The organism is Bacillus basilensis (assembly GCF_050630465.1).
Lineage (GTDB): Bacteria > Bacillota > Bacilli > Bacillales > Bacillaceae_G > Bacillus_A > Bacillus_A basilensis.
In genome coordinates, this window is record NZ_JBNTQO010000010.1 from 115,344 (window position 1) to 166,713 (window position 51,370).

Annotated in this window: 60 protein-coding genes and 4 pseudogenes (1 of these 64 running past the window's edge); 42 read left to right on the forward strand and 22 right to left on the reverse strand. The window is 35.0% G+C overall.

The window, feature by feature from the left end:
• Positions 1-917: the 5' portion of a MocR-like pyridoxine biosynthesis transcription factor PdxR gene (pdxR, locus tag ACQVV1_RS19015; RefSeq protein ID WP_242251675.1), read on the reverse strand. 484 nt of this gene lie to the left of the window's left edge; 917 of the gene's 1,401 nt are visible here — the first part of the coding sequence; its start codon is at positions 915-917; the stop codon falls past the left edge of the window.
• Between the two features lie 130 nt (positions 918-1,047).
• Here pdxR and ACQVV1_RS19020 point away from each other — a divergent pair, with 130 nt between their 5' ends.
• The 15 genes and pseudogenes from ACQVV1_RS19020 to ACQVV1_RS19090 all read left to right on the forward strand — a co-directional run bounded on the left by ACQVV1_RS19020 (position 1,048) and on the right by ACQVV1_RS19090 (position 6,956).
• Entirely contained in the window at positions 1,048-1,470 is a 423-nt protein-coding gene (locus ACQVV1_RS19020) for a GNAT family N-acetyltransferase (RefSeq protein WP_242251677.1), read from the forward strand.
• Positions 1,471-1,617: 147 nt separating this feature from the next.
• Positions 1,618-2,745, forward strand: a complete 1,128-nt coding sequence (locus ACQVV1_RS19025; protein ID WP_242251679.1) for a metallophosphoesterase — start codon at positions 1,618-1,620, stop codon at positions 2,743-2,745.
• A gap of 168 nt (positions 2,746-2,913) precedes the next feature.
• Positions 2,914-3,471, forward strand: coding sequence for a GNAT family N-acetyltransferase (locus ACQVV1_RS19030; RefSeq protein WP_242251681.1), 558 nt, complete (start codon positions 2,914-2,916; stop codon positions 3,469-3,471).
• Positions 3,465-3,563, forward strand: a pseudogene (locus ACQVV1_RS19035) (2'-5' RNA ligase family protein); the annotation flags it as partial. The gene ACQVV1_RS19030 and the pseudogene ACQVV1_RS19035, both read left to right, overlap by 7 nt.
• Complete coding sequence (locus ACQVV1_RS19040; RefSeq protein ID WP_242251683.1) at positions 3,560-4,045, forward strand: GNAT family N-acetyltransferase; 486 nt, start codon at positions 3,560-3,562, stop codon at positions 4,043-4,045. The pseudogene ACQVV1_RS19035 and the gene ACQVV1_RS19040, both read left to right, overlap by 4 nt.
• 12 nt (positions 4,046-4,057) lie before the next feature.
• Positions 4,058-4,435: a cupin gene (locus ACQVV1_RS19045; RefSeq protein ID WP_431169368.1), complete on the forward strand. Its 378-nt coding sequence runs from the start codon at positions 4,058-4,060 to the stop codon at positions 4,433-4,435.
• A 13-nt stretch (positions 4,436-4,448) separates the two neighbouring features.
• Positions 4,449-4,643 (forward strand): hypothetical protein, encoded by a 195-nt coding sequence (locus ACQVV1_RS19050; protein ID WP_060633122.1) that lies wholly within the window; start codon positions 4,449-4,451, stop codon positions 4,641-4,643.
• A complete protein-coding gene (locus tag ACQVV1_RS19055) occupies positions 4,644-4,838 on the forward strand; it encodes a hypothetical protein (RefSeq protein ID WP_431169370.1) in 195 nt (64 codons plus the stop codon).
• Between the two features lie 86 nt (positions 4,839-4,924).
• Positions 4,925-5,110, forward strand: coding sequence for a hypothetical protein (locus ACQVV1_RS19060; RefSeq protein WP_431169372.1), 186 nt, complete (start codon positions 4,925-4,927; stop codon positions 5,108-5,110).
• Between the two features lie 75 nt (positions 5,111-5,185).
• Positions 5,186-5,371, forward strand: a complete 186-nt coding sequence (locus tag ACQVV1_RS19065; RefSeq protein ID WP_431169374.1) for a hypothetical protein — start codon at positions 5,186-5,188, stop codon at positions 5,369-5,371.
• 238 nt (positions 5,372-5,609) lie between these two features.
• Entirely contained in the window at positions 5,610-5,798 is a 189-nt protein-coding gene (locus tag ACQVV1_RS19070) for a hypothetical protein (RefSeq protein ID WP_431169376.1), read from the forward strand.
• Between the two features lie 34 nt (positions 5,799-5,832).
• Complete coding sequence (locus ACQVV1_RS19075; RefSeq protein WP_431169378.1) at positions 5,833-6,024, forward strand: hypothetical protein; 192 nt, start codon at positions 5,833-5,835, stop codon at positions 6,022-6,024.
• 204 nt (positions 6,025-6,228) lie between these two features.
• The gene (locus ACQVV1_RS19080) at positions 6,229-6,408 is read left to right on the forward strand and encodes a hypothetical protein (protein ID WP_431169380.1); all 180 of its coding nucleotides are present in this window, start codon (positions 6,229-6,231) and stop codon (positions 6,406-6,408) included.
• Positions 6,405-6,653 carry a DUF4176 domain-containing protein gene (locus ACQVV1_RS19085; RefSeq protein ID WP_431169381.1) on the forward strand — a complete coding sequence of 83 codons (249 nt, stop codon included), beginning with the start codon at positions 6,405-6,407 and terminating at the stop codon, positions 6,651-6,653. The genes ACQVV1_RS19080 and ACQVV1_RS19085 overlap by 4 nt, the downstream gene beginning before the upstream one ends.
• A gap of 21 nt (positions 6,654-6,674) precedes the next feature.
• Positions 6,675-6,956, forward strand: a complete 282-nt coding sequence (locus ACQVV1_RS19090) for a hypothetical protein (protein ID WP_431169382.1) — start codon at positions 6,675-6,677, stop codon at positions 6,954-6,956.
• Between the two features lie 335 nt (positions 6,957-7,291).
• On the opposite strand, the pseudogene ACQVV1_RS19095 reads toward ACQVV1_RS19090, so the two are convergent.
• Positions 7,292-7,683: pseudogene (locus ACQVV1_RS19095) on the reverse strand (GCN5 family acetyltransferase); the annotation flags it as partial.
• A 203-nt stretch (positions 7,684-7,886) separates the two neighbouring features.
• Here ACQVV1_RS19095 and ytfJ point away from each other — a divergent pair.
• From ytfJ to ACQVV1_RS19115, 4 genes are all read left to right on the forward strand, one after another.
• The gene (ytfJ, locus tag ACQVV1_RS19100; RefSeq protein WP_000349987.1) at positions 7,887-8,312 is read left to right on the forward strand and encodes a GerW family sporulation protein; all 426 of its coding nucleotides are present in this window, start codon (positions 7,887-7,889) and stop codon (positions 8,310-8,312) included.
• A 160-nt stretch (positions 8,313-8,472) separates the two neighbouring features.
• The gene (locus ACQVV1_RS19105; protein ID WP_242251700.1) at positions 8,473-9,249 is read left to right on the forward strand and encodes an oxalate:formate antiporter; all 777 of its coding nucleotides are present in this window, start codon (positions 8,473-8,475) and stop codon (positions 9,247-9,249) included.
• Between the two features lie 51 nt (positions 9,250-9,300).
• Positions 9,301-9,621 carry a hypothetical protein gene (locus ACQVV1_RS19110; RefSeq protein WP_060630607.1) on the forward strand — a complete coding sequence of 107 codons (321 nt, stop codon included), beginning with the start codon at positions 9,301-9,303 and terminating at the stop codon, positions 9,619-9,621.
• A gap of 69 nt (positions 9,622-9,690) precedes the next feature.
• On the forward strand, positions 9,691-9,903 hold the full coding sequence (locus ACQVV1_RS19115; protein WP_000711202.1) for a hypothetical protein: 213 nt from the start codon (positions 9,691-9,693) through the stop codon (positions 9,901-9,903).
• Positions 9,904-9,932: 29 nt separating this feature from the next.
• On the opposite strand, the gene ACQVV1_RS19120 is transcribed toward ACQVV1_RS19115, so the two are convergent.
• Positions 9,933-10,271, reverse strand: a complete 339-nt coding sequence (locus ACQVV1_RS19120; protein WP_001253198.1) for a hypothetical protein — start codon at positions 10,269-10,271, stop codon at positions 9,933-9,935.
• 186 nt (positions 10,272-10,457) lie between these two features.
• Between ACQVV1_RS19120 and ACQVV1_RS19125 the strand changes: the two genes are divergently transcribed.
• The 6 genes from ACQVV1_RS19125 (at position 10,458) to ACQVV1_RS19150 (ending at position 16,185) form a co-directional block, all read left to right on the forward strand.
• A complete protein-coding gene (locus tag ACQVV1_RS19125; RefSeq protein ID WP_242251702.1) occupies positions 10,458-11,156 on the forward strand; it encodes a class I SAM-dependent methyltransferase in 699 nt (232 codons plus the stop codon).
• Positions 11,157-11,250: 94 nt separating this feature from the next.
• Positions 11,251-12,939 (forward strand): formate--tetrahydrofolate ligase, encoded by a 1,689-nt coding sequence (locus ACQVV1_RS19130; RefSeq protein ID WP_277930067.1) that lies wholly within the window; start codon positions 11,251-11,253, stop codon positions 12,937-12,939.
• A 90-nt stretch (positions 12,940-13,029) separates the two neighbouring features.
• Positions 13,030-13,557, forward strand: a complete 528-nt coding sequence (locus ACQVV1_RS19135) for a hypothetical protein (protein WP_242251705.1) — start codon at positions 13,030-13,032, stop codon at positions 13,555-13,557.
• 19 nt (positions 13,558-13,576) lie between these two features.
• Complete coding sequence (locus ACQVV1_RS19140; protein ID WP_063222725.1) at positions 13,577-14,746, forward strand: DEAD/DEAH box helicase; 1,170 nt, start codon at positions 13,577-13,579, stop codon at positions 14,744-14,746.
• Positions 14,747-14,935: 189 nt separating this feature from the next.
• Positions 14,936-15,736 (forward strand): sugar phosphate isomerase/epimerase family protein, encoded by an 801-nt coding sequence (locus tag ACQVV1_RS19145; protein ID WP_431169385.1) that lies wholly within the window; start codon positions 14,936-14,938, stop codon positions 15,734-15,736.
• 65 nt (positions 15,737-15,801) lie between these two features.
• Positions 15,802-16,185, forward strand: coding sequence for a VOC family protein (locus tag ACQVV1_RS19150; protein ID WP_242251708.1), 384 nt, complete (start codon positions 15,802-15,804; stop codon positions 16,183-16,185).
• A 44-nt stretch (positions 16,186-16,229) separates the two neighbouring features.
• Here the strand turns inward: ACQVV1_RS19150 and ACQVV1_RS19155 are convergent, their stop codons facing one another.
• Positions 16,230-16,868 (reverse strand): hydrolase, encoded by a 639-nt coding sequence (locus tag ACQVV1_RS19155; RefSeq protein WP_242251709.1) that lies wholly within the window; start codon positions 16,866-16,868, stop codon positions 16,230-16,232.
• 29 nt (positions 16,869-16,897) lie between these two features.
• Entirely contained in the window at positions 16,898-17,884 is a 987-nt protein-coding gene (locus ACQVV1_RS19160) for a quinone oxidoreductase family protein (RefSeq protein ID WP_242251710.1), read from the reverse strand.
• Between the two features lie 203 nt (positions 17,885-18,087).
• Here ACQVV1_RS19160 and ACQVV1_RS19165 point away from each other — a divergent pair, with 203 nt between their 5' ends.
• Both ACQVV1_RS19165 and ACQVV1_RS19170 read left to right on the forward strand, forming a co-directional pair.
• Positions 18,088-18,666: a sigma-70 family RNA polymerase sigma factor gene (locus ACQVV1_RS19165; RefSeq protein WP_063222720.1), complete on the forward strand. Its 579-nt coding sequence runs from the start codon at positions 18,088-18,090 to the stop codon at positions 18,664-18,666.
• A complete protein-coding gene (locus ACQVV1_RS19170; RefSeq protein WP_242251711.1) occupies positions 18,663-19,343 on the forward strand; it encodes a DUF3600 domain-containing protein in 681 nt (226 codons plus the stop codon). The genes ACQVV1_RS19165 and ACQVV1_RS19170 overlap by 4 nt, the downstream gene beginning before the upstream one ends.
• A gap of 54 nt (positions 19,344-19,397) precedes the next feature.
• Here ACQVV1_RS19170 and ACQVV1_RS19175 read toward each other — a convergent pair.
• From ACQVV1_RS19175 to ACQVV1_RS19190, 4 genes and pseudogenes are all read right to left on the reverse strand, one after another.
• Positions 19,398-19,642, reverse strand: a pseudogene (locus ACQVV1_RS19175) (hypothetical protein).
• Between the two features lie 153 nt (positions 19,643-19,795).
• The gene (locus ACQVV1_RS19180; RefSeq protein ID WP_242251712.1) at positions 19,796-20,230 is read right to left on the reverse strand and encodes a hypothetical protein; all 435 of its coding nucleotides are present in this window, start codon (positions 20,228-20,230) and stop codon (positions 19,796-19,798) included.
• A gap of 85 nt (positions 20,231-20,315) precedes the next feature.
• Entirely contained in the window at positions 20,316-21,287 is a 972-nt protein-coding gene (locus ACQVV1_RS19185) for an MBL fold metallo-hydrolase (RefSeq protein ID WP_242251713.1), read from the reverse strand.
• 97 nt (positions 21,288-21,384) lie between these two features.
• Positions 21,385-21,594 carry a DUF3925 family protein gene (locus tag ACQVV1_RS19190; protein ID WP_063222715.1) on the reverse strand — a complete coding sequence of 70 codons (210 nt, stop codon included), beginning with the start codon at positions 21,592-21,594 and terminating at the stop codon, positions 21,385-21,387.
• A 224-nt stretch (positions 21,595-21,818) separates the two neighbouring features.
• Here ACQVV1_RS19190 and bsaA point away from each other — a divergent pair, with 224 nt between their 5' ends.
• Positions 21,819-22,301 (forward strand): glutathione peroxidase, encoded by a 483-nt coding sequence (bsaA, locus tag ACQVV1_RS19195; RefSeq protein WP_242251714.1) that lies wholly within the window; start codon positions 21,819-21,821, stop codon positions 22,299-22,301.
• Positions 22,302-22,385: 84 nt separating this feature from the next.
• Here bsaA and ACQVV1_RS19200 read toward each other — a convergent pair whose 3' ends face one another.
• The 5 genes from ACQVV1_RS19200 to ACQVV1_RS19220 all read right to left on the reverse strand — a co-directional run bounded on the left by ACQVV1_RS19200 (position 22,386) and on the right by ACQVV1_RS19220 (position 28,144).
• Positions 22,386-24,614, reverse strand: a complete 2,229-nt coding sequence (locus tag ACQVV1_RS19200; RefSeq protein WP_242251716.1) for a transglutaminase TgpA family protein — start codon at positions 24,612-24,614, stop codon at positions 22,386-22,388.
• Positions 24,611-25,825 carry a DUF58 domain-containing protein gene (locus ACQVV1_RS19205; RefSeq protein ID WP_242251718.1) on the reverse strand — a complete coding sequence of 405 codons (1,215 nt, stop codon included), beginning with the start codon at positions 25,823-25,825 and terminating at the stop codon, positions 24,611-24,613. The genes ACQVV1_RS19200 and ACQVV1_RS19205 overlap by 4 nt, the downstream gene beginning before the upstream one ends.
• Positions 25,825-26,787, reverse strand: coding sequence for an AAA family ATPase (locus tag ACQVV1_RS19210; RefSeq protein ID WP_098555923.1), 963 nt, complete (start codon positions 26,785-26,787; stop codon positions 25,825-25,827). The genes ACQVV1_RS19205 and ACQVV1_RS19210 overlap by 1 nt, the downstream gene beginning before the upstream one ends.
• A gap of 413 nt (positions 26,788-27,200) precedes the next feature.
• Positions 27,201-27,527, reverse strand: coding sequence for a hypothetical protein (locus ACQVV1_RS19215; protein ID WP_242251720.1), 327 nt, complete (start codon positions 27,525-27,527; stop codon positions 27,201-27,203).
• 116 nt (positions 27,528-27,643) lie between these two features.
• Complete coding sequence (locus ACQVV1_RS19220) at positions 27,644-28,144, reverse strand: hypothetical protein (RefSeq protein WP_063222710.1); 501 nt, start codon at positions 28,142-28,144, stop codon at positions 27,644-27,646.
• 467 nt (positions 28,145-28,611) lie between these two features.
• Here ACQVV1_RS19220 and ACQVV1_RS19225 point away from each other — a divergent pair, with 467 nt between their 5' ends.
• Genes ACQVV1_RS19225 through narI form a run of 4 tightly spaced genes read left to right on the forward strand, consistent with a single transcriptional unit; the run spans position 28,612 to position 35,017 of the window.
• Entirely contained in the window at positions 28,612-32,295 is a 3,684-nt protein-coding gene (locus ACQVV1_RS19225) for a nitrate reductase subunit alpha (protein WP_242251723.1), read from the forward strand.
• On the forward strand, positions 32,285-33,760 hold the full coding sequence (gene narH, locus ACQVV1_RS19230; protein WP_242251724.1) for a nitrate reductase subunit beta: 1,476 nt from the start codon (positions 32,285-32,287) through the stop codon (positions 33,758-33,760). The genes ACQVV1_RS19225 and narH overlap by 11 nt, the downstream gene beginning before the upstream one ends.
• A gap of 19 nt (positions 33,761-33,779) precedes the next feature.
• Positions 33,780-34,310: a nitrate reductase molybdenum cofactor assembly chaperone gene (gene narJ, locus ACQVV1_RS19235; protein ID WP_242251725.1), complete on the forward strand. Its 531-nt coding sequence runs from the start codon at positions 33,780-33,782 to the stop codon at positions 34,308-34,310.
• 17 nt (positions 34,311-34,327) lie between these two features.
• Positions 34,328-35,017 (forward strand): respiratory nitrate reductase subunit gamma, encoded by a 690-nt coding sequence (gene narI / locus ACQVV1_RS19240; RefSeq protein WP_097949674.1) that lies wholly within the window; start codon positions 34,328-34,330, stop codon positions 35,015-35,017.
• A gap of 93 nt (positions 35,018-35,110) precedes the next feature.
• On the opposite strand, the gene ACQVV1_RS19245 is transcribed toward narI, so the two are convergent.
• The gene (locus ACQVV1_RS19245; RefSeq protein WP_097949673.1) at positions 35,111-35,803 is read right to left on the reverse strand and encodes a Crp/Fnr family transcriptional regulator; all 693 of its coding nucleotides are present in this window, start codon (positions 35,801-35,803) and stop codon (positions 35,111-35,113) included.
• A 279-nt stretch (positions 35,804-36,082) separates the two neighbouring features.
• Here ACQVV1_RS19245 and moaA point away from each other — a divergent pair, with 279 nt between their 5' ends.
• From moaA to ACQVV1_RS19295, 10 genes and pseudogenes are all read left to right on the forward strand, one after another.
• On the forward strand, positions 36,083-37,096 hold the full coding sequence (moaA, locus tag ACQVV1_RS19250; protein WP_242251726.1) for a GTP 3',8-cyclase MoaA: 1,014 nt from the start codon (positions 36,083-36,085) through the stop codon (positions 37,094-37,096).
• A gap of 17 nt (positions 37,097-37,113) precedes the next feature.
• Positions 37,114-38,127, forward strand: coding sequence for a molybdopterin-synthase adenylyltransferase MoeB (locus tag ACQVV1_RS19255; RefSeq protein WP_242251727.1), 1,014 nt, complete (start codon positions 37,114-37,116; stop codon positions 38,125-38,127).
• 43 nt (positions 38,128-38,170) lie between these two features.
• Positions 38,171-39,460, forward strand: a complete 1,290-nt coding sequence (locus ACQVV1_RS19260; protein ID WP_242251728.1) for a molybdopterin molybdotransferase MoeA — start codon at positions 38,171-38,173, stop codon at positions 39,458-39,460.
• Between the two features lie 44 nt (positions 39,461-39,504).
• On the forward strand, positions 39,505-39,975 hold the full coding sequence (locus ACQVV1_RS19265) for a molybdenum cofactor biosynthesis protein MoaE (protein ID WP_098198684.1): 471 nt from the start codon (positions 39,505-39,507) through the stop codon (positions 39,973-39,975).
• Positions 39,972-40,202 carry a molybdopterin converting factor subunit 1 gene (gene moaD / locus ACQVV1_RS19270; protein ID WP_063222701.1) on the forward strand — a complete coding sequence of 77 codons (231 nt, stop codon included), beginning with the start codon at positions 39,972-39,974 and terminating at the stop codon, positions 40,200-40,202. The genes ACQVV1_RS19265 and moaD overlap by 4 nt, the downstream gene beginning before the upstream one ends.
• An 80-nt stretch (positions 40,203-40,282) precedes the next feature.
• Positions 40,283-41,452: a nitrate transporter NarK gene (gene narK, locus ACQVV1_RS19275; protein ID WP_063222700.1), complete on the forward strand. Its 1,170-nt coding sequence runs from the start codon at positions 40,283-40,285 to the stop codon at positions 41,450-41,452.
• A gap of 271 nt (positions 41,453-41,723) precedes the next feature.
• On the forward strand, positions 41,724-41,921 hold the full coding sequence (locus ACQVV1_RS19280) for a PspC domain-containing protein (protein ID WP_097949668.1): 198 nt from the start codon (positions 41,724-41,726) through the stop codon (positions 41,919-41,921).
• A 501-nt stretch (positions 41,922-42,422) separates the two neighbouring features.
• Positions 42,423-42,632: pseudogene (locus ACQVV1_RS19285) on the forward strand (amidohydrolase family protein); the annotation flags it as partial.
• A gap of 90 nt (positions 42,633-42,722) precedes the next feature.
• Entirely contained in the window at positions 42,723-43,640 is a 918-nt protein-coding gene (locus ACQVV1_RS19290) for an AEC family transporter (protein ID WP_242251927.1), read from the forward strand.
• Positions 43,641-43,943: 303 nt separating this feature from the next.
• Positions 43,944-44,366, forward strand: coding sequence for an STAS/SEC14 domain-containing protein (locus ACQVV1_RS19295; protein WP_431169389.1), 423 nt, complete (start codon positions 43,944-43,946; stop codon positions 44,364-44,366).
• Between the two features lie 193 nt (positions 44,367-44,559).
• Here the strand turns inward: ACQVV1_RS19295 and ACQVV1_RS19300 are convergent, their stop codons facing one another.
• The 7 genes from ACQVV1_RS19300 to ACQVV1_RS19330 form a co-directional block, all read right to left on the reverse strand.
• Positions 44,560-45,030 (reverse strand): precorrin-2 dehydrogenase, encoded by a 471-nt coding sequence (locus tag ACQVV1_RS19300; RefSeq protein WP_097949665.1) that lies wholly within the window; start codon positions 45,028-45,030, stop codon positions 44,560-44,562.
• Positions 45,023-45,733, reverse strand: coding sequence for a sirohydrochlorin chelatase (locus ACQVV1_RS19305; RefSeq protein ID WP_242251729.1), 711 nt, complete (start codon positions 45,731-45,733; stop codon positions 45,023-45,025). The genes ACQVV1_RS19300 and ACQVV1_RS19305 overlap by 8 nt, the downstream gene beginning before the upstream one ends.
• The gene (locus ACQVV1_RS19310) at positions 45,730-47,154 is read right to left on the reverse strand and encodes a uroporphyrin-III C-methyltransferase (RefSeq protein WP_097949663.1); all 1,425 of its coding nucleotides are present in this window, start codon (positions 47,152-47,154) and stop codon (positions 45,730-45,732) included. Before ACQVV1_RS19310 ends, ACQVV1_RS19305 begins: the two co-directional genes overlap by 4 nt.
• A 59-nt stretch (positions 47,155-47,213) precedes the next feature.
• Positions 47,214-47,531, reverse strand: a complete 318-nt coding sequence (gene nirD, locus ACQVV1_RS19315) for a nitrite reductase small subunit NirD (RefSeq protein ID WP_000616692.1) — start codon at positions 47,529-47,531, stop codon at positions 47,214-47,216.
• Positions 47,532-47,546: 15 nt separating this feature from the next.
• Complete coding sequence (gene nirB, locus ACQVV1_RS19320) at positions 47,547-49,952, reverse strand: NADPH-nitrite reductase large subunit (RefSeq protein WP_242251730.1); 2,406 nt, start codon at positions 49,950-49,952, stop codon at positions 47,547-47,549.
• Positions 49,953-50,160: 208 nt separating this feature from the next.
• On the reverse strand, positions 50,161-50,868 hold the full coding sequence (gene ric / locus ACQVV1_RS19325; RefSeq protein WP_242251731.1) for an iron-sulfur cluster repair di-iron protein: 708 nt from the start codon (positions 50,866-50,868) through the stop codon (positions 50,161-50,163).
• Positions 50,869-51,070: 202 nt separating this feature from the next.
• Positions 51,071-51,370 (reverse strand): excalibur calcium-binding domain-containing protein (locus tag ACQVV1_RS19330; RefSeq protein ID WP_336376433.1); only part of this gene is annotated, 300 nt, incomplete at its 5' end.

Here is a 51,370-nt window from a genome sequence, read left to right on the forward strand (position 1 = left end):
AAAGTTCCCATATAAATAACACGTTCATTTGAATCTAGTCCTTGTAAAGAAGGAATAGGTTTTCCTATATAGCGGAATTCCCCATCGTAATCATCTTCAATAATATACGCCTTACAATCATTCGCCCATTTTAATAACTCGAGTCTTCTAGATAACGGCATAATGATTCCAAGTGGAAATTGGTGAGATGGAGTGACATATGCCACATTGGAACCCGATTCACGTAAAGCAGAAATATGAATCCCTTTATCATCTAAAGGGATCGGGTGAACAGGAAAGCCAGAACTTTGAATCATAGCAGGTATACGGTGAAATCCAGGATTTTCGATCCCGTATTCTTTTTTTGGGCCAAGTAGTTGAAGTAGTAGCCAAAGAAGAGGCTGCGTACCTGCTCCGATAATAATTTGATCAGGTGAAGAATGTACCCCGCGAGCATGATATAAATACTTTGAAATATGTTCTCGTAGAACGAGCTCACCTTGGGGATCTTCTTTAGCGAATAATTCGTTTTCATACTGAAATAAAGTTTCGTGTAATGCTCTTTTCCAGTTTGTTATCGGAAAAGCTTTTTGATCAATAAGTCCTTGACTACAATCATAATCATATTGTTCGTTTTCTTTATTGTTAGCACTGTTTGATGCAATTTGCTGTTTCTTTTGAATGACCTCAATATCAACTTCTGCAACGAAAATCCCACGTTTCGGTTTGCTTTCTACATAACCTTCAGCTTGTAATTGTTGATAGGCAGATTCAACTGTAATACGGCTCACATTAAGTTGCATAGCTAAATTTCTGTGAGAAGGAAGGCGTGTACCAGCACGTAGTGATCCTTGAGAGATTTCTCGTTTTATATATTCGTAAATTTGTAAGTAAATAGGTGTTTTACTTTGTAATTGTAATGGAATAGTAAGATCCATTTGTAGTCGCTCCTTTTTATACTGGCCTTATAAAAAAGAATAAAACTGTCACTTAAGTTAAGGGCAGTTGCTATTTATAATGATGATATAACATTTAGAAAATTTTATAAGTAGTAAGGAGAGAATCATAATGAATATTAAAGCAGTAGTAACAGAAGCGGATTTACATGATGTATTTCCTGTATTACAGCAATTACGAACGAAACTTTCAAGAGAAGAAGCAAGTTCTTTATTTCAAAAAATGAAAGAAGAAAATTATAAACTATTTTCGCTACGTAATGAAGATGAAGAAGTTGTTAGTCTAGCTGGTGTAGCGATTTGTACGAATTTTTATAATGAGAAACATGTTTTTGTGTATGACCTTGTAACCGCGGAAGCTCACAGATCAAAAGGGTATGGTAATGTTCTGCTGTCATATGTAGAAAAGTGGGGGGAAGAAAAAGGTTGTAGTTCTATCGTACTTACATCTGCGTTTTCAAGAATTGATGCACATCGTTTTTATGAAAGAGAGGGCTTTGATAAGGTAAGCTATTCTTTTTATAAAGAGTTATGATACTAAGTAGGTTCCGTGTATAAAAATATGTGGAACCTATTTTCTTTTCCAGATTTGAGCTAGGGACAGTTCTAGTAATATAATTTGTCGAATATTAGAAATTAACAAGGGAATATTGAATTTAGAGAATGTTAGGAGCGTTTATACTTGGAAAAAATAAAGAAATTATCCATACCAAATGATGTAAGAGTCATCATTATTTCTGATATTCATGGAGAATTAGATCTTTTTAAGGAATTACTACATAAAGTTAATTTTAAAGATGAAGATTATTTAATTATTAATGGTGATCTTTGTGAGAAGGGGAGAAATAGTATTGGTGTCGTAAACTATGTGATGGATCTAGTAGTTAGCAAGCCGAATGTTTATGTAATTGAAGGGAATTGTGAGGTTGTAGTTGAAGCACTTGTAAATGAAAATCCTGCATTAATAAATTATTTGTGTACGAGAACGAATACAATTTGTAATGAATGGCTAGCGAAATTGAATGTTACCGTTAATGAAGAAAGTGATATTCTTGAAGTGAAAACAAAATTAATGAGCTATTTTTCAAAAGAAATAAAGTGGCTAACAGAATTACCGACAGCGATTGAAACGGAAGGTTATATTTTTGTGCATGCTGGTCTTGAAGATAGAGCGGATTGGAAAGAAACAGGACGAAAAAATGCGATAGCAATGCCGGAGTTTTTCAATCAATCACATAGAGCAAATAAGTATGTAGTTGTCGGGCATTGGCCTGTTGTAAACTACTCTGTTGAAGCTCCATCTAACAATCCAGTTATTGATAAGAAGAAAAAGATTATAGCAATTGACGGCGGAAATGCGATTAAAGAGGCGGGGCAATTAAACGCGTTTATTATTCAGAGGAAACCAACAGGTGATACGTTTTCTTATACATATGTAGACTTTTTTCCAGAGTATGAAGTGATAGCAGATTTTCATGCGAATTCAGAAATGCAGGGCGGGGTTACCTATCCGTATTATTACATAGAGCCGGTGGAGAAGGTGCAAGATTATACAATATGTAAGCAAAAGGAAACGAATACATTACTCTCTGTGAAAGATGAATACATTAGGCAACTTGATTCAGGTGAATATACAGTGAAAACCGATATTTCTTGTGCGCAAATAAGCGTAAGAAAAGGTGACATTATTTCTCTCATTGATGGAAGCTGTTCAGGATATGATTTAATTAAAAGAGATGGAGTAGAGGGTTGGATAGAGAAAGGGATTTTAGTTGAGATAGGAAAGACGAAAAAGAAAATATTTAGCTGAAATAGGAGGGATGTAACCTTCTATTTTTTATTAACTCAGTAATGGTGACGTACCTTAATTGATACCTTATAACAAAATTATACAATTATAATAAATGATATTAGTTTTGATTTTTCTGAAAAAATATTATAATTATATATGAAATAAAGAGGATTGTAGGAGGGAATTATGCAAAACGTAATATTAAAAGGGGATAAAGTTACAATTCGTACAATTGAAGAATCGGATATAAAACCATTATGGAATCTCGTATTTAAAGAAGAAAATCCAGAATGGAAAAAATGGGACGCACCTTATTTTCCATTTTCGATGCAAGAATATCTGTCTTATAAAGAGAAGATGCAAACCCGTTTAAAAGAAGAACCTCTATCCAATTTAATTATAGAAAATAACGGTCAAGTTATAGGGACGGTCGGATTTTATTGGGAGTATAAACCGACGCGTTGGTTGGAGATGGGAATTGTCATTTATAATCCGGCTTACTGGAATGGTGGTTATGGTACAGAAGCGTTAACGTTATATCGGGATTTACTATTTGAAAAGATGGAAATTGGCAGGGTAGGACTCACGACTTGGTCTGGCAATGAACGAATGATGAAAGTAGCTGAGAAAATAGGAATGACTTTAGAAGGTAGAATGCGCAAATGCCGTTATTATAACGGAACGTACTATGACTCTATTCGAATGGGAATGATTCGTGAAGAATGGGAAGCGCTTAGAAATTAAAATTAATTAAGGTGAATTATGAAAATGATTCTGTCATTTTTTCTAGTATATTAGCAGAATATAATTTAAAGAGAATGGAGACAACGAGATGACATATGTAATTAGAGAAATGAAGCAAGAAGATATTCATGCTGTACAATTAGTAGCGAAAATAGCTTGGCATGATACATACGAAGGCATTATTCCGAGAGAGATTCAAGACAGTTTTTTAGACGAGGCATATTCTGACGAAAAAATGAAATATCGTCTTGAAAATACACATTTATTCGTTGCGGAAGAAGAGGGCGAAGTAATTGGCTTTGCGAATTTCTCACCCGTTAGACTACAAAACGAAGCGGAATTAGGAGCAATTTATTTGTTGCCAGATCAGCAAGGGAAAGGGATAGGAAGTGCTTTATTACAAAAAGGGCTAACGGTATTAAAAGGAATTCGGAAACTATACATTCATGTAGAAGCAGCGAATGAAAAAGGAAAACGGTTTTATGAAGCGAAAGGTTTTGCACAATTAGAGGAATTTGAAGAAGATTTTGAAGGACATATGATGCAGACAGTAAGGATGGTTTTATACGTATAAGGAGGACTGGTAATGAAAATTTTTGATTGTAGTGAAGAAGTGGGAAAGCAAATCACAGCATTTCAATCTAATTTCATAATGTCGAAAATATTAGACCATAAAGGAAATATACATATCGGTGCTATGCATTTACGAGAGAATGGAATAATTGGATATCATGAAGCAGTTGTATCGCAACTGCTTCTTATTGTGAATGGAGAAGGGTATGTATGCGGAGCAGATAAAGAAAAAGTGAAGGTGGAAGCGGGACAAGCTGTTTTTTGGAAAAAGGGCGAATTTCATGAGACGTGTACGGAAAATGGGTTGATAGCAATTGTGATTGAGTCGGAGGACCTTGAGAATGGAGTTTTATTGAAAGAAGTGGGAAAGTTTGATGATCAAGGTGAGTGAGGATGGGGTTAGTATGCGCAAAGTTACCCAAATTGTAATATGTACTTCAGCAGTGCTATTAATTACACTAGCTATGATAAATGGAGAAACATGGAAAGGTAAAATTGTTATTTCGCTAGCTGTTCTTATATTTACTGGGGTTTCACTAGTATGGAACTCATTTGTTATAAATCTTATGGAGAAATTTAATAGAAAAAGGATTAAATAAATGCGATCTTTCAAGCGAATGAGAACTATATATTTAATAACAGTGCCTATTATCGCTTTACTTTCATTATTTTTTCCGCAGTCATTAGGAGATCGTATACTTACTTTCTTTTTTGTACTTGTTTTTGGCGGGTTAGCAATTGGATTTACACATATAATGGAATTTATTGGAAAAACAAAAGATAAAAGAGAATGACAATGAAGCTTTTATAAGTGGGAACAGTAGTAAGGCTCAAAGGTGTAGATTTGTAAAATTTGAGAGGATGGATAAGGAGTAGTAGGATGATAAAAATTACAAGAATCGTAATGATTATAGCAATTTTAATAGTAATCATTACAGGACTAATAGCTCCCTTTTCGTTAAAAGAAAAGGGAGTACATACACTAGGTATGGTCGTTTATGGTGCAATTGGGTTAGGTGGAATTACTTTATTAGATTACATTATTAAAAAGCAAAGAAAAGAGTAATAAATAAAAATTTTACCAATCGGAAAAGTAGTTGGTGGTCTATTTGTAAAGTTAAAAAACAAGGGGAATAAGAGAATGTTAAAATCGTCAAAAATCGTTGGATTTATAGCAATGGCTATTGCCAGTATATTCTTTCCTATCGATTTAAAAGGAAAAATTATTTCTTTTACTTATATACTTGTATTGGGTGCAATCTCCCTTGGGACTACAAATTTAGTAGAATGTGTAACTAATAAATTTAGAGAGAGTAGAAATGATTAGTTTGTTTAAGAAAGGAAGGATCTAATTTATTATAGGTATATCCTGCTAATAATTAATGTTGGTGAATGAAATCTTTTCATATATTAGCTTTCATTTTAGTTATAGGAGACCATGATGTAATAGCAAAAGGAGAATTTGGACTAGGTACATCTGGCTTTAGAGTGTAATTAGATGCTGAGACAGGCGGGTATTTTGGAGAGATTTATAAAAGTCGAAAAAACAAAGGAAGGAAGCTGAGATGGATCCATTTAAAATGGGGAAATATATTACATATGTTGCAGTCACGATACTTCTTATATTTTCTATGTTATTGCCATATAGCCTACCTAAAAAGATTGCTCTTATTACTTTTGTTTTAATTATAGGAGCTATTTCATTGGGGGCGAATAAAGTGGTAGGACGAATAGATAACAAATTTAAGCAATAATAAAGTTTGAAGATTAAGAGAGGAGCATATTAATATGCAACCATTTAAGGCTGGAAAATATATTACATATGTTGCAATTGCTATATTTCTTGTAGTCGCTATAATGTCTCCTTATGAATTACCTAAAAAGATTGGCTTTATTATAGGTGTTCTTATTTTAGGAGCATGTGCACTTGGTACTAATAAACTTAATGAATGGATGTTTAGTAAATTTAAAAATAAATAAGACTCATACAATAAGAAAAAATGGATCTTCCAAACTTTATCCCATTTTTTAAGGCTCATGATTTAATAGTTCGTTTAGAATATGGATTTGGTACGGGAGAGGCTAAAATACACCTTGGTCAAGAGATGGGTGCATACTTTGGGAAAAGTTATGGTGGGGGATTTTTTGCTAAGTTTGAGAAGAAGGATAAGGAGTAGTTAGGTGATGAAGATTCCAAAAATTGTAATGGTTATAGGAGTTTTAATTGCAATCATTGTTGGATTAATGGGGCCATATTCAATTAAGGAAAAGGTAATATATACATTTAGTATGGTTTTTTGGGGGACAATGGGGATTGGTGCAATTACTTTAATGGATTATATTAAAAGGAGAATAAACAAATGAAACTTTTACCGATTGGAACAGTTGTAAAACTAGAAGAGATAGAACAATTTGTTATGATTATAGGAAGAATGGTTGTATCAGCAGATAAACGTGATTTTGATTACGTAGGTGTTCCGTACCCAGTAGGCTATCTAGGTGATGAAAAAGTATTATGTTTTAACCATGATAAAATTGTAGAGGAAATGCATAGAGGGTATATGACTGAGAGTGAATTAGAATTAAGAAAAAAATTATCTGAACTTTAATGGAAATGGAGAATATATTACATGATTTTAGGGATTTCATATTTTGATATATTTTGTATTGTAGTGATTGTCTCGTTTTTCTTCATTTTTTTGAGATTGAATGTATGGTATAACAAAAAACATAATGTTCCTAAGGTTTTTCAATGGTTTCCTAGAAAATGGGGTAAAAGAAAAGTTTCAGAGCATTTATTACAATTAAATGAAAAGCTAGCGGCTGAAGGTAAAGGTATTTGGGTTACAATCTATGCTATAGATTTATACATTGTAACTATTCCTTGTACAGTTAAAAAATATAAATCTTAATACATATAGTAAAAAAAGACCTTAAAAATAATTAAAAAAGTCGATTTTCTGAGATGGAAATTGGCTTTTTTACTAAGTGACATTTCCTTAGTATTGTAAATTTGCATTTTGCTTACGCTTATACATGGCCGGTTAACATAACGTCCTATTATTGATAGCAAGGACAAGGGGAAATCCTACCCTCAAAAGGAATCTGCCTTTTTCTTTTTATATAATTATATGCAACTTTATGTGTATTCCTATCCTAGCGTAGGTTTTAGTGTTCTCGTTTGTTACTGAATTAGCCAAAAAACTGACAATCCCCTAATAGTGTGTGCTCCTCATCAGTTTAATCTTGTAGGAAATTTAATGATGTTACTCCGCAATTGCATAATTCGCTCTACATCATCTAGTGAGACAAGTTTAATTGTTTCATGAAATGGTGTGTTAGGTAAGTTGTTGTCATCCAGACATTCGCAAAAATACATTTCATTTTTGGCGCCTAGTTGTATACTTGGAGCGGTTTCAAATCTTTCTACAATAGAGTTGAATTGCCAGAGGGTTTAATCGGCTTATATGCGGAAAGAAGTGCCTCATAATCAGAGGTAACAAATTCTTCTTTACTATACGGTATAAATGAATCATGGAAGCGGAGTAAAATTGATTTTAATGTTCCATTCTCTTTAAATAATCCCCACAGATCTTGAAAGTCTGTTTCATAACCGGAAAATTCTATCTCCCCAATAATAAATTAGTTATGGGCTGCTTCTTCTTTTAGGTAAGTAAATATTTGTTCATGATCTTTCTTTATTAATTTTCGCATCATCATGAGTTAAAATATTTTTTCTGAATATTAAAACTTATTTTTTTTGAAATCAATGAAAAATTTTATGTTTAGTTCACAAACTTTCGGAAAAACTAGGAAAGATATGACAAAGGAGGTTATGAACGGTGGATCATCCAATTCAAGGGTTAATGAAAGCAGCAATGGAAAATTTAAAAGAAATGGTCGATGTAAATACGATTGTTGGAGAGCCTGTTCAAACGGCTGACGGTGGTGTAGTGTTAACGGTTTCTAAAGTAGCGTTCGGTTTTGGAGCAGGAGGTTCTGATTTCCAAACGAATGATGGGCAAAGAGCAAACGGTAACCCTGCATTTGGTGGCGGTAGTGCGGGTGGTGTTTCTATTACACCAGTAGCATTTCTTGTGGTGAATAAAGATGGAGTAAATATTCTTCATTTACAAAATGCGACACATTTAGCAGAAAAAATGATTGAATTAGCTCCACAAACAATTGATAAAATTCAATCGATGTTCCAAAAAGATGAAAAGAAAGAGGGAAATCATCATCCTCAAAACCCAGATGAAATCCTTTAAAAACGCCTGCTCACGAGCAGGTGTTTTTTCTTGTAATCACTATGTAATAAAACACATGAAATTGTAAATAGTTTTTGAAGTTTTTTCTATGTTTCTAAAATTTTTCATGTTAAAATATGCTATAGAATTGAAACATATAAAACGAAGGTGGCTAGGTGCTTTGTCTGGAGGATCTGACCAAGTAAAGAATATGATATATATTAATGGTAATCGTCGAGGTCATTGTTTTATTACATCAGGAATTACGTTTAAAGAGTTTGCAAGTAACATCCCTTCACCGCTCCATCAAGTGTTGCTTTTGAAGCATAACTTTGAATGGACAGATTTTCATTATCATACTTTATTTGAATATGTTGAGGAAGAAAATATACATAAGTTAATTCAAGCAGAGATTGATGAATTTGATGAATTTTGTTGGGTAGATTTTGATGATGCAAGCGATTTAGATGAATTAGAGCCAAAAGAAATTGCAGAGCTTTTATATTTGGCTCACAAAAAAGAACCACTTGCAAGAACATTCTTTCCGTTATTGAAAAATAGATTTGTTTATTTTTCACATGATGATGGATGGTACAACAAAGTGTATTATCGTAGAATCGCTGACTTTGTAGGGATGTTAAGTAAAGTCATTCCTTATAAACTCGGTGCTTTCGGTAAGAAACGTTTTACTTTCTTCCAAAAATCAAAAATTTTCCCAGCGATTTCAAAAGAAGTGATTATGGGACTTATTCCACTAATGGAAGAGGGTCTTTATATTGATCTAGCAGGGAAAATTGAGTCAAGAAGGGGTCTTGAAATTCCGGTATATGTAGTGGGTTCGTATGAAAGTACGGATGAAGTGCTAGATAATATCGATGAATTAAAAGAAGAAGCAACAGAGACAGGGTGGCTCATTTTTGATAAGAAAGAGCAAGAGTGGCAATGGGTTGTGGACTAAGAAAACTTGGTGCATGTAGTCAAGTTTTCTTGTCTTTTGAAAGGAGTATAAATGAAGAAGTATTATACAATTGTGGGGATTATAAGTATTATTCTTGTGGCGATTTTACTTATAACTTGTCCGAAAGAATCAGATTTTAAATTGTATCTAGAAGATAAGTATGCATTGAAATGTGACGAGAGTAGTTTTGAATGCACACAAAATGTAGATGGTAAAAAAGAAAAACTAAAATTTGAAAGTACAGATGCACGAAATGGTGTATTCTTTATGACTGTAAAGCAAACATTTAAGACAGAAGCTGGTGTTACGAAAGAATATAGCGGAGTAGGAATGTTTGGTACATTTCTTTTTGTTTCAGAGAAGACTTTCTAGTAATAGAAGGTCTTTTTCTTATGCTTATGTTCATATAGATGAAGTAAGACAAGCATAGGAGGGGTAATGATGAAGAAGGAATGTATTGTTTGCGGTGGTGAGGAGTTTTTCTCTTCTACATTATATGCACGTACAAAACAAGATTGGGCGTATGCACCAAATATGTATCGATTTGAAAAGGTGTTTATTGAGCATAGGGATGAAGAAAATTATCCAGTGTTTCAAGAAATTACAGCGAAACATTGTTGTGGATGCGGTCATATTATGTTGTATCACGAATGAACACACCAAGTATAACTTGGTGTGTTTTTTTAAAACGCTGACAAAGCAAGCGGATAAAATAAAGTGAATAAAACAGAAAAACTACCAAAACCAATTGCTGTATATCCAAGTGTTCTTGCTCCGAAATTGACAGCTAATAAGCCGACTAAAATCGCAAGAGAGCCGAGTGTAACTGGATAAAATGCAATTGAGAAAAGCGAAAGAAATAAAGCGACATAGCCTATCATTGCACCGGTATTTGTACCTTCTATTTCATTTGCAATTTCTTTACGCTTATGTCTAATTGGAATGCCAGCTGGTGATATTTCAGCTGCATACTCTTCGTTTTTTTCACCACTTTTAAAATGATGATTTCTCTTTCTTCGCATGTACATCCCTCTCTTTCAATTGGGTGTACCTATAGTATCTTTCATAAAGAGAAGAACATGAGTATGAGTTAAACCCAAGTAAAGCAAAAATTGGAGAATAAAGATTCCATTGTTCGCATGTACATCTCCTAATGAAGATAAACAGGAATTTTGGAAAATGATGTAGAATGAAATGAGTGATAAAACGTGAAGGTAGGGGAATGTATGACGAAATTTAATTGGCATGAATCAGCAGAGAAAAAATGGGATAGTAGTGCAGAATTTTGGAATCAAAATAGTCAGGAGATGTGGGACAACGGGAGTAGGAGTACAATTATTCCATTTTTTGAACAGTACGTGAAGAAAGAAGCTCAAGTACTCGATGTTGGTTGTGGTGATGGATACGGTACATATAAATTAAGTCGCGCGGACTATAAAGCAGTTGGAGTAGATTTATCAGAAGTGATGATTCAAAAAGGGAAGGAGCGCGGAGAAGGAACGGATTTATCTTTTATAAAAGGAGATCTCTCTTCCTTACCATTTGAAAATGAACAATTTGAAGCAATTATGGCAATTAATTCTTTAGAATGGACAGAGGAGCCATTACGAGCATTAAATGAGATAAAGCGTGTTTTAAAAAGAGATGGATATGCATGTATTGCAATTTTAGGACCGACCGCGAAACCACGAGAGAACAGTTATCCTCGTTTATACGGCAAAGACATTGTTTGTAATACGATGATGCCTTGGGAATTTGAACAGTTAGCGAAAGAACAAGGTTTTGAAGTTGTAGATGGCATCGGTGTATATAAGCGCGGAGTAAATGAGAAGATGTTAGGTCAACTACCTACAGAGTTACAACAATCGTTAACATTCTTATGGGTATTTATGTTAAAAAGCGTATAAAGAAATGAAAGAATTTTTAGGAGGTAAATAAGTGCAGAAAATACAAAAAACTGATACAATATCATCAGAACCAATTAAAGGGGGACTAGGGTATATGACAACTACTACAACAGTTAAATCCGATATTGAAATCGCACAAGAAGCGAGTATGAAGAAGATTCAAGAAATTGCAGCTGATTTAAATATTTTAGAAGATGAATTAGAGCCATACGGGCATTATAAAGGTAAGTTATCTCTTGATATTTTTAAGCGCTTACAAGATGAAAAAGACGGTAAAGTTGTTTTAGTAACAGCGATTAACCCAACTCCAGCTGGAGAAGGTAAATCAACAGTAACAGTTGGTTTAGGTCAAGCTTTTAACAAAATTGGTAAGAAAACAGTAATTGCACTTCGCGAACCATCTCTTGGACCAACGATGGGATTAAAAGGCGGAGCAGCAGGTGGTGGTTTTTCACAGGTTGTACCAATGGAAGACATTAACCTTCACTTTACTGGAGATATCCATGCGATCACAACTGCCAATAACGCGTTAGCGGCGTTTATTGATAATCATATCCAACAAGGAAACACACTGGGGATTGATACACGTAAAATCGTTTGGAAACGCTGTGTTGACTTAAATGATCGTGCCCTTCGTAATGTAGTAATTGGTCTTGGTGGACCGGTTCAAGGTGTACCACGTGAAGATGGTTTTGATATTACAGTAGCATCTGAAATTATGGCCGTATTCTGTCTTGCAACAGATATTCAAGATTTAAAAGCGCGTCTATCTCGCATCGTAGTTGCTTATAACTTTGCAAATCAACCTGTAACGGTAAAAGATTTAGGTGTAGAAGGTGCGTTAACATTATTATTAAAAGATGCATTAAAACCAAACTTAGTACAAACGTTAGAAAATACACCAGCTATTATTCACGGCGGACCATTTGCGAATATCGCTCACGGTTGTAACAGTGTTATCGCTACAACAATGGCATCAAAATTAGGTGATTATGTTATTACAGAAGCTGGATTCGGTGCTGATTTAGGCGCTGAGAAGTTTTTAGATATTAAAGCTCGTGCAGCTGGTATTAAACCAGAAGCAGTTGTTATTGTTGCTACTATTCGTGCGCTTAAAATGCATGGCGGCGTAGCAAAAGATCAATTAAAAGAAGAAAATGTAGACGCATTAGCAAAAGGTATGGAAAACTTACAGAAGCATGTTGAAACAATTCAAAGCTTCGGTGTGCCTTTCGTAATTGCAATTAATAAATTCATTACAGATACAGATGCAGAAGTTGCATACTTACAAGAGTGGTGTAATGAGCGTGGCTATGCGGTATCCTTAACAGAGGTTTGGGAGAAAGGTGGCCAAGGCGGAGTTGACCTTGCTGAAAAAGTGTTAAAAGAAATCGAAAAAGGTGAGAACAACTACGCACCACTTTATGAATTAGAATTACCATTAGAAGAAAAAATTCGTACGATTGCTCAAAAAGTTTACGGTGCAAAAGATATTGAATTTGCTCCGAAAGCACGTAAGCAATTAGCTCAATATGAAGGAGAAGGCTGGAGTAACCTACCAATTTGTATGGCGAAAACACAATATTCTCTTTCTGATGATGCAACGAAATTAGGACGTCCATCTGACTTTATTGTTACAATTCGTGAGCTGAAACCATCTATTGGTGCAGGATTTATCGTTGCGTTAACAGGAACAATGTTAACAATGCCAGGCCTTCCAAAACAGCCAGCAGCACTACAAATGGATGTAAATGAAGATGGAAAAGCAGTAGGTTTATTCTAAAAGGTTGTAATTCATCTCGTTTATCTGTAAACTATATATACATCAAGTGGCGCCTTTCCATCGAAAGGCGCCTGTTTTTTGGAGGAAATTATGTTTGATCCAACTGCTTTTGATAATTTAAAAGTAATCGTAGAAGGTGCTGTTTATGATTTTGATTTACATGGAGATATTCTTGTAACAAATCGAAAAGATATGATGGATCTTGCTTCATTAAGTCGTATATATCATATTTCATTTCAGTTAACCGAACCATTCGAACCGTTAGTAGAAGCAACATTTTCACTATCTGTAGATGCAAAGAACTTGTCTGGTGAAATATTAGAAGTACCACAATTTACACCAGGATGTGAAATGAAGTTAGCATTTTCATTCCCGATTGAAAAACCAGAAGTAGTGTGTAGTGAAATTGAAACTTTCATGCATTCTATATGGGGAAAAGAAAGAATGATTACGCAAAAACTTTCATACGAATATAATAAGCAAGCGATTTCATATCATAATAAGGTAGAGGTTCTATTTCAAAAAGCGATTACAGAAGACCATGTTGATGATTTAATAGCTGTTATTTCACACATGATAGAAACGGTGCGAACAATACAACATTTTCTTCAAAAATAGAGATAAAGGAGAAAAACAAATGATAAAAGATATGCAACCATTTTTACAACAAGCTTGGGAGAAGGCTGGTTTTAAAGAATTAACTGAAATTCAAAAACAAGCGATTCCAACTATTTTAGAAGGACAAGACGTTATAGCTGAATCTCCAACTGGAACAGGAAAAACATTAGCGTACTTATTACCCCTTTTACATAAAATTAATCCTGAAATAAAACAACCACAAGTTGTTGTTTTAGCGCCAACACGTGAGCTTGTAATGCAAATTCACGAAGAGGTTCAAAAGTTTACAGCAGGAACTGAAATTTCAGGTGCATCTTTAATTGGTGGTGCAGATATTAAGCGCCAAGTTGAAAAATTAAAGAAACACCCGAGAGTAATTGTCGGTTCACCAGGCCGTATTTTAGAATTAATTCGTATGAAAAAGCTAAAAATGCATGAAGTGAAAACAATTGTATTTGATGAGTTTGATCAAATTGTAAAACAAAAAATGATGGGTGCTGTGCAAGATGTAATTAAATCAACGATGCGCGATCGTCAATTAGTATTCTTCTCGGCGACAATGACAAAAGCTGCAGAAGACGCAGCACGTGATTTAGCAGTTGAACCACAATTAACACGTGTAACACGTGCAGAGTCAAAAAGCTTAGTTGAGCACACATATATCATTTGTGAGCGACGCGAAAAGAATGATTATGTAAGAAGAATTATGCATATGGGTGATGTAAAAGCAGTTGCTTTCTTAAACGACCCATTCCGTTTAGATGAAATTACGCAGAAATTGAAATTCCGTAAAATGAAAGCAGCAGCTCTTCATGCAGAGGCAAGTAAGCAAGAACGTGAAGCAACGATGCGTGCATTCCGCGGCGGGAAATTAGAAATTCTACTTGCTACTGATATTGCAGCACGCGGTATCGATATCGATGATTTAACACATGTAATTCATTTAGAGTTACCAGACACTGTAGACCAATATATTCACCGCTCAGGACGTACTGGACGTATGGGGAAAGAAGGAACAGTCGTTTCTCTTGTAACACAACAAGAAGAGCGTAAATTACTTCAATTTGCAAAAAAACTAGGTATCGTGTTTACGAAGCAAGAAATGTTTAACGGATCATTTGTAGAAACGAAACCGAAAGCACCAAAGAAAAAGAAACCAGCATTTACTGGGAAGAAAAAGCCTAGATAAAGAATTGGGGAAGGCGTAACTATTTGTAGTTACGTCTTTTTTATTTGCAATTGAATAATACAAGGAGGTTTATTAATGGTTATTAAAATGTATCTATCATCATTTTTTAAATCAACATATGTACAAGGAAGTAATATAAAAAAAGTCGAATATTAAATTGATGCGAAATAATAAAAAGAAGGTACATATATGGATAGGAAATTAGGAATGTTTTTGAATACGAAATATATTGAAGTAAACGAAGGAATACAAAAAGCAAGGGAATGGGATTTAGAATATATTCAATTATATGCTATGAATAAAAACTTCAACTTAGCTAATATTTCAATGGTAGAATGGACTGCTTTAAAGAAAAGCTTATCTTTTAATGGAATAAAGATTCCATCATTAGCAATTAGTTTTGGAGAAAATGGAATTATAGGAACAGAAGCTGGCAGTGCAATAGATCAGATTAAATATATTACTGACAGAGGCTTGGAGCTGGGAGCAAAGATAATAACAGCTCATATTGGGAAAGTTCCAGATGATGAAAAAAGTGAGTACTATGATAAAATGGTACGGGTTTGTTATGAGATAGGGGAATTAGCATTCAAATTTGGGGGAGTCTTTGCTATTGAGACGGGATCTGAAAAAACAATAGTATTAAAACAATTTTTAGAAACTGCAAACTCGAAAGGACTAGCTGTTAACTTTGACCCAGCAAATTTAATAAGTGATGTAAATGAAAATCCGGAAGAAAGTTTAATACTATTAAAAGATTATATAGTACAAACTCATATTAAAGATTGTAAAGAAGTGAAAAGCGATCGTTCAAGTAAGTATATAGAAGTAGCAGTAGGAAATGGTGAAGTGGATTTCGATATATTCTTCAAAGTATTAGATGAAATTGGATTCGACGGATATAACATGATTGAAAGAAATGATTATTTTGACGAACTGGATGGGATGAGTCAGTCGATAAATTTTGCAAAGAAGTACATACCAACTTAAAAGGAATAACGAAAGCAGCTGTAGAAAGCTACATAGAATGTAAAATAACAATAGGAGGAATACAAATGATCCATAAAGTTGGACAAATTATGCTGTATGTAAATAATCAAGATGAGGCAGTAAATTTTTGGACTGAAAAGGTAGGGTTTCATGTAGTTGCAGAGGAAGATAACAAACAAGGAATGAGATGGATTGAAATTGCTCCAACTAAAGATGCAGAAACGAGTATCATACTACATAATAAAGAAGTGATTTCGAAAATGAGCCCAGAATTGAATCTTGGTACACCGTCTTTAATGTTTTTCACAGAAAGTCTTGATCAATTATATATAGATTTAACAAATAAAAATGTTACTGTTGGCGAAATGGTAACTATGCCCTCTGGTAAAGTATTTAATTTTGCTGATAGTGAAGGGAATTATTTCGCGGTTATGGAAAAGAATCAATAATAATATTGCTTTGTGAAAATCCCCCTCAAACATATTGAGGGGGATTACATGTTTGAGGGGGATTTTTCATTAGAGAGTTGATTAATAAAAAATACGCCTTTTTCAATAGCTGTCTCAATATAACCAGCAATTTGATTAAACGTAAACACCTGTAATTCTTCATGCAGATGTTGCTCGGGATACAACATATCTTCAAAAAGATACTTTCGAAAAGCTAAAACGTTTTCTTTAGAAACCTCTTCAATATCTACAATGTGAGCTTCTTGATTAAAAAGAGAGAAAAGATGTTGTTCTTTATCGTAATGATGAAGTAACTTTGCATTTAACAATTTAAAATCGTTATAGTACATAGGTGCGATTGTTTCGTCGGTCTCTATCCTATTTTTTAGCCAAGGTAGAAAAAAGCCGCTTAGCCAATTATCATCGGCAATGAGATGGGTGTAATAACCTAAGAGAAAAGGGGAATCCATATGAATTTTATATTTTTGAAAAAAAGAATTGAAATCTATCCTTCTCGTATAGTTTTTCGTCGTACCAGTGTAAAAGTGTGAAGTTCCTTTTTCTTCTGCTGAATGAACCGCATCAGGGGCTACCCCTCCAAGTATGAAAGATGTTTTATCTTGAATACATAGTTTTTCGGCAATACCATTAGCGATAATAACATGCATAATTCGTGATCCCATGAATGACACCTCGGTTTCAAGTATTCATTTCAGGAAGAGGACTGAACAGTTAGTATTACTTTCCCTGTACTTTTTCTACTTTCGACCCATTCATGTGCTTTCCCTGCATCTTGGAGTGGAAAAGATTTTGTAGCCTTGATTTGCAAACGTCCGTCACGCAAATAACGGAATACTTCATTTGCAGTTTCTTGGAGTAGTTCAGGACGTTTTTTTCGTGTAGTTCCAAAGCTAAAACCGAGTATAGAGCGGCAACTTGCGTGTAAATCTTTCGTTTGGAAATTGCCAATTTCACCACTAGCATTACCGAAATGAACGAGGCGACCGTAATAAGCAAGACATTTTAAACTTCTTTCCGAAACAGTTCCAGAAATAGAGTCTAAAATGATATTTACGCCTTCTCCATTTGTCAGCTCATTGACTTTCTCTACAAAATCTTCATCTTGATGATAAATAACATAATCAGCTCCAGCATCTAAAGCAATTTCTTTTTTTGCTTCACTTCCGACAGTACCTATAACTGTTCCAGCCCCTAATAGTTTTGCAAGTTGAATAGCTGTAGTACCAATTCCGCCAGCAACCGCATGAATGAGTACAGATTCACCTTGTTGAAGCCTTGCTACATTTGCGAGTAAATTATAGCTTGTGAAAGATACGATAGGGCATGATGCTGCAGTTTGAAAATCGACTTCATCAGGTAAAGCAAAAGTAAGGTTTTCGTTTGCGACAACGTATTCTGCGTAAGAGCCATTTTGAGGAAATGCAATGACACGCTGTCCAGGATAAATCTTTTTCACATGAGAACCGACACGTTCTACAATACCAGCGGCATCTATCCCTGGAATAAAGGGAAATGCTTTATTTCCTTTTTTGCCATATCGTGATTTAACATCGGCGAAATTAACACTCGTAGCAACAACACGAATTAAAACTTGATTTTCTGAAATAACCGGCATATCCACATCTGTATATTGCATCACTTCAGGACTACCGAACGACGTTACAACGATAGCTTTCATCATGTATCCTCCTAAATTTAACTATATAAATCATTTTAAAGCGTCATTAGAAATTGGAAAATTATATAATAGTTATGCAAGGTTATAAGTGAAGCTTATGAACTTATTGAATCATTATATTAATTTATATAAAAAATTTTAAAAATCGAACGAATTATGAATTACTTGCCAATATAAAGTGTAAGACAAAGGAGGGATGGTATATGAAGGGTGAAACAACGTATACAGATTTAATCCAATTAACTTTATCAGGAAATAAAGAAGCGTATAGTGAGTTGTATGATGTGACGATTCAAGAAGTTTATAAAACAGCACATTTTTTGATTGAAGATAAAACGGATGTAGATGATGTCGTTCAAGAAATATACATACAGCTATATGAATCGCTTCGTAAGTATGATAGCGAGAAGCCATTTCGTCCTTGGCTAATTGGACTTGCGATTAAACAAATTCACTCTTATAGAAGAAAGAGGTGGATGCGACTACGAATTGTAAAAAAAGCAGAAGAGCAAAGAAAACCAGTACAAATTGATTTTTCTAATGATCTTATAAGTAAAATATCAAACCAAAAACTAATCGAACTTATTCATAAATTACCGTATAAATTGAAACAAGTTATTATTTTAAGATACTTACACGATTACTCTCAAGAAGAAGTAGCACAAATATTACATATTCCAATAGGTACTGTGAAATCTAGAATTCACGCAGCATTAAAAAAACTACGTCAAAAAGAGCAAATAGAGGAAATCTTTTTAGGAGAGGTAGGGAATGTGAAATGAGTTTAGATTGTAGAGTTCGAGAATCTATACAAGAAGAAGCCAAGAGGATTGTTGCCCCGCCGGAGTTGAAAGAAAAAGTAATCGTTCAAATAAAAATGAATCGTGGTGGAAGTAAGAGGAAGAAACCCCTTATCGCAGGAGTACTTGCAGCAGCTCTTTTAATCCCGACGACTGGTTTTGCGTATCAATCTATTATGGCGGATGGTATATACGGATCTTTTGAGAATTTAAAAAAACATGCCGGAGCGATGACATTAGAAGCGTATATGCGTTTTAGTGCAAAATTATCAGAAGCGAAAGATGAAATGGGAGCGAAAGAATATGAAGAGTTTACAAAAGAATTAAAAAAATTAACAAATGCAAAGCTGGAGTACGGAGATTCGAACGGTAATATTGATTATGATCAATTATCATCAGAAAAAAGAGAAGAAATGAAAAAGGTAAGTATGGGCCTTCAACCATACTTTGATAAATTAAATGGTCATAAATCTAGTAAAGAAATATTAACACAAGAAGAGTTTGATTGCTATATGGAAGCTTTAATGACACATGAAATAGTACGAGTGAAGACAAAATCAACTGGTGGAATGAAAATAGAAGAAGTACCTGAGGCGTATAAAGAAAGATTTATTAAAGCGGAGCAGTTTATGGAGTATGTAGATGAAAAAGTGAGATAAGTAAAAAAGCTCATAGCTATAGCTGTGAGCTTTCTGTATTGAAACGGAAACATATTAACCACCTATTCCTTTTGCTAGCAACAGGAAATATGCAACTACTAGTATTATTCCATTTAATAATGTACCAACTATTCCGAATAACCATTTTTTGATGCTATCGCAAAAATAATGCCGAGTAATGAGAGGATACCTAGTATCGAAATAACTAAAGTTAAATTTGCATTAGGCCCTCTTAGAATAAAGAAAGAACATATGCTTGCGAGAAACATTAGACACGAGAATCCAAAAAATCTATACATAATAATTCTCCCTTGATTGAAATGTCTTTTGACTTAGTGCAAGATTTACTTTAGTTTAACATAAATTTCCTTTTATCGTGTATAGTGACTTTTACAAGTAATATTGCATTTATAAATAAACCGCTGAAACCAATGAGATTTAAGTATTGGTCATCAATTATATTTTTTAATAGTTGCATTGTCCGTTTGTATAAAACAATCTAATAGTGAGTAACCAGCTATTAAACTAATAATCGTAACAAAGGTTGTATTTATAAGAATAATATTAGCTAAGTAAGGTAGGTATTGGCCAACTGGTGAAAAGAGTAGAGCTGGAGAAAAGGAAATGAATAGCGTAGGCAACGTAATAGCGATAAACTTATCCGGTTGAAAGTTCCAGATTTTTTTACTCGTTTCGCGATTAATGGATTGAAGGAATCTTAATAAAATGCCAACGATAAGAGGGAAGAGTGTAAAGTAGAATAATCTTGGATATACGTTAAAGTTCACCTGCGCATCTGTATCTAAATAAAATTGAATTTTCACTCCGACAAATAATAATAAGACGATAAATAATGTGAAGCAGAGGTATAGCATCACTTTTTGCATTATATTCCACCATCCTTTACTAAAAATATATTCAAAGAAAAAAGAGATATACAATAACGACTGTTGTATATCTCTTTTTTTACTGCTAATTAATAGTAGAATTTGTTTTTTCTAGCTTAGTGAAATAATCAATAATGCCCATCGCGCTAATTTCTATATCTAGATGTAAAATGTTATAAACGGAATGATCTGATGGGACGTTTAATTTTGTAAGATGAGAAGAGATTTTATCCATCAATAATGTTTGTAATGCTTTAGTAGCCTCATCGAAATCATTATATTTTTCAAAGACCTCTTTACCAGTATGAACGAAAATAGGTAACCAATGTTCTAGTTGGTTATATACTTCTGTAACATTGGACGATGCGCCGTAATGGCCGAAATAAATAGTATCTACATTCATACTTTGAATATGATTTTTAGAAGCAATCATCGCATCTGGTTGGAATTGTGAAGGGGACGTTGATGGTAGATACAGTTCTACACCAAGGTCTGCAAGTTCTCTATAATAAATTCCAATTGTATCGCCAGTAAAAATGCCGTTTGTTAATGAATCGTGAATGCTAATATGGTGCTTCGCATGTCCCGGTGTATCATAAAATGTAAGGATGCGGTCTTCTGCAATTTTTAACGTATCACCATGTTGTACAATATGAACACGTTCTTCTTCAATTGGAAGAATTGGGTCAAAAAGTTTATCGAAATCTTCTTTGTACACAGCTTTTGCACCTAAAATAAGTTTTGTTGGATCAATCATATGACGAGCCCCGCGCGAATGTACATATAAAGTAGCGTTTGGACACTTTTCCATCATTAGCCCAGCTGCGCCGGCGTGATCTAAATGAACATGTGTAACGATAATGTTTTTAACATCATTTAAATCAATATGTAATTGTTGTAAGCCGTCTAAAATATAGGGAAGAGAAGGGGCTGCACAAGTTTCAATTAAAGTAATATCGTCACCTAATAAAACGTACGTACCTGTTCGTTCATTATGTTGTAAATCAAAATCATCAATAAGATATAGGCGAGAAGATAATTGCTCTACTTTTTTCATCTTTACCACTCCTTCTATACGATATATAACTATTATACGCTAAAAATACAAAAAGGCAGAAAACGAAAGCTTCGTCTTCTGCCTTTTTGTAATGTTGTTAATTCGTTTGTTCTTTATTGATAGACATAACGAACAGTCCAACAATGCCGCCAACTAATGGAAGCATAATCTCTCCTGCTAAATTAAAGTAGGAGCTTAAGAATAAACCATTTACATCGATTACCCAGCCAATAACATACAATAACATCATATATAGTACGAAATAAAACTCGCGATTTGAAATCGTTTCATGTTGTGCAGTTTTCATAATGAACACCATCCTTTTCTATAATAATAGAATATAAACTGTCACATTTTGTTTACATTTCAATTGTAAAACTTTCCATTATAAAAGTCTAGTAGTTTGTGTCGAATTTTTGAACGGAAATAAAGCGCTTTCATTTTAGCGTGTAAGTACGTAATAAGAGCTGTATATTTACGAATGTAGTATAGTATAAACATAGAATGATGGTGTAGAGAGGGGTAGGAGCAATGACAGTTTATGATTTTTCTGCTAATACGATAACAGGAGAAGATAAATCGTTAAAAGATTACGAGGGAAAAGCGCTTCTTATTGTAAATGTGGCTAGTAAATGCGGGTTTACACCGCAATATAAAGGATTACAAGAAGTATATGATAAATATAAAGACCGAGGATTAGAAATACTCGGTTTCCCTTGTAACCAATTCGGAGGACAAGAACCAGGAACAGAAGCAGACATTACAAGCTTTTGTGAATTAAACTACGGTGTAAACTTCCCTATGTTTGCAAAGATTGATGTAAAAGGTGATAAGGCTCATCCTCTGTATACATACATGACAGAACAAGCACCAGGTTTACTCGGTATGAAATCAGTAAAATGGAACTTTACAAAATTTCTAATTGGAAAAGACGGAAAAGTAGTAGGACGTTTTGCACCGCAAACGAAGCCTGTGGATTTAGAGGTTGAGATTGAGAAGGTACTTGGAGAATAACTAGGATTTTCACTTTATTTAAAAAACGCCTCAAAGAACAATGTAGTTCTTTGAGGCGTTTTCTTTAAACTCACATTATAAAGATTAAATCACTGTATTGAATTCAGTTGATTTAGGCGGAGAAGCTGCTTTTGTCATAAGCACTTCCCATAAGTGTACGGATTTCTTCCATTCGGATGCGGCCTGTCCTTTTTGATACATAGCATTCTCATAACTGAAAGTAAGTTGTTGCATATCAGTCGAGTTGTAAAGTGTATCGATATGGAGAGCATATTCTCGGAATGTTTGACTTTTTCCTCGTCGTATACCAATTCTTGCAAATTGTTTTAAAAGTGCATCGTAAGCTTTTGTATAAACAGCATCGTCTTTTCGATATTTATAGAAAAGAATAATAAAAAATGTAATCCACTTCATTCTAGTGGTGAAGAGAATGTATCCTATAATACTAATCGGTACCGTAGAGATGAATACGTACCACCAAGAAAATCCATTTTTAGAATTTGGAATCTTTTTAGTAGAAGATTCTTCTGTATCTTCTATTAAACTTTTGAGCTTTGCTTCATTGTTTCGTTGTTGTATTGGTTCGTTATTAGAATTATATGCTTCGTTATTTTGTAAAGTAGGAGCAGGAGTATTATTTGTAAAATTATAGGGATTGGTAAATCCTTTTGTTGGTTCGAATGGAATCCATCCGTATCCTGGGAAATATACTTCGACCCAAGAGTGTGCGTTATCGTTCGCGATTTTATAAACATCTTCACCTTCTGCACCAACAAGTGTATTATCCAGAGTTCCTTCTGTATAACCTTTTACCCAGCGAGCAGGAATCCCGGCAGAACGAAGTAACACAATCATAGATGTCGAAAAATTATTACAGTAGCCGCTTTTTGTATCGAAAAGGAATTGATCAACATAATCTTGGTTTTTGGCAGGGAATGAGACATTCGTTGTTTCATATACAAAAGAATGGTCGGTGAAATAGTTTTCAATAGCTAATACTTTATCATATCGATTGACTTTATCATTTGTTAGATTAACAGCTAAGTCCCTTACTCGCTCTGGTAATGATTCGGGAAGTTGGGTGTACTTTGTCATAAAATAAGGACTTGTTTCATGACCTTCATTTGTTTTTACAGCTTTCAAGTTTTCTATGGAAAACTCCGGGATTTCATATGTTACTTTATATGAATTCAAAGTAGTAGAAGAGTCTCCGTCCATCGTATAGATTTTTTCTGAAAATGGGTCAACATTGTATGATACATCAGAAGAAGCTTCAACTGATACTAATCCTGCTGGATAGGTAAGGTGAGGGTAACTTTTTTGCATGGTGATTGTTGCCTTAGTTGTCTCCTTTTTTGTATTTTGTTCGTACCAGCTCACGACGTCGTTTTTATTTTTAAAAGAAACCTTCTTTTGATTTTCAGAAACTTCCCAGCCTTTTCCGGTATAAAAATCTTTCGTTTCTACTCTCCAATATTGTTTGTTTTGCGCTTGTGCTGTGAAAACAATTGTAGGATCCGCCTTAAAAGGACCACCTAATTTTGAGTCATCTAAACCATATCCAATTTTAGAAAATTCTTGCTTTTTACTTGCTTCAGATGTGTTGAATTTTAAAAAATCTATTGGGTTTGGCCATTGAGGGCCAAATTTTGGAGCAAAGTATGCGATGGTTGCTGACAATACAATAAATATTGTAAGAGGTCTAAGTAATTTTGAGATTTCTCTAGCATAATTTTGTAAGTGTTCACTCTCTTTTATTCGTTCTATGTGAAGAAGACTAAGCATAAAAAAGCCGCTGACAAGAGTACGAATAATGGCGTAGTTTGCATTGTATAAATGTAAGTTATGAAAAATTATGATATAAATAATAGTCAATATAAGAAATAACAATCCACGCTTTTTATGAATTATCCAAAAAGAGATGAAAGCACTCAAAAACCAAAATGATAGAAAAAATAAAACTGTTGGAAAAACAGGAGAAATATCTAGCAAATTCCCTTGGAAAAACAGGGAGGAATTTCGAGAAATATCAGTGAAAAAATTCGTTAGCCAAGATGGATTTATAAAAGAATTTTTATAATACAGGAAATGAGTGATGAATAACATCGTAACGATTTTTATTGGAATCTGCCCTCTTGCTTGAAAAAAAGAGAGAGTGAAGCAAATTCCTATAAATATTACAAAAATATCTAATCTACCTACGTTTGTAATACCTATAAGGGGTCTTAGCCATTCTAGTAAAAGTAGAAATGCACATACATGCATGAAGAATCTACTCATATCCCATTTGTATTTTGTTTGTAATGTTGTCATTTGCTCACCTCAAAAACCACATTTGTATATCGGTTTTCATAAACCACATTTACAAATATTTTTCGTTTTTGTAGAGTTTCTAAAATACTTAGTTCTCGATGTGAGAGTTGATTCGGTTTTTCTTTCACGACAAAAACTAGTAATTTTCTATTTTGTATAGCGGCATAGTCAGCCGTTTTTTGAATATCAGGAGAAAGATCGCTTGTCACAAGTAGTATCGTTACGGGCTCATAAACTTTTTTTAATTCCATCTCTACACTCTGAGAGAGCGGGAATACACTGTCTGCTTGTACTTTCGCTAAATGACAAAAGATTTGTTGCAACTGGCTATCTCCATTGTCTAAAGGAAAAAAAGTACGTTCTTTTCCGACAGAAAAGAATGACGCTGGTGAATTTTGCTTCAAGACAGCCCTCACAATAGAGGCAGTAAACGTTACGACTGATTCGAATAGAGGAGACTCGGTTCTGTCCATAAATATCATAATATTATGGCTGCGCTGTTGCTCAAATTCTTTCGTCATAATGTTGTTCGTTCGTGCAGTTGCTTTCCAATCAATCCACGAAAAGCGGTCACCAGGTTTATATTCTCTGACACCGACAGAGACTGTAGAGTTTTTTGCTAAATTGAGATTTGCAGAAAACGCTCCTTGTTCGAAATGATTTTCCAATTGTCGATATGTTATATCTACATACTGCGGATAGACTAAATATGTATCTGGAACTGACAAAGTTACTTCTTTCTCCATCATGCCGAATAAATCACCAGTTTTGATACGTACGCTTGAAAAAGTGTGTTCTCCTCTAGGGATTTTGTCAATAACATATTGAAAAGAAATATTTCGTTTTAATCCCGGAAAAAGTATTGCCTTATTCAACTTTGTTTGTCTACAACTTGTAAAGTGTGGTGGCAGTTCATCTTCTATAACTAAATAAAGTAAAGGGAAAGGAAATTTTCTTTTTATTGTAATGGTGCTTACAAATGGTTCTCCAGCTACATAATCGTTTTGATTTGTTATTCTTTTTACTTCAGCGCCCCGTAAAGCGTAGAAGGGAAGTAATAGTAAATAAAGGCCGATAGGAATCATACTGTAAAACAGAAACCAACTTACAAATCCACCTTGAAGCATAGCGTATATAAATGTTAAGACTAGGCATAAAGGGATTAGTAATAACTTCGTAACGTGATATAGTGCTCGTAGCATGCGTTTCATCAAAGGTTCATCGTCCTTTGAGTCGGCACGGCAGTTCGTGCAACGATTTTTGAAATAACTTGTTCTCCTGTAATTCCTTCAAATTTTGCTTCCATTTTTAGAATAAGTCTGTGAGCTAACACGTAAGGAGCTAAAAATTTAACATCGTCTGGAATAACATAATTTCTGCCATGGATGAATGCATAAGCCTGTGAAGCTTTCATTAAAGCAATTGAGCCACGTGGACTTGCGCCTAGTTGTATAGAACTATAAGAACGAGTCTGACTAACAAGCTTTACAATGTAATGCTTGATTGCTTTGTCCATACTTACTTCCCGTACGCTTTGTTGTAAATAAAGTAATTCTTCTATTGTAGTAATGGCCTGTAATTGAGAGAGTGGATTTGTTTTTTCCATCCGGTTTAAAATTTCAAATTCTTCTTCTGGTGTAGGATATCCCATTTTTAGTTTCAATAAGAATCGATCGAGCTGAGCTTCTGGTAGAGAGTATGTTCCTTCATATTCGACCGGATTTTGTGTAGCCATTACAAAGAACGGCTTTGGTAACGCTCTAGTAATACCATCGATTGTGATATTGCCTTCTTCCATACATTCAAGTAAAGCAGATTGTGTCTTAGGAGATGTACGATTAATTTCATCAGCAAGTACAAAGTTCCCCATAATTGGTCCAGGCTTAAATTCAAATTGGAGCTCTTTTGGATTATAAATAGAAACACCTGTGACATCTGACGGCAGTAAATCAGGTGTGAATTGAATTCGCTTGTAATCAGCATCAATGGATTTAGAAAGAGTACGTGCTAGCATTGTTTTCCCGACACCGGGAACATCTTCTAATAGTACATGACCTTCAGCTAAGAGAGCTGTCAAAGCTAAGATCGTTTCTTTTCGTTTTCCGACCATTAACTTTTCAATATTGTTAATTATTTTTTCTATAATGGGATGTAATGAATCAAGCTGTGGCATAGAAATCCTCCTAATTGTATTATCGTTTTTTAATTTATTTAGTGGAAAATAGAACGTGTCCCTCTATTTGCGAGTAGTAAACTTTTACCTTTAATTCTGAGAATATTCAGATTATTTATTTTGATTACATCTAGTATAATTGTTTCCGTAACTAAGGGCAATATGGTAAATAATGATTTGTATTTTTATGTAAAATATGTATTGATATAAACTAGTATTGTCAGTAAAACATAGAAGAGGGGAAGGAAAGATTGACCTTAATGGGGAAAATAAATTGCGTAGGAAACCCTACGCGTAAAGTTTGGAACATATATTAATACGCCTTGTGATTAAAATGTATATGAATAAAAAATACAGTCGACTTCATGTGGAGGCTAGCCACTTAAATTATTAGAATACTTTATTTTTCTCTTTTATAATACTTTTCGTTTATCTAACCAAATATGAATTAATTCTACTAATTCCATTGTTTCAATCTCACAATATTCTCCTTTACCGTCTTCGGCTAAATTGTCTAACACAGTAGTTGTATCGTTCCGAATTTCTAAACCGCAAATGTTGCCATTTACTACTACATAATTTTTTTCTCCGTTCAAAACACTATGTATTTCTTCTAAAATCCAATCTCCAAAAGCTGAAACTTCAATTCCTAAAAAAGTTTCAACAAGTTTAATTTCTTGAGGAAGTCTCATAACGAAATCTCTACTGTTAAGTACTTCAAAACTATATGGATATTTCATGACTATTTTACTCCTTTATTTCTGGCTTGAGTGACTCTATTTACTTCGCCATTAATCTCATAAGCTCTATTAAGGTAATAAGTTCTTATACTATCATCACTCTTTTCCTACTTAAATTATAGTAAAAGTAGATTGTTATTAAACTTATCTATCCAATATTTCTCTGCTGTAGGAATGAATTTAGTGAAATCTTCATATGTACCAATCCAATCTTTTGGTACATAGTTTTCGTATGATGCCGGTTCTGGAAACATTGAATATAGTATTTTATTATCAAAGTTAATTAATAAGACGGGACTAAAATCTAATAGATCTTCTCCTGCATGTTTACTTTTAATATTTTCAAGTAATAAATAAGTTAATTCCTCTTTAGTTACATTATATTTATTGATTCTTAGTAAAAATACTTCTACATTTTCATTATTTAATACTTGTATTCCATTTCTTTCTCCCGGTTCCTCATTATCTTCAATACTTACACCTAAATTTTTATATGCATTACCTAATTTAATATAATCTAAAAACCATAGTTCTTTATCTGTTACATACCATTTAAACTCATTTTTATATATAACGGCTACTATAATGTTTTCTGCATAAAGCGGTTCTAATAGCATAATATCCTCCTTTTATTATTATCTTAAAATTCCGTTATTTTTTGGTGTATTCTTCTATTCATTCAATCCAAGTTGCTAACAATTCATATAGATTTCCTGGCGTTTTTTGTTCAACTATTTTCAGGATAGTTGCCCTTGGTATGGTGAATTTAAAGTATTGTATTTTCATTTGTTAATTCATCTAACGATTTAGGCATATCAAATTTAACAACTCCCAAATTACTTCCTCTATTATATGAAAAAATTTTGCATATCTGTACTTCATCTTAAACTTTGCTAGAAGCAAGGAAGTAATTTAACAGTCAGTGAAGGATGTGAACCCTCCACAATGATTAGATTTTCACTTTTATATATTTTTTCCGGAATTTTTGACAATCTCTTGAACTGTGCGAAATGTCACATCTGTATTTTACAACCTCTCTTATAGTAAGGGTATGTAAGAGAGACGTATTAAAGGAGTGGACAGTATGAAGAAGAAACCTTCAGCACTAATGAGACGTTTAAAATATTTTTCGCCAATAGATCGTTATAACGATAATCATACACAAGAAACATATGAAGATCGCGAATGGGAAAATGTGTACAGAAAGCGTTGGCAACATGATAAAGTAATCCGTTCTACACATGGCGTGAACTGTACTGGTTCATGTAGTTGGAACATTTATGTGAAAGATGGAATTGTAACTTGGGAAGGGCAGGAGCTTAACTATCCAACAACAGGTCCAGATATGCCTGATTTTGAACCACGAGGATGTCCACGTGGAGCAAGTTTTTCTTGGTACATCTATAGTCCACTTCGTGTGAAATATCCGTATGTACGTGGTGTTCTTTGGAGTATGTGGCAAGAAGAACTACAAAATAACGAATCACCACTAGACGCTTGGAAAAGTATTGTAGAAAACCCTGAAAAAGCACGCAAATATAAGCAGGCACGTGGTAAAGGGGGATTCGTTCGTGCGAATTGGGATGAAGTATTACAACTCGTTTCAGCTTCTTTACTTTACACAGTAATGAAATACGGTCCAGACCGAAATGTTGGTTTTTCACCAATTCCAGCTATGTCGATGTTAAGTCATGCTGCTGGTAGCCGCTTTATGCAACTTATGGGCGGACCGATGCTTAGCTTCTATGATTGGTACGCTGATTTACCACCAGCTTCTCCGCAAATTTGGGGTGATCAAACAGATGTACCAGAAAGTAGTGACTGGTATAACTCTGGTTACATTATGACATGGGGTTCAAATGTACCGATGACAAGAACACCAGATGCACACTTTTTAGCGGAGGTTCGATATAAAGGAACGAAAGTCGTTTCAGTAAGTCCTGATTTCGCTGAGTCAACAAAGTTTGCGGATGATTGGATTAGTGTGAAACAAGGTACAGACGGTGCACTTGCGATGGCAATGGGGCACGTGATCTTACAAGAATTCTACGTAGATAATCAAGTGGAATACTTCACAAAGTATGCGAAGCAATATACTGATTTTCCTTTCTTCGTTACATTGAAACAAAAAGGAGACCAATTCGTTGCGGATCGATTCTTAAATGCTTCTGATATTGGACGTGAAACAAAGTTAGGAGAATGGAAACCTGTACTATGGAACGAAAACACGAATGATTTTGCAACACCTCACGGCACAATGGGGTCACGTTGGGATAACGAAAAGAAATGGAACTTACGTTTAGAGGATGAAGAAACAGGCGAAAAGATTGATCCACGTCTTTCTTTACTTGGAATGGAAGATAATGTTGGAACTGTGCAAATTCCGTACTTCTCCGATGATGGAAACAAAGTATTAGAACGTACGATTCCAGTGAAAAAAGTTATGACAGAAGAAGGCGAAGTGTTTGTTACAACTGTATACGACTTAACGTTAGCAAATTACGGCGTGAACCGAGGACTTGGCGGACAAGAGCCAAAAGACTTCAATGATGATATGCCGTTTACACCTGCATGGCAAGAGAAAATGACAGGAGTGAAACGAGAGCTTATTATTCAAATCGCTCGTGAGTTCGCACAAAATGCTGTTGATACAAATGGTCGCTCGATGATTATTGTGGGAGCTGGCATTAACCACTGGTTTAACTCTGATACGATTTATCGTGCCGTTTTAAATCTTGTTCTTCTCGTGGGGGCACAAGGTGTAAACGGCGGAGGTTGGGCACATTATGTTGGCCAAGAAAAGTTACGACCAGCAGAAGGATGGCAAACGATTGCGATGGCAAAAGATTGGCAAGGGCCACCAAAATTACAAAATGGTACATCTTTCTTCTATTTCGTAACAGACCAATGGCGTTATGAAGATACACCTGTTGGCCATTTAGCATCACCAATTGAAGGTAATTCACGTTATCAACATCACGGTGATTATAACGTATTAGCAGCACGACTCGGCTGGTTACCTTCTTATCCGACATTCGAGAAAAATGGGATTGAATTATATAAAGAAGCTGTTGCCGCTGGTGCAAAAACGCAAGAAGAAATCGGGAAATATGTTGCACAAAAATTAAAAGAAAAAGAACTGAAATTTGCGATTGAAGATCCAGATAATAAAAATAACTTCCCTCGCAACTTATTCGTATGGCGTGCAAACTTAATTTCAAGTTCCGGTAAAGGACACGAATATTTCTTAAAACATTTATTAGGTACAACAAACGGATTAATGAATGATGATAGTGATTCAATACGACCAGAAGAAATTAAGTGGCATGAGGACGCACCAGAAGGGAAGCTTGATCTACTTATTAATTTAGATTTCCGCATGGCTGGAACAGCACTTTATTCTGATATCGTTTTACCAGCTTCAACTTGGTATGAAAAACACGATTTAAGCAGTACAGATATGCATCCATTTGTACATCCGTTTAATCCGGCAATCGGTTCACCATGGGAAGCACGTTCTGACTGGGATATTTTCACTTCTCTTTCTAAAGCTGTGTCAGATTTAGCGGAGAAAATCAATCTTGAACCAATGAAAGAAGTTGTTGCAACACCACTTCTTCACGATACACCGCAAGAATTAGCGCAACCACTTGGGAAGATTAAAGATTGGAGCAAAGGTGAGTGTGAACCAATACCAGGTAAAACAATGCCACAAATTCATGTTGTCGAAAGGGATTATAAAACGATTTATGACAAAATGACAGCACTTGGACCGAATGCCGGGAAACAACCGATTGGTACAAAAGGGATCTCTTGGTCAGCAGAAAAAGAGTATGAGCAATTAAAGAGCAAATTAGGAGTTGTTCGAACAGATTCTATTGCGAAAGGTTGCCCAGACATAAAAGAAGCAATCAATGCTGCTGAGGCGGTTTTAACACTTTCTTCTACAACAAACGGTCATATGGCTGTAAAAGCATGGGAAGCCCTTGAAAAACAAACGGATTTAAAACTACGTGATTTAGCAGAAGAACGTGAAGAAGAATGCTTCACTTTTGAACAAATTACAGCACAACCGAAAACAGTAATCACTTCTCCAGCCTTCACAGGTTCTGAAAAAGGTGGACGACGTTATTCGCCATTTACAACAAATGTGGAACGCCTTATCCCTTGGAGAACGATAACGGGTCGACAATCTTTCTACTTAGATCATGACATGATGAAAGAATTCGGTGAAACGATGGCAACATTTAAACCAATTCTGCAACATAAACCGTTCCGTAAATCACGTCCCGAAGTAGAAGGAAAAGAAATTACACTAAACTATTTAACACCGCATAATAAGTGGTCGATTCATAGTATGTATTTCGATTCATTACCGATGTTAACGCTGTTTAGAGGTGGTCCAACTGTTTGGATGAATAAAGATGATGCGAATGAAGCTGGCGTTGCAGATAATGATTGGATCGAGTGCTTTAACCGTAACGGTGTTGTTGTAGCACGTGCTGTCGTAACGCACCGTATACCGAGAGGAATGGCATTTATGCACCACGCACAAGATCGCCACATTAACGTGCCTGGTACGAAATTAACAAGCACCCGCGGGGGAACGCATAATAGTCCAACCCGTATTCATGTTAAACCAACACATATGATTGGTGGATATGGCCAATTAAGCTATGGATTTAACTACTATGGTCCGACTGGGAACCAGCGTGACTTAAATGTCGTAATCCGTAAACTGAAGGAGGTAGATTGGCTTGAAGATTAAAGCACAAGTCGGAATGGTAATGAACCTAGATAAATGCATCGGCTGCCATACTTGTAGCGTAACATGCAAAAACACCTGGACAAATCGTCCAGGTGCTGAATATATGTACTTCAATAACGTAGAAACGAAACCTGGTATTGGTTATCCGAAGCAATGGGAAGATCAAGAGAAATATAAAGGCGGCTGGGAATTAAAAAATGGTGAAATTCAGCTAAAATCCGGTTCGAAAATGAAACGCCTTATGAATATTTTCCATAATCCAGATCAACCAACAATCGATGATTACTTTGAACCTTGGAACTATGATTATGAAACGTTAACAAATAGTCCGCAGCGTAAGCATCAGCCAGTTGCTCGTCCGAAATCAGCAATTACAGGAGAATTTATCGACAAAATTGAATGGGGTCCAAACTGGGAAGATGATTTAGCTGGTGGACATATAACAGGATTGCAAGATCCGAACGTAAAGAAAATGGAAGAAGAAATTAAAACAGATTTTGAGAATGTCTTTATGATGTATTTACCACGCATATGCGAACATTGTATGAATCCATCTTGCGTATCATCTTGTCCATCTGGTGCGATGTATAAACGTGAAGAAGATGGGATTGTTCTTGTGGATCAAAACGCATGTCGGGCATGGAGATTCTGCGTATCATCTTGTCCATATAAAAAAGTGTACTTTAACTGGCAAACGAATAAAGCTGAGAAATGTACAATGTGTTTCCCGCGTATTGAAGCTGGTATGCCAACAATTTGTTCGGAAACATGTGTAGGACGTATTCGATATATTGGGGTAATGCTATATGATGCTGATAAAGTAAAAGAAGCAGCTTCTGTTGAAGATGAAAAAGATTTATATGAATCTCAGCTTACTGTTTTCCTAGATCCAAATGATCCTGAAGTAGCAGCTGAAGCGAAAAAACAAGGCATTCCTGAAGAATGGATTAAAGCGGCACAACAGTCGCCAATCTATAAAATGATTATCGATTGGAAAATTGCCCTACCTCTTCATCCAGAGTATCGTACAATGCCAATGGTTTGGTATATACCGCCACTTAGTCCAATTATGAACATGGTGGAAGGGAAAGGAAGCAACTGGCAAGCAGAAGAGATTTTCCCTGCTATTGATAATATGCGTATTCCAATTCAATATTTAGCGAATTTACTCACTGCAGGAGATGAATCACATATTCGACTTACATTGAAAAAAATGGCTGTTATGCGAACACATATGAGAGCATTGCAAATTAATAAAGAACCAAATGAAGCTGTATTAAAAGAACTTGGCTTAACAAAACAGGATGTAGAAGATATGTATCGTCTTCTTGCCATCGCAAAATATAAAGATCGCTTTGTCATCCCAACGTCTCACCGTGAACAAGTTGCAGATTTATATAGTGAACAAGGAAGCTGTGGTTTATCATTCGCAGGTGGTCCAGGTTCTTGTATGACAATTTCTTAAATAAAGGGGGCAGAAAAATATGAAACAAAGTTTACAAACTGCTTTTTCATGTTCTTCATTCCTTCTCTCCTACCCGGAACTCGGGTGGAGAGAAGCTGTAACTGAATTGCAAGAAGAGGTTGCAGTAATTGAACAGGCAGATGTTAAATCTTCACTTACAGCATTTGTAAAACAAGCACTGGATAAAACGAATGATCAACTCATTGATAGTTACGTATATACATTCGATTTTGGTAAAAAGACAAATATGTATCTTACTTATATGAACACTGGTGAACAAAGAGAAAGAGGTATTGAATTACTAGAGCTAAAACAGCATTATAAAAAATCTGGTTTTGAAGTAACAGATAAAGAACTACCTGATTATTTACCACTTTTGCTTGAGTTTTTTGCAAATGCAAATGAGCAAGACAGTGAACCGATTATGAGTAAATACAAAGAGAATATACAAGCATTACACGTTCAGTTAAAAGAAGCAGGAAGTATGTATGAGCCAATTCTTGCGGCTGTACTACTCGCTATCGATACATGGGGTGTACAGACAAATTAGAAAGGAGAGTTGTCGAAATGATGGATCAATTTCTATGGGTATTGTTTCCCTATATCATTTTTGCAATCTTTATCGGTGGACATATTTTTAGATACAACTATGATCAATTTGGATGGACATCAAAATCTAGTGAACTATTAGAAAAGAAAATGCTCCGAATCGGAAGTCTATTATTCCACTTTGGGATCATGTTCGTAATTGGCGGCCATGTTATGGGGATTTTAATTCCAGAGGCTGTATACCGCTCAATAGGTATTTCAGAGCATATGTACCATGTAGTAGCAATTAGTTTCGGGCTTCCAGCAGGTGTTGCTTCTATCATCGGTTTAATTATACTAACGTACCGCCGTGTAACAGTAAAACGTATCATTGCAACGAGTACAAAAGGAGATTATATTGCGCTTATTTTATTACTTATCGTAATGTTAGCAGGACTTTCTTCAACGTTTTTAAATATCGACTCAAAAGGATTTGATTATCGTACAACGATCGGTCCTTGGTTCCGAAGTCTCTTTCTTTTTCAACCGAAAGTTGAATATATGATGGAAGTACCGGTGTGGTTTAAAATTCATATTCTTGCAGGAATGGGGCTTTTCGCAGTATGGCCATTTACAAGATTGGTACATGTATTTAGTGCCCCAATTAAATACTTAAGCCGTAGTTATGTAATTTACAGAAGACGTATTCCAAATGAATTGAAAAAATAATTTAGTTTTATATGTTTAGTAATTTATAAGGAAAGCCGAGACCTAATTGGAGACCTCGGCTTTCCTTATAGGTATAAGTATCTAAATAAGATGCTAATCAATACTACAAACAGAGGCAGAGCAATCTTCACATGCAATTGCACATTTTAAAAATTGTAAATCGTGGATTGTTATCTTTCCTTTATGAATAGAAATTGTACCTTGCTTTTTTAATTCATTTAACATCCGATTTACACTTTCACGTGAAGTTGCACAGAAATTAGCAAGTTCTTGATTTGTTAATGGTAAATCGATGAGAATACCATTTTCCTTTAACACACCATAACTATTTGTCATTCGTATGAGAGTAGAATACAGGGCACCTTTTTTGCCGTGTAATACTAAATCTCGGAACTTCGTTTGCATTCTTCTTAGATGTTCACTAATCCATTTCATAAATTCAAATACAAGTGCGGGTTTTTGGAGTAATGCTTTTTCTAAGGTTTCACGCTTTATTACTCCTACTTCAACATCTTCAAGGCATTTTGAATTTAATAAATACTTCGCATTGTCCGTGAATAATGTTAATTCTCCAATAATGTCGTATGCCGAACAAATACGGAGTGTTAATTCTTGCCCGTCAGCACTTAGTTTACTAATTTGTACTTTTCCTGAGTGGATGATATAGAGTTCTGTTGCTTCCATACCTTCTTGAAAAATAAAACTCCCCTTTTTAATCTGCATTTTATATTCAACAGATGCAAGTAATTCCTTTAAATCTTGAGATAATGTCATACTGTTTGCCACAGCAATCACCTTTCTTCTTATAAGCAATACATTTCCTATTTTGAGTGTAAATATGCTGAAAATGCAAGAGCTATTTTAAAAATAAAGTAAAATTTCAATGACCGTAAGGAGGAGAGACTGAAGATGTGAACAAAATTCGAACGGATTTGTGAAGATTTTTTGAATGGGGAAAGTGATGTGAGAAATGTCACATTGAATATGTAGCTTCTTTTTTATAATAAAGGCAAATAAAAAAATTGAAAGCTTACTAAGGATCGCGGTAGAAAAGAAGGGATATAGATGCACGAGAAAATGAAAGATTCATTAAAGCGGCCACTTCAAGATTTACGCATTTCAGTTATTGATCGTTGTAATTTTAGGTGCACATATTGTATGCCTGCTGAAGTGTTCGGACCTGATTACGCTTTTTTACAGGAAGAGTTTTTATTAACGTTCGATGAAATAGAAAGACTAGCACGATTATTTATAAGTATGGGAGTCGATAAAATTAGGCTTACTGGCGGCGAACCGTTATTGCGTAAAGATTTACCGCAGTTAATTGCAAGACTTGCAAAGATAGGAGGCTTAAAAGATATTGGGCTCACAACAAACGGAATTCATTTAGCAAAACAAGCTAAGGCGCTAAAAGTTGCGGGATTAAAACGCGTAAATATTAGTTTAGATGCAATAGAGGATCATGTTTTCAAAAAAATAAATGGCCGAAATGTAAGCACAAAACCTGTATTAAAAGGAATTGAAGCAGCGAAGGCAGCTGGATTAGAAGTGAAAGTAAATATGGTCGTAAAAAAAGGAATGAATGATAGTCAAATTCTTCCTATGGCTCAGTATTTTAAAGAACAAGAAATACAGTTACGTTTCATTGAGTTTATGGATGTTGGCAGTACGAACGGATGGAACTTTGAACAAGTCATTACGAAGGAACAATTAATAGAGAAAATTAATCATGTATATCCGATTGAGCCCGCCCAGCCTCGTTACTTTGGAGAAGTAGCGAAAGTGTATCGATATGTAGGAAGCGATGCCGAAGTTGGATTTATTACTTCAGTATCTGAGTCATTTTGTTCTTCTTGTACGAGAGCTCGTATTTCGGCAGACGGTAAGTTTTATACGTGCTTATTTGGAGAAAAAGGAACGGATTTGCGAACTCTTCTTCGAAAAAATATTTCGGATGCCTCACTACTAAAAATTCTCCAACATACATGGGAGTTTAGAACAGATCGATATTCAGATGAAAGAACTGCTGAAAGTACAAATAAACGTCCAAAAGTTGAAATGTCCTACATTGGTGGATAATGAAAGGAGGATTCCTTATGAAGGAGCGTTATTCAAGGCAAGTTTTATTTTCTGGAATTGGTGAAATAGGACAAAGAAAAATAAGAGAAAAGCATGTGCTCCTAATTGGTGCGGGGGCATTAGGGGCTGCAAATGCAGAAGCGCTCGTTAGGATGGGAATTGGGAAATTGACAATTGCTGACCGTGACTACGTAGAATGGAGTAATTTACAGCGGCAACAGTTATATACAGAAGAAGATGCAAAGCAGTGTAAACCAAAAGCAATTGCAGCGGCAGAACATTTAAGAAAGATTAATTCTGAAGTGGAAATTGAACCAATTGTAACGGATGTCACAATGCAAGAAATAGAAGAGTTAACAAAAGAAGTGGATCTCATATTAGATGCGACTGACAATTTTGATACGCGTCTACTTATAAATGACATTTCACATAAAGAAAGTATACCTTGGATATACGGTGGGTGCATTGGAAGTTACGGTGTAACGTATACAATTCTTCCAGGGAAAACACCTTGTTTTCGCTGCTTAATGGATCATCCAATGGGTGGTGCAACATGCGATACAGCAGGGATCATTCAGCCAGCTGTACAAATGGTTGTTGCTCATCAAGTAACAGAGGCGATGAAAATATTGGTGGACGATTATAAGGCGCTACGAGGAACAATGTTATCATTTGATATTTGGAGTAATCAATATCTCTCATTAAAAGTAAATAGACAGAAGAAAAGCACATGTCCATCTTGCGGAAATGCACGTACGTACCCAAGTTTAACATTTGAATCACAGATGAAAACGGAAGTGCTATGCGGCCGGAATACAGTTCAAATCCGTCCAGGAATAAAGGGAGTTCTAAATTTAAACGACATTCAAAAACGATTACAAAAAAGTGTACATGTCCAAAAAACGCCGTACTTATTAACGTTTCTAATTGATGAATATCGTTTCGTTTTATTTGCAGACGGTAGGGCATTTATTCATGGAACAAATGATGTGAAAATAGCAAAACGATTATATGCAAAATATATAGGATGAATATAGAGAAAGAGTCCCCTTATTAAAACGAGGTGAAAAAGGAATGTTACAAACACGTATACCAGTTTCAGTGGCAGAAGCAGTTGCACGAGTAATGAAATACGCTCATCAAGGTGAAATAGAAGAGGTTTCTCTTATAGAAAGTTACGGAAGAATTCTTGGAGAAGATGTTATTGCAGATCATGATATCCCTCATTTTAATCGCTCTCCATACGACGGGTTTGCGATTCGAGCAGAAGATACAAAAGAAGCAAGTAGCAGTAATCCCATTCTGTTTGAAGTGATTGGTGAAATTGGAGCAGGTTTTGTTTTTACAGAAGAAGTGAAAGCATTTCAAGCTGTCCGTATTATGACAGGAGCCGCAATTCCGAAAGGGTGTAATGCGGTTGTTATGTTAGAGCTAACGGAAGGATTTGAAGAAAAAGAAAAGACGTATATGAAATTAAAACGCTCCTTCGCCGCCGGTGATAACATTTCTTTTAAAGGAGAAGATGTAAAACAAAATAGCATCCTTGTGAAAAAAGGGACTGTTATTAATCCTGGAGTGGCAGCACTTCTTGCTACGTTTGGTTATAGTGCAGTACATGTTGTAAAACAGCCGGTTATTGGAATTGTAACGACAGGAAGCGAACTGCTTGAAGTACATGAACAATTAAAGCCAGGGAAGATTCGAAATAGTAACTCCTATATGATAGCTGCACAAATTGAACGAGCGGGCGGAGTTGTACAGTATTATGGACAATTCGCTGACGATTTTGAGACGTGTTATAACACTGTGAAAAAAGCGATAAAAGAAGTCGATATTTTAATTACAACTGGTGGCGTTTCGGTAGGAGACTATGACTATTTACCTGCTATTTATGAGAGATTACAAGCTAATGTACTTTTCAATAAAATAGCAATGCGACCAGGAAGTGTGACAACTGTAGCTGAGTTAGAAGGAAAACTATTATTTGGTCTATCTGGTAATCCTTCAGCTTGTTATGTCGGATGTGAATTATATGTTCGACCAGTCATTGGAACATACTTGCATAGAAAAGATCCGCACGTATATCGTGCAGAGGCAATTTTACAGAAAGACTTTCCGAAAGCAAATCCGTTTACTCGGTTTGTAAGAGGGAGAGTAGAGATTGTAGATGGTCAATTACAAGTTACACCAGTTGGTTTAGATAAATCTAGCGCAATTTCTTCCCTTGCAGAAGCGAATACATTTATCGTTCTACCGGGAGGGACGAGAGGATTTGAAGCAGGGATAACTGTTTCGGTATTATTATTGGAATCGAACATGGGAAGTGAGTGGCCATGGAAAGAACCACTTCGATCATACAAGTAATAGAAAAATAGATTGCTAACTTATACGAAGATAAGAGGTGCAAAATGACACATACGTATTATGAAGTAATTGATACACCTATTTCAATTGAAGTAGTTACAAACAAAGTAATTCGGCGTGAGTGTGGTGCGGTTACTACTTTTATTGGCACTGTTAGAGAATTTACGAAAGGCCGTCGTACGCTTTATTTAGAGTATGTAGCTTATAAAACAATGGCGGAGAAACAGCTTGAGAGAATTGGTACCGAAGTAGGGGAGAAATGGCCTGGAACATATGTGGCAATTACACATCGCATTGGTACATTACAAATTTCTGATTTGGCTGTTGTCGTTGCTGTTGCTACACCACATCGGAAAGCGGCCTATGAAGCAAATGAATATATTATGAAGCGTATAAAACAAATTGTTCCGATTTGGAAAAAAGAGTTTTGGGAAGATGGAGAGTCATGGATAGGCGATCAGTTAGAGAAAACAGAATATGGTAATGGTGAGCCTGGAAAGGAGATGAGAATATGATTGAAGTACTATTATTTGCACATTTGCAAGAAGCAAGTAAGCCGTCCTTGCACATAGATTGTGAAAACATTACGGTTGCTGAACTAAAGGAAGTTCTCATAAAGAAATACAACGTAGTGATTTCAAGTGAGATAATGGTCGCTATAAATGAAGAGTATGCAAATGAGGGTGACATCATTCAAACTGGCGATGTCGTAGCAATGATTCCGCCAGTAAGTGGTGGTTGATTCTTTTCAGCCTAATCATGTAAGTACGTGATTAGGCTGGAGGGAATGAATATAACTATGCATACATAGGAGGGAACAGGATGAAAAGTCCTAATTTTCAATTAAGTTTACAAACTTCCAATCTAGTTATCGGTTTTATGGTGTGGGTTATTTTATCATCATTAATGCCCTATATTAAAGCGGATATCCCATTAACTGCGGGACAAATTTCTATGGTAACAGCAGTACCGGTTATTTTAGGTTCTGTTCTTCGCATTCCAATTGGTTATTGGACAAATCGTTTCGGAGCAAGAAAATTATTCTTTATTAGTTTTATTCTATTATTATTTCCTGTCTTTTATATTAGTGTTGCCAATTCTATGATGGATTTAATTATTGGTGGATTATTTGTAGGAATCGGTGGTGCTGTATTCTCTGTAGGAGTAACTTCTTTACCAAAATACTTTCCGAAAGAGAGTCACGGTTTTGTAAATGGTATTTACGGTGTCGGTAACGCTGGAACAGCAATTACTTCATTTTTAGCACCAGTTATCGCAACTTCAGTTGGCTGGAGAACGACAGTACAATGTTATTTAGTTTTACTTGCAGCGTTTGCACTTATGAACTTTTTATTAGGTGATCGTAAGGAGAAAAAGGTGAATACACCATTAATGGAACAAATAAAAGGTGTATATAAAAATGAAAAACTTTGGTTTTTATGTATCTTTTACTTTTTAACATTCGGATCATTTGTCGCATTTACAGTATACTTACCAAACTTCTTAGTATCTCACTTCGGCTTAGATAAAGTAGATGCAGGTATGCGGACAGCAGGATTCATCGTATTAGCAACAATTATGCGTCCGATTGGTGGTTGGCTCGGTGATAAGTTTAATCCATTTAAAATATTAATCTTCGTATTTATCGGTTTAACACTTTCAGGTATTATTTTATCATTTATGCCTAGTATGAACGTGTATACATTTGGTTGCCTACTAGTCGCATTTTGTGCAGGTATCGGTAATGGTACAATCTTCAAACTCGTTCCAATGTATTTCTCAGAACAAGCTGGTATTGTAAATGGCCTCGTTTCAGCTTTAGGCGGACTAGGAGGTTTCTTCCCGCCTCTAATTTTAACTTTACTATTCCAACTAACAGGTCATTATGCAATTGGATTTATGGCATTATCAGAAGTTGCACTTGCTTGTTTAATCATTACAGTATGGATGTATAGCCAAGAGAAACTGTTAGTGATGTTAAAGAATCATTAATAAAGAAAAAGAGCCGTCCCAAAGTATTTTGGGATGGTTCTTTTAGTAATAGGTTTCAACATGTTTTTATTGCTATCTCAACAAACGCTTGTTTTCTAAAAGAATGTGGTTTTAAAATGAAAAACAGAAGGCTTATGGGATTTTATGTTAAAATATAGATGTCAGAAGTTATTCAATTAAAGGGCTGGTTAGTTAAAGGAATCTTAAAATTCTTCCAAAGATCGAACTAATTTTTAGAATATAAACATTTAATTGGATCGGGGGTGTTTAGATGAAAAAACTATATAAGTCCACTAAAGATAAACAAGTATCAGGTGTATTAGGTGGCTTAAGCGACAAGTATGGAATTGATGTAAGTATCCTTCGTATAGTAACTGCATTATCAGCCTTTTTTACTAGTGGATTAACAGTGTTAATTTATATAATAGCTGCAATTGTTTTGCCTACAGATAAAGAAATTAAGAGATAAATGTATGAACTTAAATCTAATTCTACAATCGAGAACTCAGTTTTTTGTTTATTGAAAGTTTCCAAAGTAAAAGCAACAGTACGATTGTTATAAGACTGAAATGAACAAACGAAAAATCCTCATAAAACATTCGGAATATATCGAGAACGAAAATATTAACTTTTGAATTAAACGATGACTATTGATCACTAACGAATCGATAAATAGTCGCTCCTTTCTAAAGGTTATCTATTAATCTATATAAAAATATAATATATATTAATATTACAAAGTTTTAACAACATATGACTGTATTTATAACAAGAAAAACTTCATATTTTTAGGGCCAGATTTTTTGGTAAGGCTAATGGATATTGTGAAAAAGTACACTTAAAATAAAGAATAAAGTTTAGGTCGATAAGATAAAATTATGAATTTGTATAAATAATCCATAATTTTCTTTATGAGTCATATTTGATATGTTAAAGAAAAGAGAGGGAGGGAAATTGTGAAAGCTATTGATTTGGTCGTGGCAAATTAGATGTTGAGAATGCCTTAAAGTTGATTTATGAAGTGAACCCAGATGCACTTATGTTTGGAACAGATTTACCATCTACAAGAGCAAAAATACCTTTTGAGTATGGAGATGTCAAATTAATTCAACAGCTATTTGATGAACAAGCTACTGAAAACATTCTGTGTACGAATGCTTTCAAATGGTATTTTAGGTAGCGTCAGGGGCTACATTTGAATTAAATTTGTCCATTCCATATTTAGTAAAGAGTTTAATCCAACTATAATATATTTGGAATGAGGTTTTACATGTTTGTTTTTATTATATTAGACGTGATATTACCAATATTAATATTGATGCTAATTGGTGCAATCTTACAAAGAAAGTTTCAATTTAACTTAAAGCAGCTATCTACACTTATTACTTATTGCTTGATGCCAGCAGCTGTATTTGTGAATATATATGATATTAGTATAGAAATAGATCTGTTGCTCCAAATAATATACTATTTAATGCTTTATAGTCTGAGTCTGATCATAGTAAGTCATTTCATTTCGAAAATATTAAAGTTAGAAAAAGGAGAAAGTGCAGCTCTAAAAAATAGCATTTCGTTAATGAATTCCGGTAATTATGGATTACCAGTAAGTCAATTGATTTTCAGTCACAATCCAGTGGGGGTTTCCATTCAGATTTTTATTGTGATCTTCCAGAATCTTCTAACTTATTCATATGGGATATATAACTTACTATCAGCAACAAAAACAATCGGAAGTATTATTCAATCATTTCTAAGACTGCCTGTATTTCATGCGCTCGTATTAGGGGGTCTCTTTCAATCTTTTACAATTCAAATACCTAATTCTATCTTTCTACCTCTTAATCAGCTTGCGAATAGTTTTGTTGCAATAGCACTCATATTGCTAGGAGCGCAATTATCCAACATTAAGCTTAATTTTTCCCATCGAGTCATAACATGGGCTTTAATTGGAAGGTTACTGATGGGACCATTATTAGCACTTGCCATGATCTACCTACTAAACATTGATGGTATTGTTGCACAATCATTATTTATTGCAAGTTCTTTTCCTACTTCAAGAAATACATCAACCATTGCTATGGAGTATCAAATAGAGCCTGAATTACATGCACAAATCGTTTTATTTTCAACACTTTTCAGCATTATTACAGTAACTGTCGTTATTTATTTGTCATATATTTTGTTTTGAATATACGTGCAAAAACGAATAGATTTGAGGCGGTAAATGATGGACGGAAATCCCATCGATATGAGAAGAAAACTGTCTTTAATATATTGGGTTTCGTTTCCAATTGTACGATGTCTGATAATCAAGCGACTTAATTCAAAAAAGGAAACTCATTAGGGGTTATTTCGTATGCAAATCTTTAAAGCATCTACATATAGACTTGCGAAAAAAGACACAATCTCGCTTATAATTGACGTTACATGAGCTTAGGTTGATAGCGATGGGGTGGGTGTGTCAAGTAAGAATTTTATCTTTATTGATTTTATGCGGTTTTTCCGCATAATTGTAACTAAGGGGGATGATTCTAAGTTGAGTAAACAGAATATTAGCACAACGGTTTCGGGAGATTTGATTGTTACCCATCTAATTGGCCAGATTAAAACAGACGATGTGTATGAATGGTTTAATAGCTTTGAGCAGGTTTGTCAGCAATTTATTTCCGAGGGGCGGAAATACAAATTATTGGTAGATAGAAAAGGATACACTCCAAATCATTTTTCTGTTCAAAAAGTATGGAAAGATAAGTTCTTCAATGAAACTATTTTGAATCATAGTAAGGCAATTGCATTTCTTCTTGAAGAAGGGGAGATACTGAATTATTTGCAACAATCCAATACAAAAGAATCTGTGAGATTTTTTGATTATTATGAACAAGCGCTAATTTGGTTGAATGAATACCCAATATAAAAACTGAATTGGACGAGTTGCTCGTAATGTTGCACTTGTCATAAAATTTACTTGTTTACAAGTTGCCAACACCATTCATTTTCTGCGCAGATTACCTGTGGAATTTCAAAAAAGGAACCAAAACAAAAAGGACAAACGTTTCTAAAAAACGTTTGTCCAAAGGTAATTACTATTTTAGCTAAGAAATAGATTATTATTTGTGAGTACGAGAAAGCTTTTTTATAAGTTTAGGAAAAATAGATGTTAGTTCTTGCTTCAAACGCTTTGTAAACGATGGATCTTTACCTGAAGTTGAAATAGTGACAACATATTCATCATGTCGGATGACACCAGGTGTGTGAAACGATGATTCTGTACCATCACTTACAACGTTAACCCACTGGAAATCATGGGCGGCTTGTTTGACCATCATATTTATAGCATGTTGATTTGTAGCTGCATAAATAAGATGAGCATCTTTAATATCATCATTAGAAAAAGTTTTTTGCTTCCAATTAATATAAGGAAGTTCTTTCATTTCCTTGCAAATTTCTGGGCTGACAACGGTGACAAAAGCGCCTGTATCTTTTAATCCAGACGCTTTTCGATATGCAATTTTACCTCCACCAATGATAACAACCACTTTTTTATTTAGATTAAGCATAAGAGGGTACATGTTATACATACACACATTCCTCCATTCGTTCTAATAATGTTAACTTCATATATGTATCAAACTGAAGACAGTTGCAAGTTGTAACGTGATCGTATTTTTTTGTATGCAACTTAATTTTTTGAAGCAATAATCCAGTAAAGAGAAGGTAAGGCATGACATATACATGAGATGCAGTCGATGTTATAGTCTTGAGCTCAGCAGTAAAAGAGGGCGTTCCTTTCGTTAAAAAGGAACAACATACTCGCATACCGAGTTTTTGTTCGACAGCTGCTCCGATTTGTTGTAACTCATGTATCGGCTGGGGGTCACTACTACCTCTCCCTACGAGTAAAACACTACTACCTTGCATTGGCATAGTTTCACGTATTCTTTTTACTACAAGTTCAACCATATGCGGATGCGTACTAAAAGGTTGTACAACTGAAAATGAGATATGTGGATATTGCTTTTTCATTTTCGCTATCTCCAAAGGAATATCACATTTATAGTGAGCTGCTGCAAATAATAAAACAGGTACAATCATTATTTCAGTTGCACCCTCTAGTATTGCTTCTGTAACTGCATCCGAAATGGTAGGTGTCGTTAGTTCCAGAAAGGCTATTTTTTGAATCCTTTCGTTACGTTCTTTTATAACAGATTGAATAAAGTGAATGAATTGTTCGTTACCTTCTTGAAGCCGGCTCCCGTGTCCAACATATACGATTCCTTTCATTGTCTCACCATGTCTTTCTTCATAATAATTTCTTGTAATGAATGATCTACATTATGAAATCCGACTTTATTTGCATAGTGTAAAGTTGGAATATCAGTGTAGGAGAATGGGAGAGTAAGAATATCGATAAAGCCAAGACGTTTTATTTCTGCTAGAAACGTATCAATAGAAGCACGTCCTTCAAATACAATGCTATCCCATGAGAATTCAGAAAGCATACGAGAATGAATTTCATCGAAGCGATGGTCAATTGTATATTCATGAGTCATCATATAAGAACCAGCACCAATTTTTTCTTGAATAAAAGCAATTCGGTTAATATTTCTGCCTAAATAAACAGTAGTATCGGAAGAGAACTCTGCTTGTTTACTTAGTAGCCCATATTGCATAAGTTTTTCTTGAGTGGCAACGTTTATATACTGCAGTTTTGCCTGTAAGGAACGAATATCTTTCTGGTGTTTACTGCATGATCGCATCAAGATTTCTACACTTTCAGCTGAACAAAATACTAGGCGATCAACGCTAAAAATCTCATTGGTTTGTTTAGATGTTAATGTGTATTCTTTCTTTTTGAAAGTTGGAATTTGATATATTTCTGCACCGGACTCTTGTAACATTTGCTTGATTGCGCTTTTTTTATTTGTTGCAGATGCAACTAAAACCTTCTTGCCATGCAATGGTTTACGTTCTTTCCAAGCGATTTGATTACGTAAAGAAACAACATCACCAACAATTGTCATAGAAGGGTTAGAAATATTTTCGTTTTTGACGATAAGAACAATGGTTGAAAGTGTACCTGTGACAACGCGCTGTTTACCAGTTGTACCCCATTCGATAACTGCTACTGGTGTATCTTCTTTTTTTCCTGCTTGTAGTAAGTTTTCGCAAATTGTAGGTAAGTTTTTTATACCCATGTAGTAAGCGATTGTGTCGCTATTGTGGGATGAATTATATTTTCCATGATCGGTTAAAGGGCCTTTTGCATGTCCAGTTAGTAATGTGACGCTATTACTGTGGTTGCGGTGGGTGAGGGGGATACCTGCATAGCTACTAGCGGCGATGCTAGATGTAATGCCTGGTACAATTTCATATGGAATATTCGCAGATGCTAGAGTTTCTGCTTCTTCACCAACACGGCCAAAAATAGATGGATCTCCGCCTTTTAAGCGGACTACGATTTTTCCTTCCTTCGCAAATTGAAGGAGGTGTGCGTTAATCATTTCTTGTCGCATAGTATGATTCTTTGGCATTTTTCCGCAATAAATAAGTTCACATGTTTCTTTTGTATAGTTAAGAAAGGTAGGATTTAATAAGCGGTCATATAAAACAATATCTGCACGCTTTAAACAATCTATCGCTTTTTTTGTAATAAGTCCTTCATCACCTGGTCCTGCACCAACTAAATATACATATCCGTTCATATTCGCACCTCATCTATTTTTATGTAAAAGGAAGCCAGGGGAAGGCTTCCTTTTATAAATTACATGTATATATAAATATCACCATCAATAACTTCTACTTCGTATGTTTGAATACAACCGTCATCAGGTTTTTGAACTTCACCTGTTAGTAATGAAATTTTCCAATCATGTAGTGGACAAAATACGAATTCACCAGATACAATTCCTTCGGCTAATGGTCCGTTTTTATGAGGACAACGATTTTCTACAGCTCGAATATCGCCATTTGAAAGGCGGAATAGGGCGATAGACATACCTTTCATTTGTACCTCTTTACCGATTTGAATAGGAAGATCTTCTGCACGCATAACTTTTATTTTTTCTTTCGTTTGTATCATATAGATCACAGCTCCTTATTTCACAGTTTCTACTTCATACATCGCTTTTAATGATTTCGTTTCTAGTGCTTGTCCCCAAGCTTCTTTATATGTGCCACGAGCTGTTTGGAAACGTTCATTTAACTTAGTGACCATATTTACATCTTGCAGTATTTCTTTTATGTGATCGAAGCCTAATCGTTCAGTCCAGTAGGCAGTACGCTCTCCGTAAATACCAGTTTCACGATAATATTGCATGTAAGCTGTAGCGATGCGAAGGACATCATCTTCAGTAGGGACAACCATTACAAAATCAGCCTCGCGTACTTCCGTACCACCATTTCCGCCAATATAAAGTTGGTATCCATTTTCGACACAAACAACGCCAAAATCTTTCGTCAATACTTCCGCACAGTTACGCGGACAGCCCGTTACACCCATCTTCATTTTATGAGGTGTATCTACCATTTCTAATGATTGTTCAAGGAGCATACCAAGTCCTAATGAATCTTTCGTACCGAAACGGCAGAAACGAGAACCAACACATGATTTTACATTACGAAGTGATTTTGAATACGCATATCCCGAAGTCATATTTAAGTCAGCCCATACGTTAGGTAAATCTTGTTTTTTTACACCATATAAGCCGATTCGGCTCGCACCTGTAATTTTCACAAGAGGGACGTCATATTTTTTCGCAACTTCAGCAATTTTCATTAAATCATCAGCTGTTGTAACACCTCCGTACATACGTGGAATAACAGAGAATGTACCATCATGCTGGATGTTACCATTCATTCTTTCATTAACGAAACGAGACGATTTATCATCTTCATATTCTTCTGGAATGGCCATACGTAAATAGTAATTTAATGCAGGACGACATTTCGAACAGCCATCTTCATGTACAAAACCAAGAACATTTCGTACTTCTTTTGGTGATTTTAAGCCTTTCTCATGAATCGCCGCTACGACTTCATCACGGGATAAAGGTGTACATCCACACATACCGGCAGATTGCGCTGAGGCATCAAAAGCATCTCCAAGTGTATAAGATAAAACTTGTTCGACAAGCGGACGGCATTTACCACAAGACCCTGCGGCTTTCGTACAGCCTTTAACTTCTTCAAAAGTCGTTAACTCTTGTTCTAAAATGGCATGAATGATTGTACCTTTCGTAACACCATTACATCCACAAATCGTGTCATCCGCACTCATTGTAGCAACGTCAAGTTCACATTCTTCACCAGCTTTGTGAAGAATGGAAGCTGGTGTATATTCTTGTATATCTTCTTCTTTCTTTAACATACTAAAGAGGCGTGTACCATCAGCTGTGTCACCATATAAAACGATACCGACGACTTTATTGTCACGAATTAATACTTTCTTATAGGAACGTTTACATTCATCAAAGATGGATATTGCTTTCGTTTGATCATCTTCATAAATTTGACCAGCAGAGAATAAATCACAACCAGCAACTTTTAATTGCGTACCGACGATACTGCCCGTATATCCATCAGTTTGTAAATTCGTTATATGTTTTGCTAATATTGCACCTTGTTCATAAAGAGGAGCAACAAGTCCATATGCGATACCGTCATGCTCTGCACATTCGCCAACTGCATAAATGGATTCATCATTTGTTAGCATATAGTCGTTAACTACGATACCGCGATTGACAATTAAACCAGCATCTTTTGCTATTTGCGTATTCGGGCGTATTCCGACAGCCATTACGATTAAATCACAATCTACAACTTCACCATCTTCAAATTGAATGCCCTCAACATGTTCTGTGCCAAGAATTTTTACAGTTTTCTTTTCCATTAGAAACTTCATGCCTTGTGCTTCTAAATCTTCGCGCAGAAGAGAAGCGGCTTTCGTATCTAGTTGCTGCTCCATTAAGCTAGGCATTAAATGAACAACATGTACGTCCATTCCTAAGTCAATAAGACCTCTTGCGGCTTCTAAACCAAGTAATCCACCACCAATGACAACGGCCTTTTTCTTTTCTGTAGCAGTATCAATCATAAATTGTGTATCTTCAATTGTTCGAAATCCTGTTACACCAGGAAGGGTGGAGCCTTCAACAGGTAAAATAAAAGCACTAGAACCTGTTGCGATAATGAGTTTGTCATATGTAAGAGTACGATTCTTTTCTGTGATAATGATTTTTTCTTCTCGGTTAATACTTTGAACTCTTTCGTTTGTATACAAAGTTATTTCGTTTTCTTCGTACCAACTGTATTCATTCATAATGATATCTTGCATATTTGTTTTGCCTTGTAAAACATGAGAGAGCATAATGCGATTGTAGTTTGGATGTGGTTCATCTCCAAAAATAGTAATCTCATATGAATCACTATCATGTTTTAATATTTCTTCCATACAACGTATGCCAGCCATACCATTTCCGATCATAACTAAACGTTTTTTCATTTTCGTTTCCCCTTTTTATGTGAAATATTGAACAAAGGATTATATTTTTATTATAGAAAATCAAAAAAGGGAGAGATGTGATATTTATCACATTTTTATAATGATTCACAATTTGTTAAAATTCGGATTTGTGTGAGGGGAATGTGGATATTTTTCGCAAAATGAAAAAGCAGGACATAAGTATGTATACTCATGTCCTGCACTTTATTTATGCTCTCGTAATTGCACGTGGAAATAAAATATTATTCTCTAAATGAATGTGCTCAAATAAATCAGACTCTAACGCTTCAAGACGTTGATAAACAAGTCGATAAGTGCCGCAAGCTCCTTCTGGAGGAGTAAAGTCATTTGTTACTTTACGAAGTTCTTTTATAATATTTCCGGCATGATTGTGCTCATTTTCTAGTTCATCTACTACTTTACGTAACTTTGCATAGTTTTCATCAGTTGGATTTTGTTCTAATTCTAAAATTAATGGGAAATCTTTCGTTTCTTCTTTAATTAAATGTTGTTCTAATTCCATTTTAAGTTCATGAAATAGCTTATGAATTTGAGCTAAATGAGGCTGATTCGCTCCATGAACGCGTAATACTTTCGTTACATATGGGCTTAACTGCGGCAACTCTTCATTTAAATAACGATGATGCTTATTAATTACATAATCAATCAATTCACGATAAGAAGCATTTTTCCAATCAATTTCAGATTCGTTTAATAGTTTCGTATTATGATAAAGCGTATTTAATTCTGTAAGTACTTCTGTTGCTGATAAATTTCTTTCATTAATTGCATCAATAAGTGTTTTATTACCACCACAACAAAAGTCTATTCTATATGATTTGAAAAGATCACTAGCTTTCGGAAATTGTGTAACAATCTCACCGACAATAGAAGTTTCAGTAAATGTATGTTCCATATGAATGCCTCCATAAAGTTTGAATGTAATATCTAAATTAAGAATAGCGATAAATGAAAAACAATGTGGTGATTGAAATCACTTATTATGTGTCAGTTTTAAGTATAATAAAATGAACTTTATAAAAGGAAGAGGGAGGGGAATTCGTCGTGATAGTTTCTGATAATAAAAAAGAAGCTTACTAGAAGCTTCTTTTTTACTACTATTTTTCGCATGCAACTCCATCGCCATCACGATCAAGATGTGAGTCATAACCTGGTTGTCCTTTATATAGGGGAGCTTTCCCAGCAGATCTAACTGCGGCACAATTTTTGTAATATGCACTACTAGTATTTCCTGAAGCAGGTTGTGTTTGAGTTTGCTGTGATTTTTTCTGTTCCTCTTGTTGTTTGCGAGCTTGTTCATCAGCCAGACGTTTTTGCTCTTCTTGTTGTTTGCGAGCTTGTTCATCAGCCAGACGTTTTTGCTCTTCTTGTTGTTTGCGAGCTTGTTCATCAGCCAG

Excerpts from the sequence above, each read along its gene's own strand:
- bsaA (WP_242251714.1), top strand. The coding sequence starts at position 21,819 with ATGACAGTTTATGATTTTTCTGCTAATACGATAACAGGAGAAGATAAA.
- ACQVV1_RS19255 (WP_242251727.1), top strand. The coding sequence starts at position 37,114 with ATGAAGGAGCGTTATTCAAGGCAAGTTTTATTTTCTGGAATTGGTGAA.
- ric (WP_242251731.1), bottom strand. The coding sequence starts at position 50,868 with ATGGAACATACATTTACTGAAACTTCTATTGTCGGTGAGATTGTTACA.
- ACQVV1_RS19070 (WP_431169376.1), top strand. The coding sequence starts at position 5,610 with ATGGATCCATTTAAAATGGGGAAATATATTACATATGTTGCAGTCACG.
- narK (WP_063222700.1), top strand. The coding sequence starts at position 40,283 with ATGAAAAGTCCTAATTTTCAATTAAGTTTACAAACTTCCAATCTAGTT.
- moaD (WP_063222701.1), top strand. The coding sequence starts at position 39,972 with ATGATTGAAGTACTATTATTTGCACATTTGCAAGAAGCAAGTAAGCCG.
- ACQVV1_RS19190 (WP_063222715.1), bottom strand. The coding sequence starts at position 21,594 with ATGAAAACTGCACAACATGAAACGATTTCAAATCGCGAGTTTTATTTC.
- ACQVV1_RS19080 (WP_431169380.1), top strand. The coding sequence starts at position 6,229 with ATGAAGATTCCAAAAATTGTAATGGTTATAGGAGTTTTAATTGCAATC.
- nirB (WP_242251730.1), bottom strand. The coding sequence starts at position 49,952 with ATGAAAAAACGTTTAGTTATGATCGGAAATGGTATGGCTGGCATACGT.
- ACQVV1_RS19260 (WP_242251728.1), top strand. The coding sequence starts at position 38,171 with ATGTTACAAACACGTATACCAGTTTCAGTGGCAGAAGCAGTTGCACGA.
- ACQVV1_RS19140 (WP_063222725.1), top strand. The coding sequence starts at position 13,577 with ATGATAAAAGATATGCAACCATTTTTACAACAAGCTTGGGAGAAGGCT.
- nirD (WP_000616692.1), bottom strand. The coding sequence starts at position 47,531 with ATGATACAAACGAAAGAAAAAATAAAAGTTATGCGTGCAGAAGATCTT.
- ACQVV1_RS19220 (WP_063222710.1), bottom strand. The coding sequence starts at position 28,144 with ATGCTATTAGAACCGCTTTATGCAGAAAACATTATAGTAGCCGTTATA.
- moaA (WP_242251726.1), top strand. The coding sequence starts at position 36,083 with ATGCACGAGAAAATGAAAGATTCATTAAAGCGGCCACTTCAAGATTTA.
- ACQVV1_RS19295 (WP_431169389.1), top strand. The coding sequence starts at position 43,944 with ATGCGGTTTTTCCGCATAATTGTAACTAAGGGGGATGATTCTAAGTTG.
- ACQVV1_RS19065 (WP_431169374.1), top strand. The coding sequence starts at position 5,186 with ATGTTAAAATCGTCAAAAATCGTTGGATTTATAGCAATGGCTATTGCC.
- ACQVV1_RS19165 (WP_063222720.1), top strand. The coding sequence starts at position 18,088 with ATGAAGGGTGAAACAACGTATACAGATTTAATCCAATTAACTTTATCA.
- ACQVV1_RS19225 (WP_242251723.1), top strand. The coding sequence starts at position 28,612 with ATGAAGAAGAAACCTTCAGCACTAATGAGACGTTTAAAATATTTTTCG.
- ACQVV1_RS19040 (WP_242251683.1), top strand. The coding sequence starts at position 3,560 with ATGACATATGTAATTAGAGAAATGAAGCAAGAAGATATTCATGCTGTA.
- ACQVV1_RS19280 (WP_097949668.1), top strand. The coding sequence starts at position 41,724 with ATGAAAAAACTATATAAGTCCACTAAAGATAAACAAGTATCAGGTGTA.
- ACQVV1_RS19150 (WP_242251708.1), top strand. The coding sequence starts at position 15,802 with ATGATCCATAAAGTTGGACAAATTATGCTGTATGTAAATAATCAAGAT.
- narJ (WP_242251725.1), top strand. The coding sequence starts at position 33,780 with ATGAAACAAAGTTTACAAACTGCTTTTTCATGTTCTTCATTCCTTCTC.
- ACQVV1_RS19130 (WP_277930067.1), top strand. The coding sequence starts at position 11,251 with ATGACAACTACTACAACAGTTAAATCCGATATTGAAATCGCACAAGAA.
- ACQVV1_RS19115 (WP_000711202.1), top strand. The coding sequence starts at position 9,691 with ATGAAGAAGGAATGTATTGTTTGCGGTGGTGAGGAGTTTTTCTCTTCT.
- ACQVV1_RS19075 (WP_431169378.1), top strand. The coding sequence starts at position 5,833 with ATGCAACCATTTAAGGCTGGAAAATATATTACATATGTTGCAATTGCT.
- ACQVV1_RS19045 (WP_431169368.1), top strand. The coding sequence starts at position 4,058 with ATGAAAATTTTTGATTGTAGTGAAGAAGTGGGAAAGCAAATCACAGCA.
- ACQVV1_RS19030 (WP_242251681.1), top strand. The coding sequence starts at position 2,914 with ATGCAAAACGTAATATTAAAAGGGGATAAAGTTACAATTCGTACAATT.
- ACQVV1_RS19135 (WP_242251705.1), top strand. The coding sequence starts at position 13,030 with ATGTTTGATCCAACTGCTTTTGATAATTTAAAAGTAATCGTAGAAGGT.
- ACQVV1_RS19120 (WP_001253198.1), bottom strand. The coding sequence starts at position 10,271 with ATGCGAAGAAAGAGAAATCATCATTTTAAAAGTGGTGAAAAAAACGAA.
- ACQVV1_RS19210 (WP_098555923.1), bottom strand. The coding sequence starts at position 26,787 with ATGCCACAGCTTGATTCATTACATCCCATTATAGAAAAAATAATTAAC.
- ACQVV1_RS19310 (WP_097949663.1), bottom strand. The coding sequence starts at position 47,154 with ATGAACGGATATGTATATTTAGTTGGTGCAGGACCAGGTGATGAAGGA.
- ACQVV1_RS19090 (WP_431169382.1), top strand. The coding sequence starts at position 6,675 with ATGATTTTAGGGATTTCATATTTTGATATATTTTGTATTGTAGTGATT.
- ACQVV1_RS19290 (WP_242251927.1), top strand. The coding sequence starts at position 42,723 with ATGTTTGTTTTTATTATATTAGACGTGATATTACCAATATTAATATTG.
- ACQVV1_RS19020 (WP_242251677.1), top strand. The coding sequence starts at position 1,048 with ATGAATATTAAAGCAGTAGTAACAGAAGCGGATTTACATGATGTATTT.
- narI (WP_097949674.1), top strand. The coding sequence starts at position 34,328 with ATGATGGATCAATTTCTATGGGTATTGTTTCCCTATATCATTTTTGCA.
- ACQVV1_RS19180 (WP_242251712.1), bottom strand. The coding sequence starts at position 20,230 with ATGCAAAAAGTGATGCTATACCTCTGCTTCACATTATTTATCGTCTTA.
- ACQVV1_RS19050 (WP_060633122.1), top strand. The coding sequence starts at position 4,449 with ATGCGCAAAGTTACCCAAATTGTAATATGTACTTCAGCAGTGCTATTA.
- ACQVV1_RS19170 (WP_242251711.1), top strand. The coding sequence starts at position 18,663 with ATGAGTTTAGATTGTAGAGTTCGAGAATCTATACAAGAAGAAGCCAAG.
- ACQVV1_RS19085 (WP_431169381.1), top strand. The coding sequence starts at position 6,405 with ATGAAACTTTTACCGATTGGAACAGTTGTAAAACTAGAAGAGATAGAA.
- ACQVV1_RS19265 (WP_098198684.1), top strand. The coding sequence starts at position 39,505 with ATGACACATACGTATTATGAAGTAATTGATACACCTATTTCAATTGAA.
- ACQVV1_RS19300 (WP_097949665.1), bottom strand. The coding sequence starts at position 45,030 with ATGTATAACATGTACCCTCTTATGCTTAATCTAAATAAAAAAGTGGTT.
- ACQVV1_RS19160 (WP_242251710.1), bottom strand. The coding sequence starts at position 17,884 with ATGAAAGCTATCGTTGTAACGTCGTTCGGTAGTCCTGAAGTGATGCAA.
- ACQVV1_RS19305 (WP_242251729.1), bottom strand. The coding sequence starts at position 45,733 with ATGAAAGGAATCGTATATGTTGGACACGGGAGCCGGCTTCAAGAAGGT.
- ACQVV1_RS19110 (WP_060630607.1), top strand. The coding sequence starts at position 9,301 with ATGAAGAAGTATTATACAATTGTGGGGATTATAAGTATTATTCTTGTG.
- ACQVV1_RS19200 (WP_242251716.1), bottom strand. The coding sequence starts at position 24,614 with ATGACAACATTACAAACAAAATACAAATGGGATATGAGTAGATTCTTC.
- ACQVV1_RS19155 (WP_242251709.1), bottom strand. The coding sequence starts at position 16,868 with ATGGGATCACGAATTATGCATGTTATTATCGCTAATGGTATTGCCGAA.
- ACQVV1_RS19215 (WP_242251720.1), bottom strand. The coding sequence starts at position 27,527 with ATGAAATATCCATATAGTTTTGAAGTACTTAACAGTAGAGATTTCGTT.
- ACQVV1_RS19055 (WP_431169370.1), top strand. The coding sequence starts at position 4,644 with ATGCGATCTTTCAAGCGAATGAGAACTATATATTTAATAACAGTGCCT.
- ACQVV1_RS19060 (WP_431169372.1), top strand. The coding sequence starts at position 4,925 with ATGATAAAAATTACAAGAATCGTAATGATTATAGCAATTTTAATAGTA.
- ACQVV1_RS19145 (WP_431169385.1), top strand. The coding sequence starts at position 14,936 with ATGGATAGGAAATTAGGAATGTTTTTGAATACGAAATATATTGAAGTA.
- ACQVV1_RS19185 (WP_242251713.1), bottom strand. The coding sequence starts at position 21,287 with ATGAAAAAAGTAGAGCAATTATCTTCTCGCCTATATCTTATTGATGAT.
- ACQVV1_RS19205 (WP_242251718.1), bottom strand. The coding sequence starts at position 25,825 with ATGAAACGCATGCTACGAGCACTATATCACGTTACGAAGTTATTACTA.